This is a genomic window from Methylobacterium sp. R2-1 (assembly GCF_014191355.1).
Taxonomy (GTDB): domain Bacteria; phylum Pseudomonadota; class Alphaproteobacteria; order Rhizobiales; family Beijerinckiaceae; genus Methylobacterium.
Map to the genome: position 1 here is coordinate 1 of NZ_JACHWM010000022.1, position 53,440 is coordinate 53,440.

Genomic DNA, 53,440 nt, shown 5'->3' on the forward strand with positions numbered 1-53,440 from the left:
TCCTCGACCGAGCGACCAACCTGCTGGAGCGCGAGTTGACGATCTGACGCCGCGCGGCCAGCGCACGAATATCGGCTTCCCACCCTCAACGGACGACGCGGATGGGGGCAAAGGTCGGATTCGAACCATTGGCAAGCGGGAAGCCGGCCAAGGACGCTCCCGCCTACCTGTTCATCAGGCCGAGCACGCGCATCAGCCCGGTGGTGACGGCGCCAGGCGAGCGCCCGCATGCGCGATCCGAGATCACCATTGGGCCGATCACGACGTTCGCACGCGAGACGCCGGAGGAGGTGGTGCCGGCGCCGTGCGTGGAGCGAGAGGCGCTGCAATAATCGATAGCCGACCTTGGGGACGCTTCCGACCCACTGCGGATGTTCAGCCCGGCCGGTCTACCAGTGAGAACAGGGGTTTACCGCCGCTTACAACGTCCATACATCCAAAGCCCGTCACAAAGAGATAGTGCGAAACTGGCTTGAAGCTTTCCTTCCATGCATCCGATTGGATGCGGGCGAACCGTGCGCCTTCCACTCGATAAGCAAAGTTTTCGGGCACTAAACCTTCGTTCGGCGTGTCGTCGTCCTCGGTGCTCAAGGGCATTTCGTCCAATAGACGAACAATGCACTGTCGATCGAACGACACGCGAAGCGCTTGAGTTGCACTTCCTGGCACGATGAAGTCCGCAGTGATGCCGTTCGTCTTCCACTGGAAAGCCAGCAGGTCACTCTCACTCGACCGCATTGGAACGCCAGTTTCGATAGGTGATAAGATCGGCATAGCCTCACATTGGACCTCTCAATCAATGACCGCAATCCACCCATAGCGGACGCGGCATTTACGCTTCTGTCGAGATCAGTTTGTTATCGAAAATCTGGACCGTCTTTGGCTTCCACAGCCGGATCATGAACACCGCAGTTTGCCATTCTGTCACCCAGCCGCTGCTTGTCCGAGCTTCCAACGTGAAGTGCCTCCAGAAGGTGCTATCCTCGACCTTTAAGCGACAATCTTCCGATAAACAGAACACGAGGAGTTCGAGGGCCTCCTCAGCGTCTTGGAGGTGCCAGTGGGCTCCACAATCCCCAGCATGCACGGTCCAATCGGGATCATCATCCACGAGCCAAACCGGGAAGCCGTTGGGGGTCGGGGGATGAATATAGATACCATCATCACTAAGCTCGTAGGTGACGTGAGGGTAGCCCCGCAGCTTGTCAACGATGAGTTGAACCGGGTCCGCGATGACGCCACCTACCGGTCCGCGAGTTTTTTCAAATTCGGCCATCATCCGTGTTTCGCCTCATTGCGGGGTCCGCTGTCGGTTGTTTGCAGAACTTCGGCTTTCGCTGCATGATGCCTAAAATGGAGAAAAAATGTCACTTCAGTGCATTATGGGGACTTACAGAAGCTTTCTCAACTCCGCCTTTCCTGTTTTGGCCGAAGTTTTTGAAAATGATGAGCATTATGCTATTGACGACTGGCTACAGTCAAATTGGGAGATAATAGTTGAGCATTATTTATCAATAATAACTGGTAAAATCATAGTTCTCGAAGTTTATGGGAACGGAGCCGATTGCAACGGCGCTAGTTCACGCGTTTGGATGCCAAATTATACCGCGACGCACAGGATTATGTGCAGAATAAAAAGCGATGGGAAAATATTAACGTTTGAAAACTTTGTGGGCTACGATGAACATGGCCGCTACGGGAATGTAGCCCCATTTACGCACGCAGAATGCGAAGGTGATGTTCTCGTACCGTTTGAGGATTGTATCTTTGAACTGGAAAGTCTAACTCATCGAACATAGCAGAGGCCATTATATAAAAGCTTCCAATCACGGGAGGCGATTTTTTACGGATAGCATGATTGACCGTTTCCCACCCTCTGCGGACATCGGTTCGGCGATTGAGCGGACCCGGCCCTTCATCGGTGGCTGGTGGCGGACGGGCGAACTCGGTCTGGGCGGGCCATCATCCGGGTGACGACATCGTGTCCGGTCAGCCGCGTGGCAGGGATGGACCACTCGCCTCTGGCTTACCATTGATACCGCACACGCAATCAGCCCCCCTGCGTGCACCTCTCCAGCCCCGCCCCGGCTCAGCCGCGGCGGGGTTTTTCGTTTCAGCCCACACCAGCCGCCGCGAGCATCCGCTTCCGCACCTTCGGCGTCGTAACGCTCCACCGTAGGCATGCTGCGGGCATGTGTGGCGCCGATCAGCCTATGAGCCAGCGCGGGCCGGCTGAGGAGATATCGAGGATCCTCTCTCGGCTCACTTCGCGCCAAGGTGTCGCCTCTGTGTCATACTCCACGAGCTCGTAGCTTCGCCCGCAGGTCTGCCAGCTTCGGCACGGAGCTTGGTTTGGCACAGCATCCCACGGCAGTGCCGCGACACGGCGAAGTTCCATCATCGCCTCCTCGCGGGAGGAGAACTGGCCAGTTGTCTCGGAATGCAATTCGTCCTCGATCACGAACATCGCATACCCCGTCATTCGATGCGGAGAGCCGCCAGCATCCACTTCCGCACCTCAGCCATGCGGTCGTCGTCACCGATGCCGGCCTCGTCAGCCTCTTCCCCGACGGTCTCATAAATCTGCCGCACGGTCCCCTCGTCCAGGCCGAGACCGCGGGCGAAGCCGAGAAGGCCGCGCATCTCGGCGGCAGAGCGTTCGGCGTCGGTCATGACCGATCCTGCTCTTCTGCGCCGAACCAGGCTGCAAGGAACGCCGCTGCTGCTTCGAGATCGTGATATCGCCCCATGAACTCCCGGCCTGGGTTCATGACACGCCATAGCGAGGGGTTGTCGGTATCTCTGGCTAGATACCCCGCCGTGTCACTCCCTACCTTCACGGCGAAGTAGCCGACGGCCTCCGCTTCGATGGCATGGTCAGGCGCGCTCACGCCTTCACCTTACGCTCACGCAGCAGCTCGCTCATCCGGAGCACGCGGGCTTTGAGCTCACCTGTCAGCAGCTTCACGTCGCCACGCTTGTCGGCCTCCTCTAACGCAACCGCTTGGCAGGAGCGCTCGATCGGCAGTGGGATCTCAACCGGCCGGTGATCCTCGCGACGGTGGCCGCGCTCGTAGTTCTCGACCGAGCCGCGGGAGACGCCGAGACGGTCAGCCGCCTCCTGCTGCGAGAACCCGAGCGCGAGGCGCCAAGCCTTGAAGTCGTCCGGTGTCATGCTAATCTTCCAGGCGCCGAGGGGGTGAGAGGTTGAGCTTAGTGGGAACCGGAACTTTCGTCCCGGTTCCCGAGTCGGCTACTTGAAGATCAGGACCAGGCGCCAACCGAGGAACCTAATCTCCAAGCGGACTTCGCTAAGCTTCAACCATCTCACCCCCTTTCGGTCGTCAGGCGGATCTGCCTGACCCGTTCTGTATAGCTGTTTCGTACTCAGTACGCAAGGGGAAATCGTACTCAGTACGAAATATATGAGAGCATGCCACCCGCACGGCGCCCAGCCGGAGCGGGTTTTTTGTACGTGCTACCTGGCTGGCCGCGGCGTCGGATCGAACCCGCGTTCCTCCAGCATCCGCCGGTAATGCGCGTCCATGTCCCGCATGAGCTTCACCTCGCGTGAGCCACAAGCCGTGCAGCGTGCGCGGCGGATAATCTGGCTGCGCTTCGTCTCGGGTGGCAGGCGAGTGATGTCCACCGCGGCGTGATGCCCGCATCCTTTGGCGATGCAGAACACAGCGATCGTCGTCTCGCCCTCGGCGATCCAGTCGGCGACGGCGCGCTCTGGCGGCCTGTTCATGCCTCCTGCACTCGCGCCTACCTCTTCATCGGGCCGAGCACACGCATCAGCCCGGTGATCAGTGCGCCGGGCGAGCGGCCGCACGCGCGCTCCGAGATCACCATCGGACCGATCGTAACGTTCGTGTGGGGGACGCCGGACGAAGTGGTGCGGGCGCCGTGCGTGGAGCGAGAAGCGCCGCGATAATCGATAGCCGACCCTGGGGCCGCTTCCGACCCTTTTCAGGCCTTCAGAATGTCCGCTTCCCGGCAGGCTAATTAGCTCGAGACAACCGAATTTAGCCGGAAATCGCCCTTTCGCTTTTAGGTTTGGGAAGTAGCCGGGCGGACGCTCGCAGGATCCAAGTCGAAATTGCTGCAGGCATCCGCTAGTGCCTGCCGGTGCTGCGGAGCCCGTTCGAACTCGCACGCTTGGCGCCAGCGATGCAATTGGCTCACCACGGCTCCGACGGACTGGAACACGTCGGCAGATCCTCGCACAGCGTGCCCGTCCGTACAGATCGGAGCAGGTCGTTGGAGGATTGGACGGCGCCAGTCAGCAGGCTGGCCCAAGCGCAGCCCCCGCGCGAGTAGAAGCGTACCGATCTCGCTAAGGAAAATGCAACCATCGTGCGATCCAAAGGATCCATGTCGGTGCAGTGAGCGTTTTCGTGGCTGTGCATCAAGCAAATCATTCCACTCGCTTGAGCCAACCGCCTGAGTCAACAAGGCGCCGAGACGCCGTATCAGGATGATGGGGCATGTTCTGGAACACTCGTGCTGTTCGCATCCTTGTCGGATTGGCACTTCTAGCCACCGCAGTCGTCGTAATGCTGCCAGGCCTGACCGGATATACGAGCCTCGATGGCACCGTAAACGCACGCTTCGCCGTGGTTTCAGCGCCGATCGAGGGCGTCGTTTCCGAGACGCCTCCCAAGGTCGGGACCGCGCTGCCGGAGGAAGCCGAGATTTTCCAAATCACTAACGATCGCATCGCTCGCACGGCGGAGGCGCAGCTCGATGCAGATCTCGGCGCGGCGCGCGAGCGCCTGAAGGCGCTCGACGCGCAGATCGGCCAGCTCGCGGCCCTCAAGAAGGAGCTCGCCGGGCGCCTCGGCGACTATCAGAAGGCGAGCCTGCAAAGCATCCAGCAGGAGATCATCATCCGCCAGCAACGGATCAGCACGGCCCAGGCCAACCGTGTCTCCGCCGAGGCCGACCTCAGCCGCAAGCAGACCCTCGGTGCGACCGGCGTCGTCGCGAACAGCTCTGTCGAGGCGGCGCGGGCGGCCGCCGTCGCCTCCGGCAACGAGGGCACGATCGCCAAGGCCGAACTCGACCGGCTCAATCAGCAGCTCGATGCGCTGAAGCGCGGCACCTTCGTGGGCGAGGGACGTAACGATGTGCCGTACTCGCAACAACGTGGAGACGAAGTCACGATTCAGCTCGCCAACGTCGAGGCCCAGGCTAAGATCGAACGCGCCCGTGTCCAGCTCCTGGAAAAACAGCTTCTCATCGAGCGCTCCCGGAACGACCGGTTGTCGATTGCCTCCATAAGGCTCCCGTTCCGCGGCGTGATCTGGCGCAACAACGTCGTCGGCGGCTCGAACGTGGTCGTCGGCAACGAGCTGACGCGCCTGCTCGACTGTCGTGACCTCTTCGTCGACATCCTGCTCGACGAGGTTGATTACGATCAGATCAAGCCGGACGATTCAGCAGAGGTGCGCCTGCTCGGCACCTCGGAGGTGATCGCCGGACGCGTGAACTCGGTGCGCGGGTCAAGCGCGGCGGTGGAGGAGGTGACGCTCGCAGCCGTGCCTCCGAAAAGCCGGGGCAAGAACGCCCGCATCCGGCTCACCCTCGAACAGAACGCCATGCAGACCGACTACGAGAACTTCTGCCATGTGGGACGCACCGTGCAGGTTCGGTTCGCCAGATCGGCTGCGACGCTGCCTCTTGTGAATTGGATAAAGAGCCTGTGGTTCAGTATATCCTAGAGCTGGAGCTTTGGCCCCTCGCACCGGCCTTTCTCGTCGGCGCCTTCTTCCTCGTCTTCATCACGAACTGGCCGCGGCAGAAGACCTGGGCGCGGAGCATCGCTTGCGCCTTCGTTCTCGCGGTGGCCGTGCGCTACCTCATCTGGCGCTTCTTCCACACCGTGCTGCCGCATCCGGTCGACGGCAGCTTCGCCTTCATCTGGACCTGGGCCGTCTTCTGCGTGGAACTCGGCGCCTTCGCCGACATCCTGCTCTTCCTCGTGGTGATGAGCCGCTCGGTCGACCGAAGCGCCGAGGCGAGCCGGTTGGAGCGAGCCTTCTTCGCACGCCCGAAGGCGGAGTTGCCGACGGTCGATGTCTTCATCCCAACCTACAACGAGCCGCTCGACGTGCTGGAGCGGACCATCGTCGGGGCTCTCGCACTCGACTACCCGCGGGACAAGTTCAAGGTCTATGTTCTCGACGACAAGCGGCGCGACTGGTTGAAGGCGTATTGTGAGGAGAAGGGCGCGATCCACGTCACCCGGCCGGACAATTCCCACGCCAAGGCCGGCAACATGAACAACGGCCTCAAGGTCTCCTCAGGCGACTTCATCGCGATCTTCGACGCCGATTTCGTGCCCTACCGCAATTTTCTGCGCCGCACGCTGCCCTTCTTCACGGACCCGACGATTGGCATCGTTCAGACCCCGCAGCACTTCTTCAACAAGGATCCGGTTCAGTCGAACCTCTCGCTGGAAAAGGTTTGGCCCGACGAGCAGAGATTGTTCTTCGATGAGATGGCCGCGAGCCGCGATGCCTGGGACGTGAGCTTCTGCTGCGGTTCCTGCTCGATCGCCCGCCGCGCGGCCCTCGATGTAATCGCCGGCTTCCCGCATGACTCGATCACCGAGGATCTCCTCACGACCCTCGCGATGCTCAACAAGGGATACAAGACCCGCTACCTGAACGAGCGCCTGTCGATGGGTCTCGCGGCGGAGAACCTGAAGGGATACTTCGTCCAGCGGGGCCGCTGGTGCCGCGGCGGCATCCAGACCATCTACCTGCATAACGGCCCGCTGCGAGGGCCGGGCTTGAACCTGTTCCAGAGGGTGATGTTCCTGCCCCTGTCGTGGCTGATGCAGTACACGACGCGGTTCGTGATCCTCGTGGTACCGGCCGTCTACCTCTGGACCGGCGCGGCACCGCTGTACTTCACCGGCTCGCAGGACATCGTCTATTACCAGTTGCCCGTGCTCACGGCCTACTTCCTGCTGATGGGCTGGTTGACGCCGACGCGCTATCTGCCGTTGGTGTCGAGCGCCGTGGGCACCTTCGCGACGTTCCGCATGCTGCCCGTTGTGGTCTCTAGCGTGATCAAGCCGTTCGGCGTGCCGTTTCGCGTGACGCCGAAGGGCAGCGGCAACGAGGAGAACGCCTTCGATGCCTACACCTTCTTCTCGATCGCCTTCTGGATCGCCGTCACCGCGCTTGGCCTCGTCATCAACATCGTGCCGGAATGGTCGCGCATCGGCGAGGGTGAGTTCTCGCTCGTCTCGGCCTACTGGGCCGCCCTCAACATCCTCGTCCTTTTGGTCGCGGCACTGATCTGCTTTGAGAAATCGCGTCCGCTCCTTGACAGTTTCGCAACAGACGAGTCGGCCCGCATCGTCGCAGCGGACCGCACCTTGGACGCGCAGATCGTCAGTCTGTCACTCGATCGAGGCATCGCATCCTTCCCGGCCGATCCCGAGCTACGCCCCGGCGACCAGATCTGGATCGAGATGGAGCGCTTCCCGCACCTTGAAGCTACGGTCGAAGGCGTGACGCCGGGCAGGCGTCGTAGCCCTGCATGCGTCCGATTTTCCTACAATCTCAAGGGCGCCTGCCGCGACGTGATGATTGTCCGCCTCTACACCGGCCAGTACTCGCAGAACATCAGTGACATCGACAAGTCGGCCGTCGTCGGAGGCCTCTGGAGCCGCCTTTTCGGACGAGGTGGCACCTATGATCCGGCCTGAGCCGATCTCCTCTCAGAAGCTACCGAAGGCCGCCAGATGGCCTGGATAGGTGCAAAACCGAATGTCGGCTTTTGGGCGACAACCCAATGACGGCTTTCCACCCTTCGCGGCCCCTGGGAAGGTCCGCTTCCAGGCGTTTGATGGAATAGCTTTTGGCGACTGGATCAGGTGGGAAGCGGTCTGGCCGGTCTCGCGAGAGATTAAGGAAGAGCAGCCGTTCCGATCGGGTCATGGAGCTAGATTCGACACGTCCGCACCGAGCGCAAGGTGAACACCCACACCAGAAGGGCCGCGGCGCTGAACATCCCTCCCAGTACGGAGACACCGGGCCAACCAGCCTGAACATAGATGGAAGTCGCAGCGACAGCGCCGACGGCACTGCCCACCGAGTAGAACACCATATAGCCACCGATGAGGCGGCTGCTGGCTTCGGGATGCAGGGCGACGATGAGACTCTGATTGGTGACATGAACGGCCTGCACGGCGAGATCGAGCAGAACCACACCAAAGATTAGGGCCGGAACTGACAGCGGTAGCAGTGCAATCGGCGCCCATGATGCAAGCAGAAGCACGAGGGACGCTCCCGTCGTCCATTGACCATGGCCCCGGTCCGCGAGCCGGCCGGCCCCCGTGGCAACCATCGCTCCCACCAAGCCGACGAGGCCGAAGAGGCCGATGCAAGTATGGGAGTAAGAGAAGGGCGGCGCGCTGAGGGGCAGCACCAGCGCGGTCCAGAAAGTGCTGAACGACGCGAAGATCAGAAGCGCGAGAACACCGCGCACCAGCAATGCCGGCTCGCTGAAAAACAGCATGGGGACGGAGCGCAGAGCGGCGACATAGCTGCCGGTGCTGGTCGAGATCCGATGCCGAGGCAGGACGCGCACGAGCAGGCCGACGAGGGCGAGCGACAGGATTGCGGAGACCAGATAGACCGCTCGCCAGCCACCGAGATCGGCCAGTATCCCGGCCGCGAAGCGAGCCGCGAGGATGCCGATCACGATGCCGCTCGTAATCGTACCAACCATCCGACCGCGCTCAGTTGGTGTCGCGAGCGCTGCAGCGAATGCGACGAGGACCTGAACCACGACGGCGAGCAATCCAACCGCCGCCATGCCGGCGAACAGGATCGCCCCGGTTTTGGCCGTGGCCACCGCCACCAGCGCCAACACGGACAGAAGCCCCTGGCCGAGGATGAGGCGACGGCGGTTGATGATGTCGCCGAGCGGCACGATGAAAATCAAGCCCAGCCCGTAGCCGATCTGGGTCAGGGTCACCACCAGCCCGATCGCGGCAGGCGAGAGTCCGAACTCTCGCGCCATCGCATCGAGCAAGGGCTGCGCGTAGTAGATGTTCGCGACGCTCAAGCCGGCTGCGGCGGCGAAAACCAGAATCGTCGTCTTGGGCAAGTGCCTCTCCGACTTGGGAAAGGTCCGTCCGTCTCTTCCATGCGGCATAGTGGTCCCGTCGATGACATCCAATCTGGTCCCGTTCTAAGACCACTTGAGAACGTTGCATTCTAGTTCTAAATCGAGACCAGTTTGAAGCGGGAGCGCACGGTCATGGCGAAGCGGGTCAGCCTCTGGAACGCCGGATGCCCGGTCGCGCGCGCTCTCGATGTCATCGGAGACTGGTGGTCGCTCCTGATCATCCGCGATGCCTTCGACGGAGTGCGGCGCTTCAGTGAGTTCCAGAGTGGTCTCGGCATCGCCAAGGGTATGCTGGCGACGCGCCTTCGCGAGCTGACCGAGCGCGGCATTCTGGAGACAGCGCCCGCCTCGGACGGGACCGCCTACCGGGAATACGTGCTGACGGAGAAGGGGCGCGGCCTCTTCCTCGTCATCGTCGCCCTCCGGCAATGGGGCGAGGCTCATCTCTATCGGCCGAACGAGCGCCGGTCTCGCTTAGTGGATCGTGAACAAGGGGCTCCGGTCGCTCAACTCGCCTTACGATCCGCGGATGATCGTCGCCTCGGCTGGTGTGACACGCGGGTGCAGAAGCCGGACGTCACCTGACCGAAAGGCGACATGGCGACGTCGAAAGCAGATAAATCGAAAATCGGCGCGGCCGTTTCCGCCCCGACGAACATCCGCTCTGCAGGACGGCGGCGACCGCCGCGTGCGTCAACGTCGGCTCAGGGGCGGAACGTCCGTTTGCGGGCGACAGGCGAGTGTCCGCTCCCCACGGATTTCGTTGAAAAACTCGGGATCGGCCCGAAGCAGCACCGCTAGCCGCGGTTTCTGGAGAAGATCCTATTTCCGGACTGCTCAGGACGCCCGTCTATTGAGGCATCGTATCACTGACTAGAGACAAACATTCTCCGACGACCTGTACTGGACGACGCTTAGCGCCCTGCCCCCGAGTTTTTGAACAAAATCCACCCTTTGCGGACGTCGATCGAGAATTCGGGGCCAAGCTTGAAGGTGTAGCGCCAGACCTTGGCGTCGGTCGCGGTTATGATCAGGTCTCATCGCAGGCGATGAGCCATGTGGCGACGAACTCAGCGCCCTATCGCTGGTCGTTGCTGCGCGCCATCGGGCGGCGGTCCAACTGCTCGCCTTGCCGCATGCCCCGGGTGCTCTTCGTCGAGGATTAGGTAGCCTGTGACCGCGTCGCCCGCTCTGACTTCGGCGCGCTGGGGCCCGCCGTGCTTCGCCGGCGACAAATCCGGGGCACCGGCTTGAGTAGCATGGCGAAGCTCCGCTTTAACCACCTTCGCTCACCAGAAGTTTGAACTTCTATTGGATTGTGACGAAACGACTGAGGCTGTCCGAGAATCGCAGTGATAAAACCAATGTTAATTAGCGCGTCGGCTTTACTTGGGGTGCTAGTATTAGCAAATACAATAGCGATGGCGGCTGATCCAATAAAAATCAACTGCAAGCGTTGGGAGTTCTGCCACGACGACAACTTTTGCAGAATCGTTCAGCGAGATAGCGAGAAAACCTATCTACGGACCTTCTGGATCGATCAAGATCACAAGCTCATAAAAGACGGTGACTACGAGTTGTACGCCGACTTCAAGACACTAGATAGTTGGCGCTCCGCGGTAAGCGCCCCCTATTGGGGCGTCCTGCGGTCAGCGTCTGGGGAGTTCCTTTTTCGTACGCGAGAAAAACAGCGCATTGTACTGATAGATTTCGTAGACACTGACGCGATTCCCATGCTTTTCGCCCGCGATGAGTTCGACCTAAAGTATAACTTTGTTTTAGAAGAAATAGATCACTTAGGAGAGACTACAAGGAAGTTCACTGACGTGGGATATTGCAAAAAACCGGCTAACCAATAGGCCCGGGTCGGGAGGATAATGTGATCGGACGTTACGTTTCTGCACCCCTAGTGCCGTGCGCGCTTTTACTTTTGTTCGCCAACACGGCGCTTGCCGATGTATTCTATCAGATTTGTGATCGCGAAAAGACTTGTCTTTCGCAGCAAAACTGCGCTCCTCAATCAGGTAGGCGTATGTTTCGTATCGATACTGCCCGTAGAAGCGTTTTCGATTACGTGTCTGGTATGACTGCATACTGGAGTCGCCTCGACGATTGGAGATCGAGCAGCCGAGAGCATGCGTCTCACAACACGGAGAGCATTCGCTTGTATGATTATGACTACAGTACTAGAAGACATAGCTGGGAAGACGTCACTGCGTACAAGGCTCCAGAGTTTTCAACCTCTATAGAGATTGGTTTTGGAGACGCATACGACTGGACCAGTTCGTTCGAAAGAGAAAGGCCGCAGAAGTATAGATATAGTTACGTTATCAAACTCCACGATTACGGGGATGGGGGCATGAGACTTAACTATGAATATGGGTACTGCAACATAAAGAATTAGGCCTGTATCCGCGCTTAGTGTGGCGCATTTCCTGATGAGCAGCCCGATGTTTTAAATTTACGATATTTTGCAAACTTAACTAGTGTCTGCTCTGAAGCCTGCACGGAGGCAGCGCGCCTCTGCATACAGGCTGGCCGCCGCGTCATTTGCCGCGGCCCACATTGCTGCACCAGTAGGTGCAAGAACCGGTCGGTCCAACCTGTTGGGTCTTAGATCGCGAAGGATTCTGTGCGGGCGCAGACGCACGGCTTCAAATTGATGCCGCAACTCACGCCTTCCGCGCCCGCGCCACAAACTCCCAGGCCGCGATGCCGATCGGCCCGCCGGGCGTGCTCCGGTTGCCGAACAGGATCCGTTTCGGCTCGATGCCGATTGCCTTGTGGCCGCCCGTCATCATCACCCCGCACCAATCGACTCGCAGCGTGCCGTGCTCGGGATGAACGCCGAAGAGCTGCGGTGTTGTCCAGCCCAAGCGGACGGCCTCGGCACCGAAGCGGTCAATGAAGTCCGTGCAGGCTTCGTGGATGTTCGCCCACGCAGCGGCGCCGAGACAGCGGCACGGCGACGTCGTCGGTCGCAGCGCGCCAAGGGCCCTCCGCCACTCGGCAGCTTCAGGCGGGAACGGATCGGACGCGAGTTCGGAAAGCATCGAGGCTGCCGGCCGATGGCGGGGCCGACGGCATAGCGGCGCAGGGTTGCTTCAGGCTTGCTGGTCGCCAGCGGACGACCTCCGGTGCTTCCTGCCGTCGCCGAGGGCGGTTGATGGTAGGGACTTGGGCCCTCCCTACGCGCCCTCCGCAAGCCTCTTGAGGCTCGCTAAATCCCTTCTGACCCAAGCCTCGTCCGCGGCGAGTTTCTCATCGCTCATGTCTGGCTGTCGGAACAGAGTCAGCATTACCTCGCTGCCTTCTCCGTTCACGATGATCCGCATGGGGACGTAGACGACGCGCCCGTCTCCAAGATCAACCCAGTGGTCCATCACGCCGAAGCTATTGTGCTCCGAAAACGTGATCCTGATAGGCCCTTCCGGTCCCTGAGCACTCCACGCTGCCCCTTCGCGTTTGAGGGGCGCGTTGCTGAGACCTGACGCCCATTTCGGGAAGGTCTCGGGCATCCAGATCATCTCGTAAAGTTCGCGTGCGGTTCTCCGAACCGAACAAGTGATCACTTTGGCTTCCAACATGCTCTGCCCTGAAACAACCAACGAGCATGCCTCGACCCGCTACGCCGCGGATCGGACAGCGCTCAAAAGATAATTACGAAGCATCAGCTTGAAGCCACTTTCAAGCGCTCAAGCCTCCCGCGCCCGCGCCAGCAGGATCGCAGTTCGCACTGCTGCACGCTTCACGGGGAGGCCGGCTTCAGGGTTGCTGACGATCTGGCTCGCTCATGCGTGGCCCGCGACGGCCGCAGCGAGGTCGAGCACGTAGCCGTCGGCGATCGGATGGGCATCAGACGCAGGATCGGCCTGGAATGCCTCGACGGCCGCATTCACCTGCTCGTCGGTGACGGCCTTGGCCTTGAAGAGTTCGCCGACGGTGGGGTTGGGATCAGCCATGCCGCAGCTTATCGCTGGACCGTCGGCGCAGCGAGATCGCAACCAACGTTTCGCCAACGAAACCGGGTCGCCAAGTGCCGGAAAACGTCCTTGAATGGCGATGGAAGGCCCTAGAAACCCTTCACTTTCTTCCAGAAGCAGCGCGCTCATAACGGTCTGGTTGCAGGTTCGAGTCCTGCCGGGCCCACCATTCCCTTCTAGCGCAACGCCTTGCCCAGAAAGCTCGCCGGTGGGACACCGGAGGGAGCCATTAGGTTGCGCAATCCGACACACCTGACCCGATCTCGGCATGGCGTCTTCTATCTGCGCTGGCGTTTCTGGAGCGCCACAGAGGAAGCTGGAAAACCGGCCTTCCTTAAAGTCTCGCTTTGCACCCGTGACCCTAGAGAGGCACTGAAGCTCGCACAGATGATGTGTGCGAAGGCCGTGTCCCCCGGGTAGGGACCGGGATGCCGAATGCGATACGACGAGCTACGGACGGTGCTGCGGCGCATTTCCTAGAGATGCTCGCACGACATAGGGAGCGCATGGTGTCACTGATCCGGATATCGCGAGCCAAACCAATCTGTCGGCGCTCGACGCCACGATCGAAGCAGCCCGTGCGGGTGAGGCCGAACGCGGCTTCGCGGTCGTTGCAGCCGAGGTCAAGGAGCTCGCGGGCCAGACTGGCCGCGCTACGAGCGCGATCGGTGAGCGGATTGCCGAGATCCAGGCCGCCACGCAGGAGGCGGTCACCGATATTCAGCAGATTGGCCGCGTGATCGGCGAGATGGCCACCTACGCAGCAAGCATCGCGGCGGCGATGGAGGAGCAGGGCGCAGCCACCCGAGAGATCACGCGCAACGTGCAGCAGGCTGCACAAGGTACGGAGCAGGTAACTCACAACATCGGTTCAGTTCAAGCAGGAGCTAGACAGACAAGCGCTGCAACTTCACAGATGATGACCGCGGTTCAGGAACTAGCACGGCACTCGGAAGGTCTTACTCATGAGATCTCTATTTTCTTAGAGGGCGTGAAGGCGGCGTAAAGAGCGCCCCACTCACGCATCTGGAGCCCGTCCGGCAATCACTGCAGCGGGCTCTTTTGCATGGGCGATAGAACAGTGCGCTTGAAGCAAGCCTCGTCTTGCTCGCGCGCCACACGGCAGAGGCTTGGCAATTTTCTTTACGCTTAGACCATCCTCCCAGAGCGTCAGCAGGACGAGATACTGCGGGTAGGTCAGCCCGAGTGGCTCCAGCCGCGGCCTGTAGCCGGCCGTAAACGCGTGAGCAGCGGCATCAAGCGCATGACCCGGTCGGGCCCATGCCACATTGCTACGGCTGCCCGCATTGCAGACAGCCCGGCCCGGCTTGGCTGAGGCTAATGGCGGATGCCACGCGTCACCCAGTACTCGCGGGGAACGCAGATACCGAGCGGGGTGGGGAACTGGGCATGGAAGGCGATGAAGTCGCGCCGCAGATCGGCGCGGCGGTCCTCGTCGAGGCTGGCGGCCAGAGCCTTGGTCGGGCCGTAGCCGCCGGAGAACCGCTCCCAGGCCGCCTCTGCGCTCAGCTCGCGATAGAACGAGACGCCCTTCTCGAAGGCGAGGTCGAAGTCCCCGCCCAGCAAGGCTTCGATCCGCTCCGTGCAGCCCCACTCGAACGGCGAGGGCGGGGCCGGGCTCGGTGGGGACGCCATGTACGGCTTCATCACCATGAACATCTTGAACACGCTGCCGTCTGGCAGCCAGGTGGTGAGGCAGATCCGCCCGCCCTTGCGGCAGACCCGCGCCAGTTCAGCGGCTGCGGCTTCAGGCCGGCTCGCGAACATCACGCCGCAGGTGGAGATGACTGCGTCGAATGCGCCGTCTGCAAAGGGCAGGTTCTCAGCGTCGCCCAGTTGGTACCGGATGTCGAGGCCTTCAGCCCGAGCCTGCTCAGTGGCGAAGGCCAAAAGGTCGGCGCTGATATCCGCACCGGTCACCTGTGCCCCGCGCTTGGCGACGACGCGTGAGGTCCAGCCGGTGCCTGTGGCCAGGTCGAGCACCCGCTCGCCCGGCTGCGGATCGAGGCGCAGCACGCAATGCTCGATGCTGTCGGCGATGCCGCGGCTGATCTCGTTGTATTTAGTTCCGCCGGAGTTCCAGATGCTGGCAGGCTTGGTGTTATGAGGTTGGATCTCGTAGCTCATGGTTGCCTCCGGTTTGAATGGAGCCCCCCATTCAAAATGCCGCCACTCGCGTAAGAAAGTCCACTGCGCTGTGTTCGCGGCCGATCCGAAGGAACGTCGACCGCATCACTGGCGAAAATCTCGGTCATCCCGCAGCGAGTTCAACGATGACTGGATCTCGGAGAAACGGCATCGCGTGCCTGCCTGCGAAAAATTTGTGCCCGAACGTGAAGGCGCCCAGGCGATCCCGCCAGCGTTACGATGCCACCCAACGCATTCTGGCCGACACCACACTCGGTCTACCGCGATCTTGACTTCGTGTTGCCCACGAGAGGAAATTGGAAACTCGCCGAAAATGGCGCCCGGCCGCTCAGTTGTAGCTCGCCTGCTCGATCGGGAGGCGCGCGATGCCCCTGTTTCGCAGTGCTCTGCCCCAGCTCAGTGGTCGTCCGTTCCTGACCGACGGCGGGCTTGAGACCTCCCTGGTGTTCTTGGAGGGGACCGAATTACCCTGCTTCGCGGCGTTCCCGCTACTCTGCAGCGAGGAGGGGCGGAGCCGACTTCTGCGCTTCTTCGAACCCTACATCGCGCTCGCCCGGCGTTACCGGGCCGGCATGATCCTAGACACGCCGACTTGGCGGGCCAATCCCGATTGGAGTGCACGACTCGGCTTCGGCGAGGCTGCCCTCGCTGAGGTGAACCGCGAAGCCATTCGGTTCGTCACGGACCTGCGGCATCGGTATGCCGAAGCCAACCTGCCGCTCATTCTTAACGGCGTCGTCGGACCGCGCGGGGACGGCTACAAGCCCGAATGGGTCATGTCGGCCGCCGCCGCCGCCGACTACCATCGCGTCCAGATCGAGGTCTTCGCCGCCAGCGAGGCCGATATGGTGAGCGCGGTCACAATGACCTCGGTCGCGGAAGCGGTCGGCATTGTCCGCGCGGCTCGCGTTGTTGGGCTGCCGGCGGTGATCTCCTTCACCCTCGAGACCGATGGCCGCCTGCCCTCGGGACAGGTGCTTGGCTCCGCGATCCGGGAGACCGATGCGGCCACAGACGCCTATCCCGCCTACTACATGATCAACTGCGCGCACCCGGCCCATTTCGAGACCGTACTGGCGGAACAGGAGCCTTGGCTTGAATGGCTCAGAGGCCTGCGGGCCAACGCCTCGACGAAGAGCCACGCTGAACTCGGTGCCGCCACTGAGCTCGATATCGGCGACCCCCCAGGATCTGGCGCGCCGCTACGCCGGTCTCCGGAAACGACTGCCCGAATTGAACGTGCTTGGCGGCTGCTGCGGCACCGATCACCGGCACATCGCGGCCATCTGTGAGGCTTGCTTCGGGGAGGACTCGGCCTCCGTCTAGAACGCGCTCCGCCGAGGTGGCAGTCGGGTGCGCCGTGGGAGAGATCGATGGGCTTCTACGAGCGTCATGTCGGGCCCCGCCTGGTGAGTTGCGTCTGCGGAGCCGCCGATATCCGGATCGAGCGAGAGAAGGTCGTCCCGGCCGCCAAGGGTATCGTCCTAGAGGTCGGAATCGGGTCTGGGCTCAATCTCCCCTTGTACGATCCTGCTCGGGTGAGCCGGGTGATCGGCGTCGATCCCCACGCACCGTTTCTCAAGCTCGGCCGCTCGCGTCGCGAGGCCGCCCACGTGCCGGTGGAGATCCGGCAGGAGGCGGCGGAGGCGATGCAATTGCCGTCGCGGTCGGTCGATACAGTCGTTGTTACCTTCACGCTCTGCTCTGTACAGGACGCGGCGCGGTGCCTGAGCGAGATCCACCGGGTGTTGCGGCCCGAGGGGCGCCTGCTGTTCCTGGAGCACGGACTGTCCGGGGACGCGGCGGTCGCGCGCTGGCAGAACCGGCTGAACCCGCTGTGGCGCCCGCTCGCTGTTGGCTGCAACCTCAACCGCCCTGTCCTGGGCTCACTGCGGGCAGCAGGGTTCACGATTGAAGAGGTCGAGGAGTACTACCTTCCTCGAACGCCGAGACCGTTTGCGCATCTGAGCCGTGGCAAAGCGCGTACCGGATAGCCTGCGGCCGGCGGCACGCTGCTTCTGTCCGCCTGATCCTTCAGGTTAGCGGGCGGGAACGCTAGAAGATGCGCCTGAGCTGACGTTTACGCGCCCGACGGCGGAGGTCCGGTCTAGGGGCCGAAGCAGTGGTTCAGGCCATGCCAGCCTAATGTCAGCAAGTGACGCAAAGCCGCCGTTCAGCATCCGCGCACTGAACAGCGGGTTTCCACCCTAAGCAGCCGTTCACGCGGTGAAGCTGATTGGGTTCTGACTTAGTAGCCGTACCCGCTTCGAGGAGCATACCCATCGGAACGGCGCACACGTTGGCCGTAGTCGACATCGCGGCGCGCTGCGCGATTGGCGAGGTAGCGTCCACCCAGGCAGCCAGCAACGGCACCAACGACACCACGGTCGGCCAGATAGTGCCCAGCTACACCGCCGATGATGGCGCCCTTGATACAGCCTTTGGCCTCGGCCTGTACGGACCCGGCAACAAGCAACGTCGCGGTGGCCATGATAGTAGCGATCTTCATGGGGAGCTCCGATCATTCACGGAGGCGTGAACCCTTTTCCGCGCAGAGGCGTTCCTCGTCATCTCTCTAGGCGTAGGAAGTTCTCCAATGAAAACACTTTCCGCTTCCCTGCTTGCGGCTGCTCTCGTAGCGACCCCGGCGCTGGCTCAGCAGAATAACACCAATCCTACAGCCACACAGCAGAACACCCCGCGAGCGGCTGATCGAGATAACGACTTTGACATGGGTTGGCTGGGGCTGATTGGACTTCTCGGCCTTGCCGGTTTGCTCGGTCGTCGCAGGCATGAACACGTCACCACAACGTCTACGGCACCCGGTTCGACTGTCCGCCGATAAAGATCGGGGGAGCTTCGGCTCCCCTTTTCCGCGTGTATGCCTCACCCGCTCTGCCAAGAGGCAGCGGGTCATGTTGAAGTCTTCGCAGGTTAGCCCAGCCTTGGGGCCAGCGACTGCGCCTGCCATGGTGAGCGATGCCGTACACAGTGGAAATCACGCTGGCCGATCCACCATCTGCCGAGGATGGTCTGCCGATCTATGCGCTGCCCGAGACATTCGACACGCTTGCAGACGCCAAGGAGGCCGCGGTTGGTCATATCGCCAAGTTAGGACGACCTCGCTCGACCGTCATGTTCACCGTGATGGATCGTGATGGCGTTACCGTTGCGACGGGCGACGATAGCGCGACCTGATCAACGAGCGTCCGCGGTCAATCCAAAGAGTTCATCGTGGGCGGATCGTTGTGATAGCTTGACACATAACAGTCCAAACCTATTACGCGTCTGGCGCAGGCTGCAGAACAATATGGACGGGCCGAGTGCGAGAACGGACGTACGGCCGCCATAGGCCCTGCCGCTTCTCACGATTGGAAAGAGCGCCCCGAGCGGATGGCGCGCTGCGGGGCTTTCTCTTGGGCAATAGAGAAGGGGCCGAAGCCCCTCCCGCTACATCCCGGCTTCGCCTCGACGCGCACGGCGGTTCCGCACCTGAGCGCTCGGCAGGGCATCAGGTACGAGGGTTGCATTGACCGGATTCGGTGTGTGGTCGAGAGCAGCGCCGGTAGCGGCATCAACGCCCATGCCGATCACTCCGCCGACGAGCACGTTGCCAGCGAAACCTGCCGCGCCCGTTCCGGCAATCTTGGTCCGCACCGGAACCATCTGAGGCTGATAGCCCGGCTTGGTGAAGGTAACGTCGAACTCGTCTGATCTGTCGACTTCTAAAGAACAGGGCGTCGCTGGGCAGGCATAGCCCTTGTCCGTTACCATCTGAGCGCCGGGTGGCTCAGTCAGGAACGCCATCTTCTCAGTCGTGCCGCGGGTGATGCTTCCGCACGCACTGACGCTCACCGCAGCAACTGCTGCAGTGACAAATGTTAAGGCCTTCATGACTTCCCCCAAGGCGCGAGCGTTGGCGCCGAATGCTCCATGCTACAGACCTCGGCACCAAGCAATGCAGGAAAATGCTAGGTCGAGAAGCCGGTTGTGGAGTGTTGCGAGGTTGCCATGGCAGCGCGAGGAGACTGGACGCCGACCGGTCGCAGCCAACTCCGCGGCCTCTGGTTCGGCCTGCTGGCCTACGAGGTCGAAGAGACGCGCATGGTCAACACGTGGATGCCTGGCGCTCCGTACAGCCGATGAACCGGCGCCGACCTACCGGTGGCGGCGCGTCAGGCTCAGCGGAGTGATCGACCTGCAGGCCGACGCCACGACGCCTGCACTTGGAGCGGCCGCTCAGCATTTTCGTCCGGCTTCGGCCTCTAGGTGCCCTTCTGCCTTGCGGGTAACTTCGCAGGGATCGTAACCCTTCATCTCCGCCAGCAAGAGCAGATCGGTTACAAGATCGATCAGGTCGCTCTCTCCGATTCTGTCGGTCGTCCGTAGGTAGCACCAACTCCGAATGTCATCGTGCTCTTGTAGGTAGGCGTCGAGGGCTTTTTGGGCGAGTGCGGCGTGCTTCGCTCTGTCCGGCATGACGATCTGCCTCCTACCCCATAACGCCGGACCAGAAGCGACATGGCCGGCGGGTAGGCCGTTAACTGCAGAGTACTGCTTCTGTTCAATTTCAGAACAGAGAGGGCGGCCGCCAAACCGCAGTGTTCTGCTCGGCGAACACTCTAGCTTCTGCCGATTTCGGGGGATCCTGGGAGCCCAAAAACGATACGGGTGGTCGCGGCCCCCAGCTTTCCTAGCGCCAGGGTCCGAAAACCCAGCGGCCGGATCGCGGCCCAGCTCGATTGGGGATAGGACTGGCCTGCCTCGCCGCTCTCTCGCCGCGTCTCGGCACCCTGGACAGGCGCACAGCCCGCCCAGCACCGAAAGGTATCAGATCCCGAACTGCTCACCCCCGAGCACAAGGCATGGCGCCAAGAGGTGCTGAAGCGCGCCGGATGGAAGTGTCAGGCCCTGGGCTGCGCGGCCCACGGCAGGCGCGGCAGGATCCGGCTCTATGCCGACCATATCAGCGAGCGCAGGGACGGCGCCGCATCGCTCGACCCGGTCAACGGGCAGGCGCTGTGCCCGAAGTACCATGCGGAGAAGACCGCGCAGGCACGGGCCGCGAGGATGCGGTCATGACCCCTGACGCTGTCTTCGCCCGCGCCACGGTGTGCGGTTTGGCTCTCAGGCATGGCGCTGTTCGCGGATTGAGATGGGGCGCCACTCAGCGTCGGTGCCCGGTCTCGGCTAAGAGGTGGTTCTCGGCTTCGCGCACGACACTGCTGGGGTCGAGTCCGACAGTGTGGGCAAAGAGCAGCAGGTCGGTGACAAGATCAACGATGTCGCTCTCTCCGACATCTGCGATTGGCGGCATCATCGGCCGACGGCGGAAGGGTGAGCTTTCTTTGAGGAAGGCTTCAAGTGCTCGCTCAGCGAGCCGAACCCGTTCGGCCTCTGACTGCATCGGCGACTCCCCTGGTGTGATCACCTAAGCGGCGCAGTCCCAACCTAGAACATGGGTTGAGCTGAGAGGCCGGCAAATTGGGGTTACCTCTTTCGAGGTAGTCCGCAACGGCCCGACCTCGGATCGGCCTGCCTGCCAACACCGGGGGGCGGTCAAAGATCGTGGCGGCCAGGGGACCGCTACCGCACAGGGTCCCATTCGCAGATTTTTCCTGGTGGGTGAATTCGAGGGTCGCGGAGGACGGCAGGATTATCATGTCAACACTGTAGGAAAAAGATCAAGCCGCACCAGGTGCTTACATCAAATGTAAGCCCGAGTGATTGAAGCTTGCTGCCGGACCGCGCACCGGGTGAGCGAAGCATAGAGCAGCGGGCCGGCACTGAGGGGGGCCGGGACCGACCCGCCGGCCGTCTGCCGTGGGTGTCCGAAGGTGATCACGGCGCAACGACAGCGAACCATGGAACGCGGCTAGGGCGCGCTCAAGCCGCGCGTGCGGCCTAACTCGGTCGAGACCCGAGCCGGCCGCGCCCGCCGCGCAATCCCACCATCAGGACGATCACCATGAACGCAGCTCAGATCGTGAGCGCGCTGCGCCTCGCCATTGTCTTCTTCGGCGGCTTCGCCGTCGCCCGCGACGTGGCTCAGACGGGCGGCATGGCACTGTTCGACAGCATGGCGGTCGCCGACCTCACGACCGCGATCAAAGATCTCACTGTCGCGATACGGGCGGATACGGCCTCGGAGGAGGCACAGCACGCCAGCCAGTTCGCGCAGGTGCTCCAGCGTCTCACCGACGTGCTGAACCACCACGATGACACCCATGGACACCCACCGCGAGGAGGGCGACGATGAACCTATGCTTCGTCGCGGCCGCCCCTCCGGCCATGCCGATGATTCAGGCATGACGATTGGTGCCCGATCACGGGGAGCCGCCTTCGACTCAAAGCTGTGCCTGGGAAGGTCCGCTCTCAGGCTCTTCGTTCAACAAAAGACATGCGACTGGAACGGATGAACTCATGGCTATCCGCTTCAGATTGGAAAGCCGGCAAAGCTGGCGATGAGAAAGCCGGGTTTCCGGTGGTCACCGCGCTTGCCGCCACTTCAGATAGGCTTGGTAGATCTCCTCCTTTCCGGCCGGCCGCTCGGGCTGTGACTGGAAGAACCGGTCCAGATCCGGCTGGGCAACGGCCTCCTGCTCCTTGTGGCGGTCGAGCCACTCCTGCGCCGGCCGGAAGCGCCTCCAGCCCTTCACCGAGGCCGCGAGGTTGACCTCCCGCCATTTCGGATGCCGCTGCGGAGCCAGAAATTTGTCGAACTGGCCGAAGAAGGCCTCGACGAAGCGAACGAGCTTCTCATAGCGCGCTGATCCCTTCGGGCTGTTGTAGACCCCGAGGACCGTGCCAACCGCGACGGTCTCCACCGCCTCTTCGCCGACAAACTTCGGATAATCAGTCCGCGTCAGGGTCGCGGGGACATAGGCTTCGTTCATCGTGTCCGGGTAGGGCGCCGCCACGAAGTGGAAGCGTTCACCCGGATCGAAGCTCGCAATGAAAGCCACCGGCTTAGCCGCCACCGACACCACAGCCTCGATCTCGCCGTTGCGCAGCATCTCGAGGGCGGTGGGCTGATCGACGTTGATCCCCTCCACAGTGACGCCGAGCTCGCGGAACATGGCCCGGCCGCTATAGTCGGTGCCGCTGCCCTTGACGTCGAAGCTGACCCGCTTGCCGGCGAGATCGCTAACCGTCCGAACCGAATTCGGCGCGATGATATGCAACTCGTCGTCGAACAGCTTGGCAATGTAATGGATTTGTCGCTCAATGTTCTTCAGGCGCTTGTCTTGCCGCAGCTGGTCCAGCGTATCGGTGCGAACGAAACCCAGATCAACGCCCTTCAGGAACCGGATGTCGTAGGCGTTCTCGCCCGCCCCCTTGCCGAGTATCGGCAAGATCCGAAGCTTATCGCCGTCATCCAGCACGAAGGCGAACTCGGCGCCGACGCGGAAGTAGGTTCCGCCGGGCGTGCCGGTCACCACCGTGACGGTGTTGGCGTTCATGCGCTCGCCAAGGGCAGCTTCCGTTGCGGGGCCGGCATCGACCGGTGCGGTGTCTGAGGCTCCCGCGACAGGGTCGTTTGCCATCAAGGCGATCCCGAGAAGGGCAGCGAACAGGGCAAGCCTCGACATGTGCGTGTCCCTCGGTGATCGTCGAACTTTCTTCAAGGCGTGCTGTCAGCGCCCCGTCGCGGCGAGCAGCCGCTCATCCGTCTGGTTCTGACCCGCGGCCTTTGCGTACAGGCGTCTGGCGAGATCCGGATCGGCCCGCAGGCCACGCACGTTCCAGCGCCGCAGCATGTCCAGATCCCAGGTCTGTGCTAGGAGGAAGGTCGCGTTCGGTGCGTTGCGCGCCTGTGCACGCTCCAGCAGAAGTCGGGCACCGCTAATATCGCCGAGCCGTATCAGGCCTCTGGCTCGCTCCACCAGCGGGTCCACCCGGAGCGTCGGTCGCGCGGTCTCCACGGGACGTGTGAGCCGCGCAGCCTCGCCCTCAGCGGCCAGCCTTCTCTCTGTGACATCGGGCGATACCGGATGGTCGATCCCCGCCGTGTTCGTGAGAGCTGTGCCACGGGCCGACGGCACCACGACGCCCTCGGCCGTGGCCGATGTATCGGGAGCCGCAGCGCTGGCGATGACCTGAGTGGGCGACAGTGTTCCGCGGATTGCAGCCGCAGGCTTCTCGGGGCTGCGCGGTTCGTCGCCGGCGGCAATGGTACGATCAGGACCGTCGGGGTGGAAACTGACGTTGAGAAGACTCGTCGCGACATCGACCTGCCCACCGGACCCCGAAGTCCAGATCGCCGCGACGGCGAGCGAGAAGCGGCTCTCGCGCTCGTCGGTCTGCGTGATCTTGATGTTCGGGAGATCCCACGCTCTGATGTCTACGTCCCTTTTATCGTCTGACGGCGAGAAAGTGTTGGTTGAGTCACTGATCGTCACGCCTCGGGGTAGGCCCAGCAGGAGGATGGCTTCGATAGAGACCCTGCCTGTGCGGACAAGCTTAATTTCCAGCGGGAGAGGGGTGCCAAGCTTTCCGGAGACATCGTGTGTAGCAAAGAAGAGATCAGATGTCTTGCCCTGCCCGGGATCTGCATCGCTTCTGCTGCTGGGTGCGGCGGCCTCGGCAGGAGGCCGGCCATCCGCGACTTGTGCAGATGCCGGCAGAGAAAAACAGAATATCGAAACGAGTGCTGCCATGGCCGGCATGTAACCGGTCATATTTGTGCGATGCGGTTCCATCGGATGCAATCCTTATCAGGCGCGTTCCGCTAGAATGTAGCTTCGGATACAGTACTTGGTACTTTGCGTCAATTAATTTTGGTTGGTATTTGCCTTGCCCGTGCGGGCAATTGTGACGAACTCAGCCGTATTCCGAGCGATGCCGACGCAGGATTTCGTGATGCCGCCGGAATCGAGTCCGGTTCACGGCCGCTGGCGGTCGCCCTTCTGTCAGTTCGCAGCGTTGCGCCCTTCCGGTGCAATCGAGCAGGCTTCCGCGATGAACTTGCCCCGCCCGACTCAGCCGCGGCGTGGTTTTTCCGTGCATCAGCCCACATCGAGGTGCCCCGCACGAACTACCCCAGAAGATCCACATGGGCTCAGGGTCGGCGGCCTGGATCGGCCAAGCGCGTCGTCCTACCAATCGGATGCTCGTCCCCCCGGATGGGCACACTCCTCCCCCGCCCGGCTCAGCTGCGGCGGGGCTTCTTCATGTCCGCTCTCGGCTATCCTCGGCTCATCATTTTTTTTGAACATATAATGAACCTGCCTCGTGGCAGCACTTGACGGTAATCGCCTCCCACGCTGTAGAGCGAAAGCCGCTTGCGCTTAGGTCTCGGGTATTCCGAACATGCTCGTGGCATTGAGGTTCGACGTGACTAAATTATATTTTTCCGCGCTTGCGGGACTGGCTGCCTGCGCCGTTGCAAGCAGCGCCGGTGCTCAGACGGCAGGAGATTGGGTTCTGGCTCGCTATAAGGGCGGTGAACATTGGTATCCCGGCATCTTGAAGAGCACGAGCGGCGATCGGGTCACTGTTGCATACGACGATGGCGACCGTGAAACCCTGAGCCTGAGCCAAGTTCGTCCCTATGATTGGGCGATCGGCGGCCGGGTCGAGTGCAACTATCAAGGCGGCGGAAAGTGGTATCCCGGCAGGATTGCGTCACTCTCAGGTGGCAGTATCGGCATCAAGTACGATGACGGCGACAGCGAGCGCACGAACACTGGCCGCTGCCGCTCGCAGTAACTGCGGGTACAAAGAGCCCGCCCGGCTTAGCCGCGGCGGGTTTTTCGTTTTGTGCACTGGCGTGCACCGGTATGCGACGCTGACCTGCTGCGCGGCAAAGCGCATCACCCCGACACCGAACGTGGACTGCTCTGTTGGTTCGACGATCTATGAACAGAGGATGCCTGCAGAATGCCCCGCTACTTCTTCGACGTGGAGGATGGAGACCGACGGTCGATGAACGGTCGATGAACGGTCGATGAGAAGGGCATGGATTTGAAGGGCCGCGAGCCGCAGCCATCGCAGCGATGAAGACGCTGCTCGATGTCGGACGCTTCGAGGTCGTCATCAATAACGAACGCCGGCTCACTGTCGTCGTCCGGGACGAGGGCGGCAAGTCCTTCTTCCGAGCCGAGATGGCGATAGAGGCTGAGTGGCTGCTTGATGGGAGGAAGCCGAAGGCGTTCGCAGAGTAGATCAACGCAACCCTACCCAGCCCCACCCGGTTCGCCGCGCTCGGGATTCCGTCTAGCGATTAGATAGTCCGCACATACGGAGCCACACCATGGCCCCACTCTTTCACGAGGGACAGTCAGGGAGATTTGAGCACCCCCCAATAATGCTCCCGTAGACGCTGGATAGGGTGTCAAGCGTGATTGTGGAAACATCAGGCGAATTGACACTGGTTTCAGCCAGATCTTTTCGCGGCCTCGAATTTATTGACGGCGGGGATACGGCGGTAGTTAAGTTCATCGGAGCAGACGGCAGCGAGGTCGCCGCTATGATGCCTCTTCGAACCGCAATCGAGATGGCTCACGCGCTGGCTGAAATGAGCCAGATTGTTGCGTCCACGGGCAAACGTCTGACGAAGTGCTAAGAGGTCTTCGATTTCGCAATCCGCCTCAGGTTCGCGTTGAAGTCAGCGCCGCCGCGAGCATCCGCCTCCGCACCTCGGCCATACGGTCGTCACCGCTGGTGCCGCCCCCGGCCCGACTGCCTCGTAGATCTCCTGCACGCTTGCCTCGTCCGGGCCGAGGCCGCGGGCGAAGCCGAGCAGGTCGCGCATCTCGGGGGGGGAGCGCTCATCGTTGGTCACTGCACGCTGCCACCGTCCTTCGCTTGCAGCAACCGCAGTGCCTCGCGAGTGACCTCGTGAAGATCGGATAGCCCTTGCATGCCGAGCGGCACACCGACTCGCTGACCCTCAACGGTCGTCAGCACGATCATTGCCAGCTTCTCGCCCATCAGTAGTCCGGGCTTAGGCGCACAGATCGGCAGCAGGAAGTCGCCCTCACCTTCGAGCGCATCCTTGGCGGAGTCGGGTCGGAAGGGGGGCGAATCGTCCATGCGTTGAGCCTATCCCGTAGGCATGCTTCTCGCCAGCAGGAACGCGGTGCGGATTGGCCCGCGCTTCAGGGTCATGCTCGGCTCGGGACTGGCGACGACCTGGCACGCCCATGCATGCCCCGTGACGGCCGCAGCGAGGTCAAACACGCAGCCGTTGGTGATCGGATGTGCGCCGGCCTTAGGATCCCCGAGATACCTCCCGATCGCTTCGTTCACCTGCACATCGGTGACGGCCTTGGCTTTGAAGAGTTCGCCGACCGCGGAGGACGAATCAGCCATGTCGCACCGCGAAAATCGGAGTTCTAGGGGGAATTCATGGGGAACCGCCGCGCAAGCATGGGCTAAAAATCGGCTAAATGCTTGAGAAAGCTGGTGCCGCAAGAGGGATTCGAACCCCCGACACCCTCATTACGAATGGCATGTTCTACCCGGTCGTAGAGAGCCGCGCCCTTCATAGTGGTCCATTCTGGTCCATGCCTTCCCCTAAAACCCTTGGGTTTCGGGGGAGTACCAGGGAGATGTTCGCCCGGCGTTCGCCCGCAATTGATCCGAACGTGACGCTTGGTACCCGACGCGGTGAGCTGCTCGCGACCCTCAGGAGCCGTTCGACGCAACATCAAACAAGGGCCGCATACCGTGGCAGAGCGGACCATCAGGGGTGCAGGAAGCTACAGGTTAGCCTCGCGATCCCAATGGTCTCGGTAGCCTCTGAAGTAAGCGCATTCCAAAATGCTACGCCATCCATTTGCAACGAGGTGAGAAGCGGTTTGAAACTTACCCCTAGAGCAGGCCCTATTGTAACGGGGGGCGGTCACGGCAGCATGCGGTCGTCCCGCCGCGATTGTGATACCAGATAACAAGACGCGGCAAACATCCAGGCGTCCCCGAGGAGAGCTATTCGATATCATCGTATGATTCATGTTTTGGTCGTGGGGATGTTGCCCTCGCCCATTAACTTCATCTTGATCTGACTAGCTGTGAACCAGATTGATCGTCACACAAATTCACCCGCATAAAAATCCCAATTGCCGAGCTGACATCCCTTAGCCGACCAAGACGCGAACTGATCGCATGGCGCTCTGACGCTCATGGGTCGCTCTTCGCTAAGACACCTGTGGCCGGGCCATTCTTCATTTCAGGTTTACGAATATATTCTAACTGCAGATTCCCAGTTCACCGCGCGCAGACCAAGTGAAAATTGTCTGCGCTTAGATTGCACAAGAGAAATATAATGCCGTTTCTTTCAAGATTCCGCATTTTAACCAAGTTGTTGAGCATAATAGGCTTCCTATCGATAATCGCCTTAGCTCTAGGCGGCCTGGGCATCGCTTCGCTGAAATCCCTCAACGATGCGACGGATGTTATGCAGGTGACTTCCAACGCTGCCCTGCGCGCCGCCCGAATGAATCAGAACGTCCTTGCAATGAACGGTGCCGAGTTCCGTTTGGCCGGTGATCCGCGTGCCGAAACGCTCAGCGAAGTACGCGCCGAAATCGATGCGGAGATGCAGACCCTGCGCAAGCGCCTCTCCGAGATCCAGGCGACCTTGTCGCCCGAGGAGGCTCGGCTCGCGAGGGAGGCTGAAGAGCATATCGCAAATTACCAGCACGAGGTCGAAGGTACCTTCGCTGCAGCTCGGGACGTGAAGAGCTTTGAAGCCTCTGCTGAGTTGCGGCGGCTGCAGAAGGAGGCAATGTCGAGCCGCCAGGCTGTCGCCAAGCTAAGGGCATCGGTGCGGCAATTGGCAGATTCACTCGACAAGCGCGTCGCGGCGATATCCGGCCAAGCAACAGACGAGTATCGACGCACCTCGACGCTGCTGATGATCGTCGCAGGTTTCGGCATCATTCTTGGATTGACCTTCGGTGTCGTCGTTGGTCAGGCCGGGATCGTCAAACCGCTTCGCTCGATCGTCAGTGTTCTCCAGCGACTTGCTGGCGGTGACTATGCTGTCGCGATTCACGGGACTGAATGGCGTGATGAAGTCGGCGATGTTGCTCGCACGGCACTCGTGTTCAAGGACAATCTCGTCCGCACCCGTCAGTTGGAGGAGGAGACGGCGCTCGCTCGCGCTTCGGCCGAGGAGCAGCGCAAGGCGGGCATGCGCCAAATGGCCGACAGCTTCGAGGCCGCGGTCGGCGGCATCATCGGCATGGTCTCGTCCTCGTCCACAGAGTTGCAGGCGACTGCGCAGACGATGACGGCCACAGCCACCGAAACAGCGAGCCAGTCCTCCACCGTGGCGGCGGCTGCGGAAGAGGCTGCCTCGAACGTCAGCACGGTCGCGGCTGCCGCCGAGGAGCTGGGCTCGTCCGTCCAGGAGATCGGCCGGCAGGTAAACGGCTCGGCTCAGCTCGCCCAGGCTGCCGTGACAGACGCTGCCCAGACGGCAGGTCTCGTGCAGGAGCTGAGCGGGGCGGTCGCGAAGATCGGCGACGTCGTGACGATGATCTCCACCATCGCCAGTCAGACCAACCTCTTGGCCCTCAACGCCACCATTGAGGCGGCCCGTGCCGGCGAAGCTGGGCGCGGCTTCGCGGTAGTAGCCACCGAGGTGAAGGAACTGGCGAGCCAGACGGCGCGGGCCACGGAGGAAATCTCGGGCCAGATTGCCCGCATCCAAGGTTCGACAGGTCAGGCCGTGTCGGCCATTGGCTCGATCACGGCGCGCATCCAGGAGATCAGCGGTGTCGCCACTGCCATCGCTGCAGCCGTCGAGGAACAGGAAGCGGCCACGCAGGAGATCGTGCGCAATGTGGCACAGGCTGCGGCGGGTACAGGCGAGGTGACGAGCAACATCGCGGGCGTTGCGGGCGCAGCTGAGGAGACCGGGGCCGCCGCGTCTCAGGTGCTTGGGGCGGCCTCGGAACTGTCGCGCCAGTCCGAGCACCTCTCGGCCGAGGTTTCGCGGTTCCTCGCAACCGTACGGGCAGCTTGAGATGGCAACGGATGAGATCCATCTGCTGCCTGGGCCGCTCAATCTGAGGGGTGCACGCGAACTCGTCCAAGCTCTCGCCATAGCTTTGCAAGATGGTCAGGATCTTGGGTGTGCGGGCATCACATCCACGCTCTCGAACGGATGATTGAGCAGTTGCGTTAGGATCTCCGCCAAGCTGCAGAAGCCCTCTCAGTAGATCACTCGCGCGCGATATCGCTGATGGCGACGCTGTGCGCTGAACTGAACCACCTTGCCCAAGTGGCCAGACGGCTCAGCACCCTCGCGCACCAATCGATCACGACATGCGGGGAGCCGGACGCTATAGGCTGGCTCCTCGCATAAATCCCGAAAAATCACGCCGGGCTTCTGTACGCCAGGACCTTGAGAAGAACTGAGCTATGGACGCGCTTCTCGTCGATGACAGCTCCACCATGCTGCTGCGGCTCCGGCTGCTGCTCGAGCAGGAGCATGGGGTGAGCGTCACCGCTTTCACCAAGCCGGGTGCCGCCCTCATCGAGGCGCAGATGCGTGCCTTCGATCTGATCTTGGTCGACCACCACATGCCCGATATGGACGGCACCACCTTCATCCAGCACCTGCGCGCCATTCCACACTACGCGCAGGTGCCGATCGTCATGATCACCAGTGACCTCACCGACGCCGTCAGGCTTGCCGCCCTTGAGGCGGGTGCGACGGACTTCCTGGATAAGGGAGCTAACGGCGTCGAGCTGAGCGTGCGTCTACGCAACCAGATCAAGCTCGCCGCCGCCGTGCGCCGGCTTGACGATCAGGCGGCCTGGCTCGCCGGTGAAGTCGAGACAGCTGTGCGCCATCTGCGCGAGCGCGAGGAGGAGATCATCTTCCGCCTCGCTCTGGCGGTGGAGTACCGCGACAACGACACGGGCGATCACACGTGGCGGGTAGCGCGCTACAGTCAGATCATAGCCGAGGCACTCGGGCTCGACGCGGTATTCTGCCGTCGCCTCTACCTTGCGGCTCCGCTGCACGACGTGGGCAAAGTTGCCATCCCCGATGGCATCCTGCTGAAGAGGGGACGCTTGGACGACGCGGAGATTGCCACAATCCGCACCCATGCGGCGATTGGCAAGCGCATCCTGGGCAACAGCACGTCTGAGCTGATCCGGCTCGCGGCCGAGATTGCACAAGCCCATCACGAGAAGTGGGACGGCAGCGGCTATCCGAAGGGCCTTGCGGGTGAAGCCATTCCGCTCTCGGCACGGATTGTCGCCGTGGCCGACGTCTTCGACGCACTCACGACGACGCGGCCCTACAAGGACGCAATGCCAGCCGAGGAGGCTCTGCGCATCATCCAGGCCGAGAGTGGGCAGCACTTCGATCCCGACTGCGTTGCGGCCTTCACCTCGCGCTGGCCGGACATCACCGCAGTCAGCGGGATGGCCGCGGCGACGCGTGAGTCGGCCTTCGGTCGGCCAACCGAGCCCTGGGCACGTGTACCGGAGCTGCTGCGGGAAGCGGCAGACGAGCGCACGACGCTGCTACCCGCTGCTTGAGCGAGGCCACAACTCCAACGCGCGTCTTACGTCGTTGCGATGACCAGCGGCACCGACTGCAACACCAACATCCATAAGGCCCAGTTCGCGAAGGTCTGCTTTCCGGGTCGATGCAGTCCGTTGCGGTCGCGGCGCTGAATGCCAGCTCGCCGCCCTTTGCGGACGTCGACCGAGAAGTCGGTCCCCGGCTCGAAGGTGTCGCGCCAGACCTCGGCGTCGGGATCGCTCACGCCTTTTGCGCCCGCGCCGCGAACTCCCAAATCGGAATGCCAACCGGCGCACCGGCCACGTTCCGATAGCCGCTCACGTTGCCGAACAGGATCCGTTTCGGCTCGATGCCGATCGCCTTGTGGCCACCCGTCATCATCACCCCGCACCAATCGACTCGCAGCGTGCCGTGCTCCGGATGAACGCCGAAGAGTTGTGGCGTCGTCCAGCCCAAGCGGACGGCCTCGGCGCCGAAGCGCTCGATGAAGTCCGTGCAGGCTTCAAGGATATTCGCCCAGGCGGCGGCGCCAAGGTACCGGCACGGCGGATTGGTAGGGCGGAGGGTACCGAAGGCCTTGCGCCACTCGGCTGCTTGGGGAGGAAGCGGATCGGACGCGAGTTCGGGAAGGAGCATTACGGCTGCCGGCTGATGGCGGGGCCGACGACATAGGGGCGCCAGGTTGCCTCAAGCTTACCGGCTGGTCGTCCTCACACTTTTTGCACTCGCGCCAGCAGGATCGCGGTTCGGATCGCGCCGCGCTTCCGGGTTCTGGAAGTGGGGATCATGGTGGCCGTAGACCTTTGAAGCATCTCGGGAGTCGGCCGGAGATAGTCGGCTGCCTCCCATAGATTAACGCCCTGCTGCATCAGCCATGTCGCGGCCGTGTGCCGTAGGACGTGGCGCGAGGTGTCTTCCTCAAACCCTGCCAGCCGCACCGCGGTGGCGAACGCTGTCTTCACCGATGCCACTGGCTCGCCGTTCCATCCAACGATGTACTCGGGCATGCGCGACTTCTTGGACGCGGCATCGTTCTCTTATTCTCTCGATGCCGGCGAGCGCGGTGCGATCAATGATGCCGCGCGGCATCGAGCGGGCGGTGTGCTGAGCGCCCATCAGGCTGCACTGGCCGCTGTGGGGTCGTGCAGCACCGCCGCAACGGCAAGGTAATGGCTGGCGAGATCACGCTTCTTTGCCTCCACCTCGGCCAGAAGCCCCGTAAAGGATCCGATGCCATCTGCGCCTTGTGCTTGGATCGACATCGGGTCAGGACACCGGGTCGGATGCGCGGCACTTCAGCATGAGTGTCATGAAGACGTCATCTCAGTTGCGCAAAGTTTCGCGATTTGCCGCACAATATTCATTGCACGGATTTTGAGTCCGGCAAAGAACAGGATTTCTGTAAGAAAATCTACGCGCCACTCTCAACTCCTTCGGTGCCCAATCGTCTGATTTGGCCATCGTTCGCTAACCATAAGCAGCTCCTGAGCGGATCGTTCCGTGCGGGCGTTCGTTGATAGAGTATGTCCGGGAATACTACTGATATCAGTTGTTGCTCTCTCCTGGGAACAGCTGTAAATATTGCATTTGGCTCCGTTGAGTTGCGCGGGGTCATTCGCGCAATTGGAGACACGGTATCCATGCCGAGGCCGGGGGCATCGGGTGAGGCCAGTTTCCGGCAGGTCGTTATCGACCTCGGAGACCGAGCTGCTCCGCTGGAGTTGTGGCTGAGCGATGAGGATTTCGACTAGTAGCCTAAGCGGGTGAGGTGAGGCCGGCTCATCTCGCCTGCTCGTCGCTCTGGCTTTCGAGGATGGTGGGGGCCGCTTCGCAGACCGGGCCGTTCGCGAGTTCGAGCGGCATGTCGGCGTGGCACGGCTCGTCGAGAGCGCGGGCAAGGCAGTTTGGAGCCAATGTTTAGTTTGGGGACAGACTGAGCTTGGTGCCGTTGTTGAATTGCAGGCGAAGGCGCGGCTGCCATCAAGTCTAATATTGAGCATCCCGAGCCGCAAATTTGCCAAAGCATGCCGGACTGTATGGTCAGAAGGGCAAGCCCATGGACTCGAATTCAGCGCGGTCACGCCGGATGCCCTGACTTCAGCGTACGCTCGACGAGACAACCTGTCGCAAGCGTGCAGCGGGCCAACAGCGAAGGGGGTGCCCGATGCCGGCCCGCCGGTCGCTTGCCGCAGTGTCGGATGGGGAGGCTACGGCGCAACGACACCACTTCGTGCGCCTCGCACCGGAAGTGCTCAACCAGCGTTTGCGGATTACCGCGATTGAGGTGTCGGCCTCGCGATACCGGAGCGCGAGCCGGGAGCAGCGGGTCGGCGCCCCCCAACACCGGCCCGCCGTCTGCGGCCTGCAGCGAGGCGGTGAGCTTCTGCAGACGCAGTCCTTCGTGCCCCTTGCTCCCAAGGCACTCAAGTAGCTCCTCCGAGGCAGCTCGATAGTCGTCCTCGAGCCGGCCGGATCCGCCGCGCATTCCCCCATCACTGCATCAACTAGGCCCAGCCAAGTTCTTTAACGGCTACAGTGTCGTTCCAGATCTTTGTCATGTGGCTGATCTTGTCGCCGTCGAACTGCATGGCATAAACGTAGTCGGTTGCCGTGCTTTTTCCGGTGGGAGGACAAGGTCCGCCTTCTCCGGTATGTGTCCCTCGGAAGACACCATACGCCGTCACGTTTTGGCGCTCTTCGTCTGTTGCGAAGGATTTCACTTCGTAACGGCCGTCAGGAATGAACGTCAGCAGCCCCTTCATCCATTCCGTATAGTCCCGTAACGTGGCGATGTTGGAAAGAGCATCGGCCTGAGCCGAGAAGCTGGCATTGGGGGTGCAGTAGCGCTCGCAGGCGTCCCAGCCGCCGCCTGTCTCACATGTATCGAAAAACGCTTTGGCGGCGGATGTAATCGTACCCATGCTCAATGCCTCGCTGAATTGACGCGCGAGAATAGGACGTTTGCAGATGGCCCGATACGGCAAGGGGCACCGTTCACCTGCTGCAATTGTTTCCAGCAGTGGGGACTTCTACGGCTTGGTGCCTATGGAATGGCTATCTGGCTGACGCAATGTCGGCGATTGGTGGCGGACGGGCGCTCGGGATCGGCGGGGCGGCGCCGAGTTGACGGCTCTGGGCAGATGACTGCCCGACCCTAGCTTCGGTCCCATCCAGATTAGCGACGAACCACATATTCAGCCCCGACCGATCCACCGGCGCGGGACTTTTTCGTGCGTCAGCGCTTGCCCATCTGCCTCCTCAGGCTGACGGGAGCGTGGCTTCGCTGTTCTCGCCTCGCATCTGCCTCTCGATGAGTGTCGCCTGCTTGCTGTTCGTTAAGCGTCAAAGCGACCTTCATTTTCGCTTTGGACAGATCCTTGGCGCTCCGCATACACGGCCGGCTCAGCCTCGCCGCGGTTCAGCCGCCCTAGGGTGTTTCACGCGTGCTCGTTCCGATCCGCGGTGAGCTTGTCGAACCAATTAGGATCGGGACGCTTGAGAGTGGTCATCGCCCTGCCTCCCATGAAACGATCAGCAAATTCAACGCCGCCTTCATTTCGAGCCGCGCTGCTTCAAAGCTGGTGTGAGGAGCGATGGAACGACCCATCACCTCACCGCGTCGCTTTATGGACCACGTAAAGACCCGGCTCTCCAGTTGGAGCGGCCTTACGTCAACGACAAACGGATGGGAGGGTGCAGCAGCCATACTCAACCATGCCACACCGGCGCGCCTACTCATAGGCTGCGTCAACGCCCGCGAAATTCGAACCGTCTCCCCCCCGAACGGCAGAAGCCCTCCCAGCCTCCGGTTCGCCCTAGAGGTGCGCACCGGTCGCTCGTGCTGCATGGAACCTAAGTTTCTTATGAAGCAGAAGGGCCCGTCATCGCTCGTTTCAACGAAATCGCATCTTGCCCGGCTCGACTTGGCCGCGACGGGGTTTTTCGTGCTCGCCACAGGGTCGCACATCATCCGAGCGATTTCGCTCGCATACCGGGGCGCCCAAGCAGGTGGTGCGGGCGAGGTAGGTCGAGTGGATCCGCCGTGTAAGTGGCCGAAATCGAGGCGCTGAGCCCGCAGCTACGGACTGCTGACGCTCACATTTGCCCGTCTACCGCTTGCATTCCAGCCGCCACTCGACCCAGCTTTGGGCCTCATCGAGATTGGCGAAAGTGGGTGGGTCTGGATGATCGACGGGGCCGAAGCCCGCCTCCAGAAACCACATCCCGGCCCTGTCTCCGTGAATGTCCGACATCCGAACCAGAACCGCTACCAAGAACCCGTCGGAGAAGACGAGGTGGCTCTCCATGTCGGAACTCCCTGTCGCAACTCGAATGGGCTGTAGGCGAAGGGGCATCTCACCGCTCGCTGCTGAGGCTGTTCGCTGCCTAAGCTGCAGGTGCGCCGGGTCAACTCCGCGGCCTGCAGAAGCTCGTCCCAAGCCTCGATCACCGGCATGTTGCCGCGCAGCGTGACCAAGCTCCGGCCACACATCTCCTTGAGGACACGGTTGACGTGCACGTCCGTGAGGCTCAATGCCTCGGCGAGGTCGATCTGCGTGAGCGGGAACTCACAGCGGCAGCTCCCGGCCACTCCAGCCGATTGCAGCTTCAGGTACAGCTCACAGAAGAGGTGCGCGACCTGCTCGAAGGCGGAGCATCGGCCTAAGCCGACCATCCACTCACGGAAGATGCCTGCATCGATCAGGGTCAAGTGCCAGAGTCAGGATTTGCCGCCCGTCACCGAGCAGCTTGTAGCGGCAAGCCCAGCCGTCGAGGATGAGACACGAATGCGCGGGCTGGTCGCCGTTGCGTACGATGTCCTGCCGAGCGATGAGATTGTGGATTCTCACGGCAGGTTCTCGACGGCCTGACACTCGACATCTGAGAGGGCAGCAATGCCGTCCAGCTTGCTGATGAGCATGGTTATGGCTTGCGGGTGGTGAGGCATGTTGCTTCCCCTTGCCTTGCAGACGGAAGCGCTTGCCCCTTCCAGCCATCAGTGTCCGTTGCAGATCCGCTGATGATGGCTGCCAGCACAAACTGATGCTGTCGAAAGCCTCTAATGTAAGTTAGTTTCAGGCAATTATTATTTGCTTCGTCAGATGCGTTTGTGAGACGTCGGAGGATGTGGTGCGCGCCGTGCGTGGATCAATAACATAGTAGGCCACAAAGGCGCTCAGGTTACATCTCGTCGCTTCAGGACTTGATGGCAAGCAAAGATATTGAGTCTCGACTTGTAGTCGAGGAGGATTAAATTATCGCAATTCATGCACTGGTATTTAGCGACGGTAGCAAACCAGCGTCCGCTCTTCTCATGCGCCCTTCCGCACGATGGACATGGGTGATGCATCAGTTCGTCATATAAGCTCGGCGACAACCTCATGGTGCGGCCTATCTATCGATGACGCACGAGGCCCGGCCGAGGCCTGACCAAATCTGCAATTATTCGCGGACTCATCTATATGATCGATTTTTTCAAAACGCCATCAATAAATGTTTTACAACATACGGAAACCGTACTCCTCGCAAGCGAAGCGTTTCTATTGCCCCTGGGGTCAGCTGTCGTTTTGCGATGGGCGACCCAAAGTGTTCGGGATGACGGATCGTGCTCGCTCTCAGCACGGCGGTGGTCGAGAGCAGGAGGTGACGTCCTGATCTCACGTGCGATCAGCGTAGGGCGGGATCTCGACGAGGGTTCCGATCAAGCGGAGCAGGGCTTGTTGCTCCGGATTGCCGGATCCGTTGGCCAAGAATGCTCCCAGCTCGATGTGACTTCGCTGTCCGCCTGAAGGACCGTTTGGCTGGTGAATGACAAACGCCCTACCATTGGTAGGTTCCCGGCCCAGGAACCAGCAGTCGCCGTTCGGGCTCCGGTAAAGTTCGCGGCGATCGGACATGATAATAGCCCTCAGCATTTCCTGTGCCGATGGATGAACCTGCGATGGTACGAAGGTCTCTCCTCGTAAGAGGCATAGACCCTATCGTGCGGTGTGTCTTCCTGCACCCCTTGGGCGCCGTCGATCCCGCATCTGGTGCAGCGCGCCTGCCGGACGAGTCGTCTGCGGGCCAGTCTCCGTCTTCTACTCAGACTGCACGAGCTGTCGCGCTCAACAGCCGCTCCTGCCGGTCGGGCTTGCTGACGAACTGCCCATCAGCGAGCCGTTGACGGTCGACGAGACCCTGCCGAGTTGAGGTCACGACGAACGGATGTGAGGCCAATGCTCTGCAACGTCGGCGGCCGAGGTCGTCCCATCCCTCTTTCCGTGCATCGCTGGAGCCGGCCGCTACTGCTACGTGCCCGGCGGTCTCGTAGATCTCCCGCACGGTCGCAATGTCCAATGCGGGGTCCGAACGAGCTTAAGTCAGTATGCAGTGTGACGACTAATTCGCAGTGCCTTGATTTCTCGCTGCTAATGCTCTGTCGAGTGGAGTTTGCTGCATATGCCAAATAGCCTGCGGCCAAAAACACGCTGGGCTGCACTCGAAGGCCTTTGAAATCTAAAGCCCTGTGGGGGATATTGGATAAGCTGAAATTGCGCAGGGGCGGCAAAAGGCGGGATATGTTTCCGCCAAGCCCCTGGGCGAATTTATGCAGATTGATGGTAGCAGCCTCGATGAGTGGCAGCGCGTTGTCGCAGAACTCTTGACGGTTGGCGAGAAGGCGCTTCTTCAGCTTCGCGAAGCAGCAGATTTTCGTGTTCGGCTTCTAACTGAAATGCCGAATCTGGAGCTGAACAAAGACGCCGCTAAAGCCTCTCAACCTGACAAGCTAACCGGATCTTTAGCGGAATAGCGCCCTTTTCATCGCGGACCGTCAGAACCAGGGCCGCTTCTTTGGCGTCCTCAGTTTCGGCTCGCATGAGCTGCGTGACGACTTGTAGAGCTTCCGCACATAATATTTCTTCGTTGTCTTCTATCTCTCGCCCAACTACATCGCACAGATCGGTTCCGTCGTGCACGTCGAAAAAATAGCGGGGCATCGCATGTGGCCTTATCAGCGCGTGGCAGTAGGCTGTGTGGCGAGTCAATTCCAATTCTACTCAAATTTTCGTTACTAGCAACTTCTCTCTCTAATCGAATAATTTTGAATTACTACTTGTAAATGAAATCTGAAAATTGATTATCTGTTTGGTCCGGCCGACATGCTCGATCTCAGCGTTCGTGACGCTGCCAGTGGTGGCGAACGACACGCCCACGCTGATCCTCGCAGTACCACACGGCGTGGCACCCATCTGGCGCGAGAAGGGCATTCTGCCCGGGCGCTCCTTGAAAGCCGGCGTAGTCAAGGTCGATCTGGTGCCGCTGGCGGCCTCACAGCGGGCCTCGACTTTCCGTCGTCGACCGCGAGCGCTCGGCACGCCTCATGGATGCGATGGAGGCCTGCGACGCCCGCTTCGGCTGTGGCAGCGTCGTACCGGTACGAGCAGCTTGCTCTGGAGCGACAGCGGCGCATCTGGACGATGACGGTCGAGATGCGGACACCGCGTTACACGACGCAGGTCCGTGAGTTGCCGGTTGCGCAGGCCTGGCGGGCCGGCTTCGGCCCAAGGCAATCGGCCGACAGCGAACGCTGCTCTTGCCAGGCGCATCGAGTCGCCGCACTCTCAGCTTAGCAGTACGCCTATCGGGAGAATGCCGGAGCATTCCCTCATCGGACTGCAGGATCTGGGAAGTCCAAAAGTATGACGATGGATGTTGGGCACGCCGCAGGCGGCGGCTTGAACAAGACCGCTCTGTCCGAACGTCGGGCTCGGCTTCTTGACCGTCGCTCGTTTTTGGTCGGCTCGGCCGCCGGCTTAGGCGCGCTCGGGCTGGGCGGTTGCGTGACATCCGACAGCACGATGCTGGCCGAGGCAGCGAAGGTCTACGGGCCTATGCCGGATGAAAAGTTTCCAATTCCGGCGGTCGATATCAGCAAAGTCAATCCGAAATATTATCGCCGGACGGTTCAGTACGAAACCAAGGAAGCACTTGGAACGATCATCGTCGACCCCCGCAACTACTATGTCTACCGCATTGAGGGCGACGGTTCAGCCACCCGCTACGGCGCCAATGTCGGGCGCGATGGGTTCCTGTGGAGCGGTGACGCTTATGTCGGTCGCAAGTCCGAATGGGCAACCTGGACGCCACCCAAGGAGATGATCCGGCGGCAGCCCGAGGCGGCCAAATACGCCCGTGGGATGCCGGGCGGCCTCGACAACCCGCTCGGCGCCCGTACCCTTCATCTCTACCAGAACGGCGCCTATACACTCTACACGATCTACGCCAGCAGCGACCCCGAATCGATCGGCAGCGGCATCACAAGCGGCTGTGTCGGCCTGCTGAGTCAGGACATGATCCATCTCTACGGGCGAACCCCGGTTAAGACAAAGGTGGTGGTCCTGCCCGCATAGGGAAACCTTCGAGCCCTGACTCCGACGTCATGTGGGGTTCCGACGAGATCATGGCCTGTGGGACGTGGTGCCGGATCGGGTGATCCGCAGCAGGATCATCACCACGAGGTACAGCAGCGTCGCGCGTAGTACGGTCCCCATGCGGATGTTCCACGAGCCGCCAGGGATAGATGAACCGCGATAGGGAAAGGTGCTGTGCTCGCCGGCAACCGAGAGAATAGCTTCCGTCCGGCCTTGCAGATGTGGGGCCAGCCGCAGCTTGATGGGGCCTGTCCTCTCGCGCCCGAGAACGAACCGGTAGGTGCCCCCTCCCGGGTGGCGGTCACATCCTTCGCAGCTGGCTCGGCGGTCGTGATCGAGGCGTCATCGAGAAGAGTGGAGCCAACACCAATGTCGAGTGTCTCGGCCCTCAGAGGCGACGTCGCACGGATGATCAACTCGCTCGGCACCGCGGAGACAGTCCGGCCAACCCTGCAGCGGTGCCGCGGTTCATTCCGGCAGGCTCGTTGCGACCCGCCCGCCTCCGCGCGCGAGACGCCGGAGGTGGTGATGCGAGCGCCGTGTGTGGAACGACGGGGGGCGTAAAAACGAACGGTACGATTTCGGACTATCGCTGAACAACGCGTGCGGGTTCCCGTTCCCTTCCCAGCGACTCTCCGTCGTTCCTCCCAAGACTTGCCCCGCCCGGTCCGCCGGAGCGGGGTTTTTCGTCACCCATCGGCATGGCACCATCAGGCCCCGCCTGCACGGTGACGCCGCCAATTCCATCTGGATGTTGTTGCTAGCGGAAGGGGTTGGCACGTTCGCCGGCTGGCAGGAGACGTCTCGCCAAGAAATATGAAAGTTTCACTTCGGAAGGCAGCATGCATCCAAATTCGTCGATCTCAACGGATCCATTACGCAGGATCTCCACTCTCAATTGAGGAGCGGGCGAGCCAAAACGTGAGTGGATCCGGCGATGCAGAGCCGAGTCCGAAGGCCGCCGTGCCGTAGCCGCAGCCTTCGGGCTCGGTCGCCCGAGCTTCAAAGCACTCGGCTCACGCGGACCGAGTGCCGCTCTCCTCTCGTGACGAGCCCGACTTACGAGGCTGAGCGTCAGTCCTTGAGATCGGCCGGAACCTTGCCGCCGTTTTCCTCAAGCTTCTTGATGACCTGCTTGTGCAGCCAGATGTTCATCGAGGCCGAATCGTTCTTGTCGCCGGTGTAGTGCAGTTCGTCGGCGAGCTGCTGGCGGGCGTGCAGGCTCGAATCCAGGTCGAGCAGCTTCATCAGGTCGACGATGGAGGTGCGCCAGTTCAGCTTCTGCGAGTTCTTCGCCGCGAGGTCGTTGAGCACGGCCTCGACGTCGACCGATCCGCCGGACGACGTGCCGCCGCTGGTGGGTGCGGAGGCCGGCGCGCTGCCGCCGGATGACGGCTGAGCCTGGGTCTCGGAAGGCTTGGAGGACGACGTGCTGGACTCGGCGGCCTGCGCCTCGGACGAGCCGAACGGGTGGAGGATCTTGCTGACGATGCTGCCGATGAGGCTCATGGCGTGAGGTATCCTGTCGTCTGTCCCGCAGCGTGGATGCCGCTCTCGGCTGGGTAAACGGTAGGAAGAACGAGGCCGTTCCGTCGCAGGCCGGCAAAGCTTCGCCGCTCTGACGCTGCCGGGTTGATCCGCCGAGCAGGGCGACCGACTGGGGCACCACGTGCGGAAGCGACATTGGAAGATCGCGCCCGCTGTGCCATGGGGAACGCCAACCGGCTTCCCTGGAATCCATCGATGCGCAATCTGTTCAAGGCCTTCGCCCTGATCACGGGGCTTCTCGCCCTTCCCGTGCCATTCGCCGCCCCGCTCGCCGCCCAGACCGTGCCCGTGCGCATCGGCGTCATTCCAGTGATCGGCGCCGCGCCCGTCTTCGTCGCCCATGGCGAGGGTTGGCTCACGGATGCCGCGCTGGCGCCGACTTTCACCACCTTCGAGTCCGGACCCAACATGATCCAGGCGCTGGCGTCCGGCACCATCGACGTCTACGTCGCCGGCATCGCGCCGCTCGCGGTCGCCCGCACCAAGGGCATCGATGTGCGGGTCGTGGCCGCCACCGCCATCGAGGAGATGGTGTTCGTGGCAGCCCCCAAGCTCGCGCCCTACTTCGCCTCCGCCCCGAGCAAGGCCGAGGCCTTCAAGCAGTTCAAGGCCAAGGAGGGCCGTCCTGCCCGGCTCGCCACGCAGCCGCCAGGCTCGGTGCCGAACACCACCCTCCAGTACTGGCTGTGGCAGGTGGTGAAGGCCGACAAGGCCGACGTCGAGATCGTTTCCATGGGCATCGACGCGACCCAGCAGGCCTTGCTGGCCGGTGCCGTTGACGGCGCCTCGATCCGCGAGCCGGCGCTCACCATCGTCCAGGGGCGCAACCCGAAGATCACGCTGATCGCCACCGGTGGGGAGATGTTCCCCGATCAGCCGGGCACGGTGGTCGCCGTCTACGGCAAGTTCGCCGACGCCAACCCGAAGGCGGTTGAGGGCCTGGTCTCGGCGCTGGTCAAGGCGACCGACCTCTTGAAGACCGATCCGGCCCGTGCTGCCCCGCCGGTCGAGGCGGCGCTCGGCAAGGGCATCACGGATGTGGCCACGATCCAGAAGGCGCTGTCGTCGCCGGCCGCGAAGTTTGTCGCCGACCCGCGCACGATCATCGAGGCAACGAAGAAGATGCAGACCTATCAGGTCTCGATCGGCACCCTCGACAAGGGGGCGCCGACCGACGGCCTGTTCGATGCCAAGCCGTTCGACGCGGTCAAAAAGCCCTGATCTCCCTCGCGATCCCGATGCCATGACCTCGTTCCGCTCGGCCGCCCTGGCGGTCGTCGGGCTCGCCGCCTTCCTCGCCCTGTGGGAGGCGGCGCCCCGGCTCGACCTCGTCAACCCGGCTTTCCTGCCGCCGCCCTCCTCTCTTCCCGCGGCCTTCGCCCGGGAGATCTCGAGCGGGGCATGGCTGCGCGCGGTCGCCGAGAGCCTGAGCCACTACGTGGTCGGACTCGGCGCGGGCGCGGGCGCGGGCATCGCGCTGGGGCTTCTGGCCGGCATGTTCCGCTGGTTCGAGAGTCTGACCGCCTGGGTCGTGCGGCTCTTGCGCCCCATCCCCGGCCTCGCCTGGGTGCCCTTCGCGATCATCTGGTTCGGGGTTCAGCCTTCGGCCGCCGTGTTCATCATCGCCATCGGCGTGTTCTGGATCGTGTTCTTTGCCACGCAAGGCGCGGTGCGCGGTGTTGATCGCGACCTGATCGAGGTGGCCCAGGCCTTCGGTTTTCGCGGGCCGTTCGCGCGGCTCGTCAAGATCCTCCTGCCCGCCGCCACGCCCGGCATCCTCGTCGGCCTGCGCACGGCGCTGGGGCAGGCCTGGATGGCGGTGGTCGCCGCCGAGATCTTCGGGGTGCCCGGCATCGGCGCCCGGATGATGCAGGCCTCCTCGCTCCTCTCCACCGACATCGTCGTGGTCTACATGCTCACCATGGCCGGGCTGTACGGCCTGTTCGACACTGGCTTCGTCGCCCTGCAGGGCTGGCTGCTGCGGTGGCGCGTATGAGTGCCGTCGAGCGCCCGATCATCGACATCCGCGGTTTGAGCCTCGCCTACGAGCGCGACGGGCGGCGCACCGAGATCCTCTCCTCCCTCGATCTCGCGGTGCCGCGCGGACAATTCCTCGTCATCGTCGGCGAATCCGGCGTCGGCAAGTCGACGCTCCTGCGCGTGCTGATCGATCTGGCCAAGCCCAGCACCGGCACGGTCCATCTCGACACTGATCCCCAAAAGACCCGGACGCCGATGGCACTCGTGTTCCAAGACGCGCGGCTGCTGCCGTGGCGGCGGGTGATCGACAACGTCGCCTTCGGCCTGGAGCGGCATGGCCTGTCGAAGCCTGAGCGCCGCGAGCGGGCGGCGGCGATGCTCAAGCTCGTCGGGCTGTCCGATCTCGCCGGCCGCTGGCCGCACCAGCTCTCCGGCGGGCAGCGCCAGCGCATCGCCATCGCCCGTGCGCTCGCGGTCGAGCCCGAGGTGCTGCTGATGGACGAGCCGTTCTCGGCGCTCGACAGCTTCACCCGCGAGGGGCTGCAGGACGAGATCCAGCGCATCAAGGCGCAGACCGGCAAGACGGTGCTGTTCGTGACCCACGACATCGACGAGGCGGTCTACCTCGCCGACCGGGTCGTGGTGCTGGCGGGCAGCCCCGGCCGGATCGCGGCGGACGTCACCCTCGCCCCGCCCCGCCCGCGCCAGCGCCGGGACGCCGCCCTGGTCGAGGCGGCGCGCCATCTGCGGGCGGAACTGTCGCGGCGCTCGGCGGAACTGTGAGCGATCCGTCAAGCTTGCCATCTTGACGGTTCGTCGGCCGCGTTGGAACCATCGGGCGGCCGCGCAGGGCGCCTCGGGGAGTGCAAGATGGGCTTTTTTCAGGACGCCCTCGTCCGTTTCAACCGGGTGGTGATGTCCTACGCGGGCGATATCGCGTTCATGCAGGCAGCGGTTTCCGCCGCGGCCAACGTGATCGTCGCTGACGGCGATACCGACGAGGAGGAGATCGAGGCGGCTCTCGTCAGCATGCGGGCCAACCCGATCCTCCAGAAATCCTACGATACGCTCGCCCTGGAGAAGGCGCTGTTCGAGGCGCTGGCCCGCGCGGAGCTGCGCGCCGGGCGCCTGGAGAACAGCCAGCACGTCGCGGCCATCGCCGACCGTCCCCTGGAGCAGCGCCAGCACGTCTTCCTGATCGCGGCGGATGTTGCCGACAAGGGCGGCATCACCGAGAGCGAGCACCGGGTGCTCGACGAGCTGGCCCAGGCGCTGGACGTGGATAAGGCGACGCTGCTCGGCTGAGTCGGCGCGCCCGGGTGCCCTGCTCTCCCGACCCTTTTTCCCGAACGGCGCCGAGCCTATCTTCATGCTCGGACAGGAGCGCGGCCATGTACAAGGTAACGGGCACGGATCCCTCTGGCCGCACCCTGGCCTTCGCTTGCGGTACGGACGAGCAGGCCCTCGAAAAGACCTGGGAACTGGCAGGACGCGGCTTTCGCAACATCTCTGTCGCCGACCCGAAGGGGCGCGAGATGAGCGCCATCGCCTTCGAGCGCTCGCTCGATCTCGACTACGATTGAGAACCGCCGGAGCGGGCCGCGCCCCGCGGACGAAGGCTCAAGGCCCCGGCCGCTCCGCTCACGCCGCCCGCTTCTGGTAATCCTTCACGTCCGTGAACCGGATCTTCTCCCAGCGCTCCTCCTCGTAGCGGAGCGAGAAGGCGGTGGTGGCCATGAAGACCGGAGCGCCGTCGAGGTCGCTCGCCATCGCCGAGCCGTGGGCGTTCACGAACTTGTCGATCTCGGCCTCCGACTCCGCCTCGATCCAGCGGCAGACGGAGAACCGGGTGGTCTCGTAATCGATCGGCAGGCCGTACTCCGCCTGCAGCCGCTCCTTCAGCACGTCGAGCTGCAGCGCGCCGACGACGCCGACGATGGCGGGGGAGCCGTCCTGCGGGATGAAGACCTGCACGACGCCCTCCTCACCCATCTGCTGGAGCGCTTCCCGGAGCTTCTTGGCCTTCATCGCGTCGGTGAGCTTGATCCGCCGCATGATCTCGGGCGCGAAGCTCGGCACGCCGCGGAAGACGATCTCCTCGCCCTCGGTGAGCGTGTCGCCGATGCGCAGGGTCCCGTGGTTCGGAATGCCGACCACGTCCCCGGCATAGGCCTCATCGGCGATCGCCCGGTCCTGAGCGAAGAAGAATTGCGGCGCCGAGAGCGACATCGGCTTGCCCGTGCGCACGAGCTTGGCCTTCATGCCGCGCCGGAGCATCCCTGAGCAGACCCGCATGAAGGCGATGCGGTCGCGGTGGTTCGGATCCATGTTCGCCTGGATCTTGAACACGAAGCCCGTCATCTTCGGCTCGGACGGCTGCACGGCGCGCTTATCCGCCTCCTGACCCCGCGGCGGGGGCGCGAAGCGGGCGAGCCCGTCGATGAGGTCGCGCACGCCGAAATTCCGCAGGGCCGAGCCGAAGAAGACCGGTGTCAGGTGCCCCTCGCGGAAGGCAGCGAGGTCGAAGGTTTTGAGGCCGCCCTCGGCCAGTTCCACCTCCTCGCGCCACGCATCGGCCGCGCCGTTCTCGGTCAGCAGTTCATCGAACAGCGGATCGTTGAAGCCCGAGACCGGAATCGTGCCGGCATCGTCCGCCGCGTCGAGCCGGCGCACCCGGTTGCCGCCGAGCTCATAGGTGCCGGCGAAGTTGCGGCCGAGCCCGATCGGCCAGGTCACCGGAGCCACGTCGAGCGCGAGCGTCTTCTCGATCTCGTCGAGCGTCTCGAACGGGTCGCGCGCCTCGCGATCGAGCTTGTTCACGAAGGTGACGATCGGGATGTCCCTGAGCCGGCACACCTCGAACAGCTTTCGCGTGCGCGCCTCGATGCCCTTGGCCGCGTCGATCACCATCACCGCGGAGTCGACGGCGGTGAGCGTGCGGTAGGTATCCTCCGAGAAGTCCTCATGGCCCGGCGTGTCGAGCAGGTTGAAGACGCAATCGCCGTACTCGAAGGTCATCACCGAGGTGACCACCGAGATGCCGCGCTCCTTCTCGATCCCCATCCAGTCGGAGCGGGTCGAGACGCGGTTGCGCTTGGCCTTCACCTCGCCCGCGAGCTGGATCGCACCGCCGAACAGCAGCAGCTTCTCGGTCAGCGTGGTCTTGCCCGCATCCGGGTGCGAGATGATCGCGAAGGTGCGCCGCCGCGCGACCGGGTCGGCGGATTTCGGGTCGGCGGTTTTGGGATCGGTCTGCATCAGCATGGCGGGCACCGGCCGCCGCATTGCGGGCGGCCGCTCGTCTCTCATGGGGGCCGGGCGGTGCCCTGCTCTCTACGCGTTCCGCGCCTCCGACGCAAAGCCGCTCCCCTACCCTCGCCCGACGAAGGGCATGCCCGTGGCCAACACGGTCATGAACAGGACGTTGGCCGAGAGCGGCAGCCCCGCCATGTAGACGACGGCCTCGGCAACGTGCGCCGCCTCCATGTACGGCTCAGGCCGGATCGAACCGTCGGCCTGCCGCGCGCCCTGCCCGAAGCCCCGCGTCATTTCGGTCTCGGCATTGCCGACATCGATCTGGCCGCAGGCGATGTCGAAGGGACGTCCGTCGAGGGCGGTCGCGCGGGTCAGCCCGGTGATGGCGTGCTTGGTGGCAGCGTAGGGGGTCGACATCGGCCGCGGCGCGTAGGCCGCGATCGAGCCGTTGTTGATGATGCGCCCGCCCTGCGGCTCCTGCCGGCGCATCATGCCGAAGGCGGCACGGGTGCAGAGGAAGGCGCCGGTGAGATTGACGCTGACGCTGGCGAGCCAATCCTCGACCGCGACCTCGTCCACCGTCGCGGCGGGGGTGAAGATCCCGGCATTGTTGAACAGCAGATCGAGCCGCCCGAAGCGCTCACCCACCGCAGCGAACAGAGCCTCGACGGCGCGCGGATCGGACACGTCGGTCGGCACGCACAACGACGCGCCCGGCAACTCCGCGGCGACCCGTTCCAGAGCCTCCCCCCGCCTTCCAGCCAGAACAAGCCGCCAACCGGCCCGCGCCAATCCGAGCGCGACCGCCCGCCCGATGCCGGACCCCGCTCCGGTCACGATCGCCACTCGATCACCCATCGCCATCGCGCTTCTCCCGTTCGAGCGGAGCATAGGGCGTCCCGCCGATCCGGTGCAGGGGCGCCGTGCCAAGATGCGATTGCTGCCCGGAGCCCGGACCCACCGTACAAAAATGCCGCTGGCTCACGGCTGACCCGTTCAAGCCGGTTGCCAGCCCTGTCTGCCCCGTCTAGAGAACCGGCGGCTCGGAGCCGATGGGGCGTCGCCAAGTGGTAAGGCAGCGGTTTTTGGTACCGCCATTCCCAGGTTCGAATCCTGGCGCCCCAGCCATTTTCTCCAAGCCGATCAGGGCGTAAGCGACAGCGACATATCGGACACACCGGAACAAACGGTGTCAGGCCGCTGCACAAGAGTCGGCACAGTCACCAGCGGGGATGTCGCTGGCTGATTCGTGGCTCGCGCGGTAGGCTGTCGCATGGCTGACCCCTCCCCCACCGTCGGCGAGCTCTTCAAGGCCAACGCTGTCACCGACGAGCAGGTGAATGCGGCGGCCAAGGCTGCATGCCCCCATCGAGGCGCCTGGTGCCGAACATCGCCTGCTCGGCATAGCTGGTGATGAACCAGACACCCCTTAGAGCCCGGACTATCGCCCTCCTTCGATGACCGAAAACGGGCGCTCCACTGCCGTGGTTCGAACTAGGTTGCGTCCCTGTCGCTTGGCCTCATAGAGGGCCGCATCCGCTGCTGCGATCAGGGTGACCGGCTTGCAGTCCCGAACTGACGGTGCCGCGGCGACCCCGCAGCTGACTGTCACTAGCCCATGTGGGTTGCTGGCATGGGGCACCGCCTGCGCGAGCACCGCTTGCCGGATGCGGTTGGCGGCCGCTTCAGCACTGGGCTCCCCGGTATCCGGCAGGATGACCGCGAATTCTTCGCCGCCGATGCGGTAAGCGGTGTCCGAGTAGGCGTGGATTGAACCGCGCATCGCCTGTGCAATCAGCCTCAGTGCCTCGTCACCCTGCTGATGCCCATAACGATCGTTGAAGCCTTTGAAGTGATCCGCGTCCAAGATCAGCAGTGACAAGGGCTTGCCGGTGCGTGTCGCGCGCTGACACTCCCGCGCCAACACCTCGTCGAACCGACGTCGGTTGCCGAGACCCGTGAGCGCGTCCGTACTGGCCAGCTGCTGCAGCTCGGCGTTCAGCGCGGCGGTTGCGCGCTGCGCCGCCTTGCGTCGGGTCAATTCGCGCTGGAACAGTGTCGTCAGCACGATGGTGGTGGCGCACAGGCTCAAAACCACAGCGGCGAGTACCAGCGCCTTCTGCCACCAAGCCGCGTAGATATCCTCGGCTGTGAGGGCGATACTCAGCTGCAGCGGCAACTCGCCAACCTGCGCGACTGCGAAGGTGCGTGTGCCCTCGCCGATCATGACCGGGCCTGTAAACACGCCCTGTCGGGTTTGCAGCATACGCTGGTAGCTATCGGTCGCCGAGACGCTGCGCCCCACCAGCTGCTCGTCGTAGGGCTCACGCATGACGATGGTGCCGCCGGGCCCGTACAGGGTTACCGTGCCGGCGTGATTCGGATCTAGGGCCGCAAACAGCTGGCGGAAGTAGTCGAGATAGATCGAGCCGAGCACCACGCCGGCGAAGGAGCCGTCCGGGTTGGACAGGCGGCGGCTGATGATCAGCGCCCAGCGGCCGGTGAGGCGTGACACAATTGGTACGCTGACGTGAAGGCCCAGGTCCTTGTGGGTGGCATGATACTGGAAGTACTCGCGGTCCGCGTAGCTTAGCGGCTCGGGGTTGAGGGACTTCGAGCTGATGATCAGTGTACCGGAACGGTCGAAAACGAGCGTGTGGCCGAAGTTCTCAGCGTTTGCGGCTCGGTCGAACAGGATGAGCTGGCGCGTCTCCGGATCGGCGTTCATGACGGCCGGCAGGCGCCAGCCATCGACGATCGCGCGTAGCGAGAGGTCGTACATACCGATGCTGCGGGCAATATCACGGCCGAGCACCTGCACGAGGCTCTGCGCCGCGCCGGTCGCACGGCGCTCGGCATCACGGCGCATGTCCCAGAGCATGAAAGCTGAGACAGCGCAGAGACCGACCACACACAGGAGGTTCAGCGCGGCGAGCAGCCATGGCGACCGTGCCCACCATAGATACCGCCGAAAACCTGTCCGGCTCACCATGCTCAGCGCCTCCCCTGGCGCAATTTGCTGCCGACCACTGAGAGACAGATTAAGACAGGTCGATAAAGCTATGAAATACCGAAAATCTGGTAAATTCCAAGTTTACTTTATACAAATAACTTTGCTTCCTTATCTTCGATCCTGAACCGGCTGGCTCTGCAAGTCTATCGATTTTGCGGAGGCGAGGGCAGGATCAACTTGGTCGCCGTCGCGAAGGCTAGCCTGTCGTGAACTCGGGTCTCCGCGACAAGACGAGCAAGACGAGCATGGCGGGCGCGAAGCGGAATGTGGTCCGCACGGCGATCCTGCTGGCGCGGGCGCAGAAGGCGTGACCGACTCCGAGGCCGCGGTCTAGCGCCACACATTCTGGTCCGGCTGCGACTTCGTGCTCGATGTCCGCACGCGTGGAGAGCGGAGGTCCGATAGCAAGGTCAGGAAGGCCGCGACGCTTCACCCACTCAGAAGCGTGCGATACCGGTCCAAGCAGATGATCGTCAGCCGAAAACAACCTACGTTCGAGACACGATAAAACATCGGCCTATGGTAGCGGCTATCATCAGCAAGTCCGACACAGGTGCTGATGGCTGGGAGAGCCGAGTGCTTCCGCCTGCAACGCAAGGCGAAGCGACATGCCTTCAGCCCCCAATCAGCACGCCACAGCCATGCTCATCCGCAAGTTGGAAAGCATCGCCACCCTCTCAGACGAGCAGCGTCAGGCCATCCTGAGCCTGCCGGTGAGACTCCACACCCTCGCCGCCCGGCAGGACATCGTACGCGACGGAGATAAGCCGTCCCATTGCTGCCTCATCCTCGACGGCTGGGCCTATCGCTATAAGCTGCTCGGTGACGGCAGGCGGCAGATCTTCTCCTTCCACATCCCCGGCGATGTGCCGGATCTGCAGAGCCTGCACGTCCCCACCATGGATCACAGCCTCGCCACCCTGACGAAGGCGACCGTGGCCTTCATCCCGCACGAGAGCCTACAAGACCTGACGCTCCGCCATCCCGGCCTCGGCACTCTCTTCTGGCGCGACACACTGATCGATGCGGCCATCTTCCGGGCCTGGATGGTCGGCCTGGGCCGGCGCTCCGCCTTCGAGCAGGTCGCGCATCTCTTCTGCGAGCTGTACCTGAAGCTCCAGGCGGTCGGGCTGGCTGTACACTACCGTTGCCCGCTGCCGCTCACGCAGATCGATATCGCCGATGCGTTGGGCATGACCAACGTCCACGTCAATCGCGTGTTGAAGGAGATGCGCGGCCAGGCCCTCATCACGCTTCGCTCTCAGACGCTGGTCATTGAGGCTTGGGATGAACTTCTGCGGGTCGCTGAGTTCGATCCGACGTACCTGCACTTGGAGCATCGAGCGGCCTGATGCCTCTCCACCTGCAGCCCGTTCAAGTTGCGACGGGCAGCTTAGACACGGAGAGCCTCCTCGTGTTCTCGGACGGCTTCCTGGTCGCGGTTCTGGTTCGGCTCTCGGACGATCACGGGGAAGCGACCGGGATGTGGTTCCTGGAGGCGGGGTTCGGCCCGGTCGATCATCCACACCCGCCCACCTTCGCCGGCCTCGACGATGCGCAGGGCTGGATCGAGAAGCGGCTGACAATCAAGACATAGTCGTCGCGGCTGTGAGCGGCAGGAGGTCGTAACTCTGAGCACAGCGCGTCGACATTTGCCACTAACGCAGCGGATCCGATCTGCGTTCGGCACACGGTGCCCGCACCATCTCTGAGGCGGTTTGCCTGCACGAAAAACCCCGCCGCGGCTGAGCCGGGCGGGGTGAGTCTTGGGGAGGAACCACCATGGTTCACTGATCGGGCAACTGGCCGGGGCCGGCGATGTTCTGGCTCGGTACGAAACCGCACCGTTCGCCGTCACGCAGCCCGCGTTCGCCTAATTCCATGCCGATGTCCGCAGCGCGCGGTGGGTCGTCATTGGCTCACAGGCCGGAACCCAACGCCAAGGAGGCCGGTGCCGGGGTGCTGTACAATGCGACTGAAGAAGGAACCGGCCAAATCTCGGTTTGGCGTTCTGCCCGATAGGGCGCATGATGCTGCCATCACCAGCCGATCCCTGATCCCGTAGGCGCCGGTGACTGAGAGTAACGTGTGCTCCCGCCTGCATAGCGCGGAGCACCACGATGCCTCCTTACATCGACAGACCATTCTCCCTTGCCGATCTTGAGAGTAACTTCGCGCAGATCACTCGGTATGCTGCGATGAACGAGCACGACAGAGCGATCGTCCGGAACGCTCAGCAGGCAATCCAGCGCTCACGCGACCTGCTTGAGGCGACCAAGCATCAGGTTCCTCGGCTATGTGAACGGAGTGACCCGCGTAGGTAGGCTCCATGTACGAGAAAGCGCGGTGGTAGATCTCTGGGAAATGAGAAACAACGCCGCAGCTGAGCCGGGGGCTAATATGGGGCGGCAACTGAAGTTGGTCTGGCAGTGAGCGCGGCGAAGCGATCGCCTCTCAGGTGTCCGTGGCCGGCAGCGGCTCCGGTCCGAAATGAGCCATGAAGCGAAGGCCGTCCCAAAGCTCGATGCCTGCTCCGCGAACCATCGCCATGGCCAGCGAGAGCGCTTCGGCGTCATCGCGCGCCATAAGAGGTGCGCTCCTCAGGATGAGCCCGCTCTTGCTCAACGATAATGTTCGATAGGCAGTCGGCTCAGCAGCATTGAGCGACGAATGCGCCTCGGCCATCCGAGTACTCCTAATTAGAGGCCCGTGATATCGAGAGCCTAAACAGATATACCAGAGGCACAAGGCGGCGCAGATGGTCTGTCCGACATCATACGGTTCGCAGGGACGAAAAAATCTCGCACCGCCGGACCGCGCCCGTTCAATCGTCGGGCCAATGCCCGCACAGGGTGGCAAGCAGACCCTGGCCTTTCGCCTCGCAGCGGACGTTCCGACTCCGACCCGACCTCGCCGGAGAGATCAGTGTGGCCGAAGTGTCCAAACGTAAACCAAGATTATAATATCCTATTTTACTTAGTATTAGGCCAGGAAATTCTAATTTTAAGCCCAGACCTGTGTCAGGCCGAAAAACAGAGATTTATTTTACAAATCTTAAACTGAATCATTTCGGGTCAGCGGGATTGTGTTATTTTATCCTCATCGCCTGCCGGTTTGTCCGGGCGCAGGCGCTTAGGAGACAGCGTGTGCTCTTGCCCCGAACGGGAGCAGAGCCGTGTCTCAGCCTCAACAATCGACTGTTCGCAATCGTCTGCTGAAGGCTCTCACGCCGAGCGATTTCGCTCTGCTCCAGCCGCACCTGGAGCTGGTCGCGACCGAGCTGCGCCAGCCGCTGATCAAGCCCAACGAGCCGGTCAAACAGCTGTACTTCCCCGAGGTCGGCTTCTCCTCGATCACGACGCAAGGCTCAGGTGGCAAGGTCGAGATCGGCATCATCGGACGAGAGGGCCTGGTCGGCGTCATACCGCTGCTGCTGGGCTCCGACCGCACCCCGCACGACCACTTCGTTCAGGGCCCGGGCGAGATGCTGGCCATCAGTTCCCAAGCGTTTTGTGGAGCGGTCAATGAGAGCGCCAGCCTGCACAAGCTCCTGCTGCGCTTCACCCAGGTGCAGTACGTGCAGACCGCCCAGACCGCCTTCGTGAACGCGAGCTACCAGATCGAGGTGCGCCTCGCGCGCTGGCTGCTGATGTGTCACGACCGGCTCGACGGCGACGAACTGCGCCTCACCCACGAGTTCCTGTCGATGATGCTGGGTACGCAGCGGACGAGCGCGACCCTGGCAGTGCAGGCGCTGGAGGGACACCGGTTCATCAAGGCGCAGCGCGGACGCGTCACGATCCTGGACCGTGAGGCGTTGGAGAACTTGGCAGATGACGGCTACGGTTTGCCCGAGGCCGAGTACGCTCGCCTGATCGAGGGCGCCTGATGCCGCGCTACTTCTTCAACGTTCGGCATCGCCCGGGACCCGCTGGTCTGGCGCGAGACCCCGAGGGTGAAGAGCTGGTTGACGCGAACGCGGCACGCGAGCGCGCCCTCACGGTGGCACGAGCCATGATCGCGCGAGATCGGCTCGTCACCATCCGCGACTGGATGGACTGCACGTTCGAGATCACGGACGGGGACGGCCAGATCGTGCTGACGGTGCCGTTCAGCGACACGGTTCCGGACGCGGACAACGGGGACTGAGCGGCCTCAGCAGTCAGACCGGGCGTGCCGCCACAGCCACGGCGATGGTTCAGCCGGCATCGGCGATGAACGCGCTTGTTGGGCAGCTTGAGGAGGCGACCGTGCACAGACGTGAAGGCTCTGACACCAAGGCCGCCACCGACGCTCTGCTACGGAGCCTCGTGGTGAGTGAGCGCGTTGGCGCAACATTCCCGGACAGCCGAGCACACCTTGCCGAACTGGCGTAGCGTGGGCGGGCCACGTTGCAGCCGCCCGGAGGCCTCGGTGTCCCTCGTTAGACACA

At 62.6% G+C, this 53,440-nt stretch carries 60 protein-coding genes, 1 tRNA gene and 3 pseudogenes; 30 read left to right on the top strand and 34 right to left on the bottom strand.

What is annotated here, in order from left to right:
* The first annotated feature begins 101 nt into the window (after positions 1–101).
* Positions 102–332: a hypothetical protein gene (locus tag FHU13_RS24495; RefSeq protein ID WP_183438530.1), complete on the top strand. Its 231-nt coding sequence runs from the start codon at positions 102–104 to the stop codon at positions 330–332.
* A gap of 43 nt (positions 333–375) precedes the next feature.
* Here the strand turns inward: FHU13_RS24495 and FHU13_RS28055 are convergent, their stop codons facing one another.
* Positions 376–738, bottom strand: a complete 363-nt coding sequence (locus FHU13_RS28055) for a hypothetical protein (protein WP_246714851.1) — start codon at positions 736–738, stop codon at positions 376–378.
* Between the two features lie 94 nt (positions 739–832).
* Positions 833–1,276 (bottom strand): hypothetical protein, encoded by a 444-nt coding sequence (locus tag FHU13_RS24505; protein WP_210287834.1) that lies wholly within the window; start codon positions 1,274–1,276, stop codon positions 833–835.
* An 88-nt stretch (positions 1,277–1,364) separates the two neighbouring features.
* Between FHU13_RS24505 and FHU13_RS24510 the strand changes: the two genes are divergently transcribed.
* Positions 1,365–1,799, top strand: coding sequence for a hypothetical protein (locus tag FHU13_RS24510; protein ID WP_183438446.1), 435 nt, complete (start codon positions 1,365–1,367; stop codon positions 1,797–1,799).
* A 407-nt stretch (positions 1,800–2,206) separates the two neighbouring features.
* Here the strand turns inward: FHU13_RS24510 and FHU13_RS27430 are convergent, their stop codons facing one another.
* The 5 genes from FHU13_RS27430 to FHU13_RS24530 all read right to left on the bottom strand — a co-directional run bounded on the left by FHU13_RS27430 (position 2,207) and on the right by FHU13_RS24530 (position 3,751).
* Positions 2,207–2,467, bottom strand: a complete 261-nt coding sequence (locus FHU13_RS27430; protein WP_210287835.1) for a hypothetical protein — start codon at positions 2,465–2,467, stop codon at positions 2,207–2,209.
* Between the two features lie 11 nt (positions 2,468–2,478).
* Positions 2,479–2,673: a hypothetical protein gene (locus FHU13_RS24515; RefSeq protein WP_183438447.1), complete on the bottom strand. Its 195-nt coding sequence runs from the start codon at positions 2,671–2,673 to the stop codon at positions 2,479–2,481.
* The gene (locus tag FHU13_RS24520) at positions 2,670–2,891 is read right to left on the bottom strand and encodes a hypothetical protein (RefSeq protein ID WP_183438448.1); all 222 of its coding nucleotides are present in this window, start codon (positions 2,889–2,891) and stop codon (positions 2,670–2,672) included. The genes FHU13_RS24515 and FHU13_RS24520 overlap by 4 nt, the downstream gene beginning before the upstream one ends.
* Positions 2,888–3,175: a helix-turn-helix domain-containing protein gene (locus tag FHU13_RS24525; protein ID WP_183438449.1), complete on the bottom strand. Its 288-nt coding sequence runs from the start codon at positions 3,173–3,175 to the stop codon at positions 2,888–2,890. Before FHU13_RS24525 ends, FHU13_RS24520 begins: the two co-directional genes overlap by 4 nt.
* Positions 3,176–3,478: 303 nt before the next feature.
* Entirely contained in the window at positions 3,479–3,751 is a 273-nt protein-coding gene (locus tag FHU13_RS24530; protein ID WP_183438450.1) for a hypothetical protein, read from the bottom strand.
* 739 nt (positions 3,752–4,490) lie between these two features.
* On the opposite strand from FHU13_RS24530, the gene FHU13_RS24535 reads away from it, so the two are divergent.
* Together FHU13_RS24535 and FHU13_RS24540 are read left to right on the top strand one after the other, a co-directional pair.
* The gene (locus FHU13_RS24535; RefSeq protein ID WP_183438451.1) at positions 4,491–5,726 is read left to right on the top strand and encodes an HlyD family efflux transporter periplasmic adaptor subunit; all 1,236 of its coding nucleotides are present in this window, start codon (positions 4,491–4,493) and stop codon (positions 5,724–5,726) included.
* Positions 5,708–7,726: a glycosyltransferase gene (locus tag FHU13_RS24540; protein WP_183438452.1), complete on the top strand. Its 2,019-nt coding sequence runs from the start codon at positions 5,708–5,710 to the stop codon at positions 7,724–7,726. The genes FHU13_RS24535 and FHU13_RS24540 overlap by 19 nt, the downstream gene beginning before the upstream one ends.
* Positions 7,727–7,962: 236 nt before the next feature.
* On the opposite strand, the gene FHU13_RS24545 is transcribed toward FHU13_RS24540, so the two are convergent.
* Entirely contained in the window at positions 7,963–9,180 is a 1,218-nt protein-coding gene (locus tag FHU13_RS24545; RefSeq protein ID WP_183438526.1) for an MFS transporter, read from the bottom strand.
* Between the two features lie 105 nt (positions 9,181–9,285).
* Between FHU13_RS24545 and FHU13_RS24550 the strand changes: the two genes are divergently transcribed.
* On the top strand, positions 9,286–9,738 hold the full coding sequence (locus FHU13_RS24550; RefSeq protein WP_183438453.1) for a helix-turn-helix domain-containing protein: 453 nt from the start codon (positions 9,286–9,288) through the stop codon (positions 9,736–9,738).
* Positions 9,739–11,825: 2,087 nt separating this feature from the next.
* Here FHU13_RS24550 and FHU13_RS24555 read toward each other — a convergent pair.
* From FHU13_RS24555 to FHU13_RS24565, 3 genes and pseudogenes are all read right to left on the bottom strand, one after another.
* On the bottom strand, positions 11,826–12,206 hold the full coding sequence (locus FHU13_RS24555; RefSeq protein WP_183438454.1) for a hypothetical protein: 381 nt from the start codon (positions 12,204–12,206) through the stop codon (positions 11,826–11,828).
* Between the two features lie 135 nt (positions 12,207–12,341).
* The gene (locus FHU13_RS24560) at positions 12,342–12,671 is read right to left on the bottom strand and encodes a polyketide cyclase (RefSeq protein WP_246714853.1); all 330 of its coding nucleotides are present in this window, start codon (positions 12,669–12,671) and stop codon (positions 12,342–12,344) included.
* Positions 12,672–12,848: 177 nt separating this feature from the next.
* A pseudogene (locus FHU13_RS24565) lies at positions 12,849–13,115 on the bottom strand (hypothetical protein).
* A 547-nt stretch (positions 13,116–13,662) separates the two neighbouring features.
* Here FHU13_RS24565 and FHU13_RS24570 point away from each other — a divergent pair.
* Positions 13,663–14,142, top strand: a pseudogene (locus tag FHU13_RS24570) (methyl-accepting chemotaxis protein); the annotation flags it as partial.
* 332 nt (positions 14,143–14,474) lie between these two features.
* Here FHU13_RS24570 and FHU13_RS24575 read toward each other — a convergent pair.
* Positions 14,475–15,284 (bottom strand): class I SAM-dependent methyltransferase, encoded by an 810-nt coding sequence (locus FHU13_RS24575; RefSeq protein WP_183438456.1) that lies wholly within the window; start codon positions 15,282–15,284, stop codon positions 14,475–14,477.
* A gap of 386 nt (positions 15,285–15,670) precedes the next feature.
* Between FHU13_RS24575 and FHU13_RS24580 the strand changes: the two are divergent.
* Both FHU13_RS24580 and FHU13_RS24585 read left to right on the top strand, forming a co-directional pair.
* A pseudogene (locus FHU13_RS24580) lies at positions 15,671–16,631 on the top strand (homocysteine S-methyltransferase family protein).
* Between the two features lie 47 nt (positions 16,632–16,678).
* The gene (locus tag FHU13_RS24585) at positions 16,679–17,299 is read left to right on the top strand and encodes a class I SAM-dependent methyltransferase (protein WP_183438457.1); all 621 of its coding nucleotides are present in this window, start codon (positions 16,679–16,681) and stop codon (positions 17,297–17,299) included.
* Positions 17,300–17,553: 254 nt separating this feature from the next.
* Here FHU13_RS24585 and FHU13_RS24590 read toward each other — a convergent pair whose 3' ends face one another.
* A complete protein-coding gene (locus FHU13_RS24590) occupies positions 17,554–17,814 on the bottom strand; it encodes a hypothetical protein (protein WP_183438458.1) in 261 nt (86 codons plus the stop codon).
* 87 nt (positions 17,815–17,901) lie between these two features.
* On the opposite strand from FHU13_RS24590, the gene FHU13_RS28295 reads away from it, so the two are divergent.
* Complete coding sequence (locus FHU13_RS28295; RefSeq protein ID WP_183438459.1) at positions 17,902–18,150, top strand: WGxxGxxG family protein; 249 nt, start codon at positions 17,902–17,904, stop codon at positions 18,148–18,150.
* Between the two features lie 146 nt (positions 18,151–18,296).
* Positions 18,297–18,503 (top strand): hypothetical protein, encoded by a 207-nt coding sequence (locus FHU13_RS24600; RefSeq protein ID WP_312889644.1) that lies wholly within the window; start codon positions 18,297–18,299, stop codon positions 18,501–18,503.
* Between the two features lie 252 nt (positions 18,504–18,755).
* On the opposite strand, the gene FHU13_RS24605 is transcribed toward FHU13_RS24600, so the two are convergent.
* On the bottom strand, positions 18,756–19,199 hold the full coding sequence (locus FHU13_RS24605; protein ID WP_183438461.1) for a translation initiation factor 2: 444 nt from the start codon (positions 19,197–19,199) through the stop codon (positions 18,756–18,758).
* A 117-nt stretch (positions 19,200–19,316) separates the two neighbouring features.
* Between FHU13_RS24605 and FHU13_RS28300 the strand changes: the two genes are divergently transcribed.
* Complete coding sequence (locus FHU13_RS28300) at positions 19,317–19,451, top strand: hypothetical protein (RefSeq protein ID WP_281411663.1); 135 nt, start codon at positions 19,317–19,319, stop codon at positions 19,449–19,451.
* 93 nt (positions 19,452–19,544) lie between these two features.
* On the opposite strand, the gene FHU13_RS24610 is transcribed toward FHU13_RS28300, so the two are convergent.
* On the bottom strand, positions 19,545–19,784 hold the full coding sequence (locus FHU13_RS24610) for a hypothetical protein (protein WP_183438462.1): 240 nt from the start codon (positions 19,782–19,784) through the stop codon (positions 19,545–19,547).
* Between the two features lie 399 nt (positions 19,785–20,183).
* Here FHU13_RS24610 and FHU13_RS28070 point away from each other — a divergent pair, with 399 nt between their 5' ends.
* Positions 20,184–20,387 (top strand): hypothetical protein, encoded by a 204-nt coding sequence (locus FHU13_RS28070; RefSeq protein WP_246714854.1) that lies wholly within the window; start codon positions 20,184–20,186, stop codon positions 20,385–20,387.
* 85 nt (positions 20,388–20,472) lie between these two features.
* Here the strand turns inward: FHU13_RS28070 and FHU13_RS24620 are convergent, their stop codons facing one another.
* On the bottom strand, positions 20,473–20,712 hold the full coding sequence (locus FHU13_RS24620) for a hypothetical protein (RefSeq protein ID WP_183438463.1): 240 nt from the start codon (positions 20,710–20,712) through the stop codon (positions 20,473–20,475).
* A gap of 561 nt (positions 20,713–21,273) precedes the next feature.
* On the opposite strand from FHU13_RS24620, the gene FHU13_RS24625 reads away from it, so the two are divergent.
* A complete protein-coding gene (locus tag FHU13_RS24625) occupies positions 21,274–21,564 on the top strand; it encodes a hypothetical protein (RefSeq protein ID WP_246714855.1) in 291 nt (96 codons plus the stop codon).
* Positions 21,565–21,793: 229 nt separating this feature from the next.
* Here the strand turns inward: FHU13_RS24625 and FHU13_RS24630 are convergent, their stop codons facing one another.
* Positions 21,794–22,897: a TAXI family TRAP transporter solute-binding subunit gene (locus FHU13_RS24630; protein ID WP_183438464.1), complete on the bottom strand. Its 1,104-nt coding sequence runs from the start codon at positions 22,895–22,897 to the stop codon at positions 21,794–21,796.
* A gap of 45 nt (positions 22,898–22,942) precedes the next feature.
* Complete coding sequence (locus FHU13_RS24635) at positions 22,943–24,007, bottom strand: hypothetical protein (RefSeq protein ID WP_183438465.1); 1,065 nt, start codon at positions 24,005–24,007, stop codon at positions 22,943–22,945.
* A gap of 616 nt (positions 24,008–24,623) precedes the next feature.
* Between FHU13_RS24635 and FHU13_RS24640 the strand changes: the two genes are divergently transcribed.
* Positions 24,624–25,016 (top strand): tudor domain-containing protein, encoded by a 393-nt coding sequence (locus FHU13_RS24640; protein WP_312889645.1) that lies wholly within the window; start codon positions 24,624–24,626, stop codon positions 25,014–25,016.
* Positions 25,017–25,303: 287 nt separating this feature from the next.
* Positions 25,304–25,471 carry a hypothetical protein gene (locus tag FHU13_RS24645; RefSeq protein ID WP_183438467.1) on the top strand — a complete coding sequence of 56 codons (168 nt, stop codon included), beginning with the start codon at positions 25,304–25,306 and terminating at the stop codon, positions 25,469–25,471.
* Between the two features lie 443 nt (positions 25,472–25,914).
* Here FHU13_RS24645 and FHU13_RS24650 read toward each other — a convergent pair whose 3' ends face one another.
* Genes FHU13_RS24650 through FHU13_RS24660 form a run of 3 tightly spaced genes read right to left on the bottom strand, consistent with a single transcriptional unit; the run spans position 25,915 to position 26,621 of the window.
* Complete coding sequence (locus FHU13_RS24650; RefSeq protein WP_210287840.1) at positions 25,915–26,091, bottom strand: hypothetical protein; 177 nt, start codon at positions 26,089–26,091, stop codon at positions 25,915–25,917.
* Positions 26,088–26,342, bottom strand: a complete 255-nt coding sequence (locus FHU13_RS24655; RefSeq protein ID WP_183438468.1) for a hypothetical protein — start codon at positions 26,340–26,342, stop codon at positions 26,088–26,090. Before FHU13_RS24655 ends, FHU13_RS24650 begins: the two co-directional genes overlap by 4 nt.
* Before the next feature lie 9 nt (positions 26,343–26,351).
* Positions 26,352–26,621 (bottom strand): hypothetical protein, encoded by a 270-nt coding sequence (locus FHU13_RS24660; protein ID WP_183438469.1) that lies wholly within the window; start codon positions 26,619–26,621, stop codon positions 26,352–26,354.
* A gap of 952 nt (positions 26,622–27,573) precedes the next feature.
* Between FHU13_RS24660 and FHU13_RS24665 the strand changes: the two genes are divergently transcribed.
* Positions 27,574–29,280 (top strand): methyl-accepting chemotaxis protein, encoded by a 1,707-nt coding sequence (locus FHU13_RS24665; protein WP_183438470.1) that lies wholly within the window; start codon positions 27,574–27,576, stop codon positions 29,278–29,280.
* Between the two features lie 398 nt (positions 29,281–29,678).
* Positions 29,679–30,812 carry an HD-GYP domain-containing protein gene (locus FHU13_RS24670; RefSeq protein ID WP_183438471.1) on the top strand — a complete coding sequence of 378 codons (1,134 nt, stop codon included), beginning with the start codon at positions 29,679–29,681 and terminating at the stop codon, positions 30,810–30,812.
* Positions 30,813–30,838: 26 nt separating this feature from the next.
* Here the strand turns inward: FHU13_RS24670 and FHU13_RS24675 are convergent, their stop codons facing one another.
* From FHU13_RS24675 to FHU13_RS28075, 7 genes are all read right to left on the bottom strand, one after another.
* Positions 30,839–31,042 (bottom strand): hypothetical protein, encoded by a 204-nt coding sequence (locus FHU13_RS24675; RefSeq protein WP_183438472.1) that lies wholly within the window; start codon positions 31,040–31,042, stop codon positions 30,839–30,841.
* Positions 31,039–31,434, bottom strand: a complete 396-nt coding sequence (locus tag FHU13_RS24680; RefSeq protein WP_183438473.1) for a hypothetical protein — start codon at positions 31,432–31,434, stop codon at positions 31,039–31,041. The genes FHU13_RS24675 and FHU13_RS24680 overlap by 4 nt, the downstream gene beginning before the upstream one ends.
* Before the next feature lie 74 nt (positions 31,435–31,508).
* Complete coding sequence (locus FHU13_RS24685) at positions 31,509–31,805, bottom strand: tyrosine-type recombinase/integrase (RefSeq protein ID WP_183438474.1); 297 nt, start codon at positions 31,803–31,805, stop codon at positions 31,509–31,511.
* Between the two features lie 108 nt (positions 31,806–31,913).
* Positions 31,914–32,060, bottom strand: a complete 147-nt coding sequence (locus tag FHU13_RS24690; protein WP_183438475.1) for a hypothetical protein — start codon at positions 32,058–32,060, stop codon at positions 31,914–31,916.
* Between the two features lie 1,242 nt (positions 32,061–33,302).
* Complete coding sequence (locus FHU13_RS24695; protein WP_183438476.1) at positions 33,303–33,719, bottom strand: ester cyclase; 417 nt, start codon at positions 33,717–33,719, stop codon at positions 33,303–33,305.
* A gap of 1,188 nt (positions 33,720–34,907) precedes the next feature.
* On the bottom strand, positions 34,908–35,105 hold the full coding sequence (locus tag FHU13_RS24700; RefSeq protein WP_246714856.1) for a hypothetical protein: 198 nt from the start codon (positions 35,103–35,105) through the stop codon (positions 34,908–34,910).
* The gene (locus FHU13_RS28075; RefSeq protein WP_246714863.1) at positions 35,066–35,473 is read right to left on the bottom strand and encodes a helix-turn-helix domain-containing protein; all 408 of its coding nucleotides are present in this window, start codon (positions 35,471–35,473) and stop codon (positions 35,066–35,068) included. Before FHU13_RS28075 ends, FHU13_RS24700 begins: the two co-directional genes overlap by 40 nt.
* A 1,914-nt stretch (positions 35,474–37,387) precedes the next feature.
* Between FHU13_RS28075 and FHU13_RS24710 the strand changes: the two genes are divergently transcribed.
* Positions 37,388–37,591, top strand: coding sequence for a hypothetical protein (locus FHU13_RS24710; RefSeq protein ID WP_183438477.1), 204 nt, complete (start codon positions 37,388–37,390; stop codon positions 37,589–37,591).
* Here FHU13_RS24710 and FHU13_RS28675 read toward each other — a convergent pair.
* Positions 37,545–37,778, bottom strand: coding sequence for a DUF6894 family protein (locus FHU13_RS28675; RefSeq protein WP_409518537.1), 234 nt, complete (start codon positions 37,776–37,778; stop codon positions 37,545–37,547). The genes FHU13_RS24710 and FHU13_RS28675 overlap by 47 nt on opposite strands.
* 480 nt (positions 37,779–38,258) lie before the next feature.
* On the opposite strand from FHU13_RS28675, the gene FHU13_RS28080 reads away from it, so the two are divergent.
* A complete protein-coding gene (locus FHU13_RS28080; protein ID WP_246714857.1) occupies positions 38,259–38,411 on the top strand; it encodes a DUF4113 domain-containing protein in 153 nt (50 codons plus the stop codon).
* 69 nt (positions 38,412–38,480) lie between these two features.
* Positions 38,481–39,191: a L,D-transpeptidase gene (locus FHU13_RS24720; RefSeq protein ID WP_183438478.1), complete on the top strand. Its 711-nt coding sequence runs from the start codon at positions 38,481–38,483 to the stop codon at positions 39,189–39,191.
* A gap of 1,095 nt (positions 39,192–40,286) precedes the next feature.
* On the opposite strand, the gene FHU13_RS24725 is transcribed toward FHU13_RS24720, so the two are convergent.
* The gene (locus tag FHU13_RS24725) at positions 40,287–40,721 is read right to left on the bottom strand and encodes a DUF3597 domain-containing protein (RefSeq protein WP_183438479.1); all 435 of its coding nucleotides are present in this window, start codon (positions 40,719–40,721) and stop codon (positions 40,287–40,289) included.
* 234 nt (positions 40,722–40,955) lie between these two features.
* Between FHU13_RS24725 and FHU13_RS24730 the strand changes: the two genes are divergently transcribed.
* The 5 genes from FHU13_RS24730 (at position 40,956) to FHU13_RS24750 (ending at position 44,323) form a co-directional block, all read left to right on the top strand.
* Positions 40,956–41,981 carry an ABC transporter substrate-binding protein gene (locus FHU13_RS24730; protein ID WP_183438480.1) on the top strand — a complete coding sequence of 342 codons (1,026 nt, stop codon included), beginning with the start codon at positions 40,956–40,958 and terminating at the stop codon, positions 41,979–41,981.
* A gap of 22 nt (positions 41,982–42,003) precedes the next feature.
* Complete coding sequence (locus FHU13_RS24735; protein ID WP_183438481.1) at positions 42,004–42,756, top strand: ABC transporter permease; 753 nt, start codon at positions 42,004–42,006, stop codon at positions 42,754–42,756.
* Positions 42,753–43,523 carry an ABC transporter ATP-binding protein gene (locus tag FHU13_RS24740; protein WP_183438482.1) on the top strand — a complete coding sequence of 257 codons (771 nt, stop codon included), beginning with the start codon at positions 42,753–42,755 and terminating at the stop codon, positions 43,521–43,523. Before FHU13_RS24735 ends, FHU13_RS24740 begins: the two co-directional genes overlap by 4 nt.
* A gap of 87 nt (positions 43,524–43,610) precedes the next feature.
* Positions 43,611–44,045 (top strand): tellurite resistance TerB family protein, encoded by a 435-nt coding sequence (locus FHU13_RS24745; RefSeq protein WP_183438483.1) that lies wholly within the window; start codon positions 43,611–43,613, stop codon positions 44,043–44,045.
* 86 nt (positions 44,046–44,131) lie between these two features.
* On the top strand, positions 44,132–44,323 hold the full coding sequence (locus FHU13_RS24750; RefSeq protein ID WP_017484606.1) for a hypothetical protein: 192 nt from the start codon (positions 44,132–44,134) through the stop codon (positions 44,321–44,323).
* Between the two features lie 58 nt (positions 44,324–44,381).
* On the opposite strand, the gene FHU13_RS24755 is transcribed toward FHU13_RS24750, so the two are convergent.
* Positions 44,382–46,004 (bottom strand): peptide chain release factor 3, encoded by a 1,623-nt coding sequence (locus tag FHU13_RS24755; protein ID WP_183438528.1) that lies wholly within the window; start codon positions 46,002–46,004, stop codon positions 44,382–44,384.
* Positions 46,005–46,109: 105 nt separating this feature from the next.
* A complete protein-coding gene (locus FHU13_RS24760; RefSeq protein WP_183438484.1) occupies positions 46,110–46,859 on the bottom strand; it encodes an SDR family oxidoreductase in 750 nt (249 codons plus the stop codon).
* A gap of 189 nt (positions 46,860–47,048) precedes the next feature.
* On the opposite strand from FHU13_RS24760, the gene FHU13_RS24765 reads away from it, so the two are divergent.
* Positions 47,049–47,123 (top strand) — tRNA-Gln (locus FHU13_RS24765).
* A 313-nt stretch (positions 47,124–47,436) separates the two neighbouring features.
* Here the strand turns inward: FHU13_RS24765 and FHU13_RS24770 are convergent.
* On the bottom strand, positions 47,437–48,987 hold the full coding sequence (locus FHU13_RS24770; protein WP_183438485.1) for a sensor domain-containing diguanylate cyclase: 1,551 nt from the start codon (positions 48,985–48,987) through the stop codon (positions 47,437–47,439).
* 629 nt (positions 48,988–49,616) lie between these two features.
* On the opposite strand from FHU13_RS24770, the gene FHU13_RS24775 reads away from it, so the two are divergent.
* Positions 49,617–50,360 (top strand): Crp/Fnr family transcriptional regulator, encoded by a 744-nt coding sequence (locus FHU13_RS24775; protein ID WP_183438486.1) that lies wholly within the window; start codon positions 49,617–49,619, stop codon positions 50,358–50,360.
* Positions 50,360–50,605 carry a hypothetical protein gene (locus FHU13_RS24780; RefSeq protein ID WP_183438487.1) on the top strand — a complete coding sequence of 82 codons (246 nt, stop codon included), beginning with the start codon at positions 50,360–50,362 and terminating at the stop codon, positions 50,603–50,605. Before FHU13_RS24775 ends, FHU13_RS24780 begins: the two co-directional genes overlap by 1 nt.
* 857 nt (positions 50,606–51,462) lie before the next feature.
* Here the strand turns inward: FHU13_RS24780 and FHU13_RS24785 are convergent.
* Positions 51,463–51,693, bottom strand: coding sequence for a hypothetical protein (locus FHU13_RS24785; RefSeq protein WP_183438488.1), 231 nt, complete (start codon positions 51,691–51,693; stop codon positions 51,463–51,465).
* Between the two features lie 490 nt (positions 51,694–52,183).
* Between FHU13_RS24785 and FHU13_RS24790 the strand changes: the two genes are divergently transcribed.
* Both FHU13_RS24790 and FHU13_RS24795 read left to right on the top strand, forming a co-directional pair.
* On the top strand, positions 52,184–52,897 hold the full coding sequence (locus FHU13_RS24790) for a Crp/Fnr family transcriptional regulator (RefSeq protein WP_183438489.1): 714 nt from the start codon (positions 52,184–52,186) through the stop codon (positions 52,895–52,897).
* Complete coding sequence (locus FHU13_RS24795) at positions 52,897–53,157, top strand: DUF6894 family protein (RefSeq protein ID WP_183438490.1); 261 nt, start codon at positions 52,897–52,899, stop codon at positions 53,155–53,157. The genes FHU13_RS24790 and FHU13_RS24795 overlap by 1 nt, the downstream gene beginning before the upstream one ends.
* The last annotated feature ends 283 nt before the right edge of the window (positions 53,158–53,440 follow it).

Coding starts and splice junctions, on each gene's coding strand:
- FHU13_RS24495 (WP_183438530.1), top strand. CDS start 102: ATGGGGGCAAAGGTCGGATTCGAACCATTGGCAAGCGGGAAGCCGGCC.
- FHU13_RS28055 (WP_246714851.1), bottom strand. CDS start 738: ATGCGGTCGAGTGAGAGTGACCTGCTGGCTTTCCAGTGGAAGACGAAC.
- FHU13_RS24505 (WP_210287834.1), bottom strand. CDS start 1,276: ATGGCCGAATTTGAAAAAACTCGCGGACCGGTAGGTGGCGTCATCGCG.
- FHU13_RS24510 (WP_183438446.1), top strand. CDS start 1,365: ATGTCACTTCAGTGCATTATGGGGACTTACAGAAGCTTTCTCAACTCC.
- FHU13_RS27430 (WP_210287835.1), bottom strand. CDS start 2,467: ATGTTCGTGATCGAGGACGAATTGCATTCCGAGACAACTGGCCAGTTC.
- FHU13_RS24515 (WP_183438447.1), bottom strand. CDS start 2,673: ATGACCGACGCCGAACGCTCTGCCGCCGAGATGCGCGGCCTTCTCGGC.
- FHU13_RS24525 (WP_183438449.1), bottom strand. CDS start 3,175: ATGACACCGGACGACTTCAAGGCTTGGCGCCTCGCGCTCGGGTTCTCG.
- FHU13_RS24530 (WP_183438450.1), bottom strand. CDS start 3,751: ATGAACAGGCCGCCAGAGCGCGCCGTCGCCGACTGGATCGCCGAGGGC.
- FHU13_RS24535 (WP_183438451.1), top strand. CDS start 4,491: ATGTTCTGGAACACTCGTGCTGTTCGCATCCTTGTCGGATTGGCACTT.
- FHU13_RS24545 (WP_183438526.1), bottom strand. CDS start 9,180: ATGCCGCATGGAAGAGACGGACGGACCTTTCCCAAGTCGGAGAGGCAC.
- FHU13_RS24550 (WP_183438453.1), top strand. CDS start 9,286: ATGGCGAAGCGGGTCAGCCTCTGGAACGCCGGATGCCCGGTCGCGCGC.
- FHU13_RS24555 (WP_183438454.1), bottom strand. CDS start 12,206: ATGCTTTCCGAACTCGCGTCCGATCCGTTCCCGCCTGAAGCTGCCGAG.
- FHU13_RS24560 (WP_246714853.1), bottom strand. CDS start 12,671: ATGCCCGAGACCTTCCCGAAATGGGCGTCAGGTCTCAGCAACGCGCCC.
- FHU13_RS24575 (WP_183438456.1), bottom strand. CDS start 15,284: ATGAGCTACGAGATCCAACCTCATAACACCAAGCCTGCCAGCATCTGG.
- FHU13_RS24585 (WP_183438457.1), top strand. CDS start 16,679: ATGGGCTTCTACGAGCGTCATGTCGGGCCCCGCCTGGTGAGTTGCGTC.
- FHU13_RS24590 (WP_183438458.1), bottom strand. CDS start 17,814: ATGAAGATCGCTACTATCATGGCCACCGCGACGTTGCTTGTTGCCGGG.
- FHU13_RS28295 (WP_183438459.1), top strand. CDS start 17,902: ATGAAAACACTTTCCGCTTCCCTGCTTGCGGCTGCTCTCGTAGCGACC.
- FHU13_RS24605 (WP_183438461.1), bottom strand. CDS start 19,199: ATGAAGGCCTTAACATTTGTCACTGCAGCAGTTGCTGCGGTGAGCGTC.
- FHU13_RS28300 (WP_281411663.1), top strand. CDS start 19,317: ATGGCAGCGCGAGGAGACTGGACGCCGACCGGTCGCAGCCAACTCCGC.
- FHU13_RS24610 (WP_183438462.1), bottom strand. CDS start 19,784: ATGCCGGACAGAGCGAAGCACGCCGCACTCGCCCAAAAAGCCCTCGAC.
- FHU13_RS24620 (WP_183438463.1), bottom strand. CDS start 20,712: ATGCAGTCAGAGGCCGAACGGGTTCGGCTCGCTGAGCGAGCACTTGAA.
- FHU13_RS24625 (WP_246714855.1), top strand. CDS start 21,274: ATGAACGCAGCTCAGATCGTGAGCGCGCTGCGCCTCGCCATTGTCTTC.
- FHU13_RS24630 (WP_183438464.1), bottom strand. CDS start 22,897: ATGTCGAGGCTTGCCCTGTTCGCTGCCCTTCTCGGGATCGCCTTGATG.
- FHU13_RS24635 (WP_183438465.1), bottom strand. CDS start 24,007: ATGGAACCGCATCGCACAAATATGACCGGTTACATGCCGGCCATGGCA.
- FHU13_RS24645 (WP_183438467.1), top strand. CDS start 25,304: ATGAAGACGCTGCTCGATGTCGGACGCTTCGAGGTCGTCATCAATAAC.
- FHU13_RS24655 (WP_183438468.1), bottom strand. CDS start 26,342: ATGGACGATTCGCCCCCCTTCCGACCCGACTCCGCCAAGGATGCGCTC.
- FHU13_RS24660 (WP_183438469.1), bottom strand. CDS start 26,621: ATGGCTGATTCGTCCTCCGCGGTCGGCGAACTCTTCAAAGCCAAGGCC.
- FHU13_RS24665 (WP_183438470.1), top strand. CDS start 27,574: ATGCCGTTTCTTTCAAGATTCCGCATTTTAACCAAGTTGTTGAGCATA.
- FHU13_RS24670 (WP_183438471.1), top strand. CDS start 29,679: ATGGACGCGCTTCTCGTCGATGACAGCTCCACCATGCTGCTGCGGCTC.
- FHU13_RS24680 (WP_183438473.1), bottom strand. CDS start 31,434: ATGCTCCTTCCCGAACTCGCGTCCGATCCGCTTCCTCCCCAAGCAGCC.
- FHU13_RS24685 (WP_183438474.1), bottom strand. CDS start 31,805: ATGCCCGAGTACATCGTTGGATGGAACGGCGAGCCAGTGGCATCGGTG.
- FHU13_RS24690 (WP_183438475.1), bottom strand. CDS start 32,060: ATGTCGATCCAAGCACAAGGCGCAGATGGCATCGGATCCTTTACGGGG.
- FHU13_RS24695 (WP_183438476.1), bottom strand. CDS start 33,719: ATGGGTACGATTACATCCGCCGCCAAAGCGTTTTTCGATACATGTGAG.
- FHU13_RS24700 (WP_246714856.1), bottom strand. CDS start 35,105: ATGGAGAGCCACCTCGTCTTCTCCGACGGGTTCTTGGTAGCGGTTCTG.
- FHU13_RS28075 (WP_246714863.1), bottom strand. CDS start 35,473: ATGGTCGGCTTAGGCCGATGCTCCGCCTTCGAGCAGGTCGCGCACCTC.
- FHU13_RS24710 (WP_183438477.1), top strand. CDS start 37,388: ATGCAGATTGATGGTAGCAGCCTCGATGAGTGGCAGCGCGTTGTCGCA.
- FHU13_RS28675 (WP_409518537.1), bottom strand. CDS start 37,778: ATGCCCCGCTATTTTTTCGACGTGCACGACGGAACCGATCTGTGCGAT.
- FHU13_RS28080 (WP_246714857.1), top strand. CDS start 38,259: ATGACGGTCGAGATGCGGACACCGCGTTACACGACGCAGGTCCGTGAG.
- FHU13_RS24720 (WP_183438478.1), top strand. CDS start 38,481: ATGACGATGGATGTTGGGCACGCCGCAGGCGGCGGCTTGAACAAGACC.
- FHU13_RS24725 (WP_183438479.1), bottom strand. CDS start 40,721: ATGAGCCTCATCGGCAGCATCGTCAGCAAGATCCTCCACCCGTTCGGC.
- FHU13_RS24730 (WP_183438480.1), top strand. CDS start 40,956: ATGCGCAATCTGTTCAAGGCCTTCGCCCTGATCACGGGGCTTCTCGCC.
- FHU13_RS24735 (WP_183438481.1), top strand. CDS start 42,004: ATGACCTCGTTCCGCTCGGCCGCCCTGGCGGTCGTCGGGCTCGCCGCC.
- FHU13_RS24740 (WP_183438482.1), top strand. CDS start 42,753: ATGAGTGCCGTCGAGCGCCCGATCATCGACATCCGCGGTTTGAGCCTC.
- FHU13_RS24745 (WP_183438483.1), top strand. CDS start 43,611: ATGGGCTTTTTTCAGGACGCCCTCGTCCGTTTCAACCGGGTGGTGATG.
- FHU13_RS24750 (WP_017484606.1), top strand. CDS start 44,132: ATGTACAAGGTAACGGGCACGGATCCCTCTGGCCGCACCCTGGCCTTC.
- FHU13_RS24755 (WP_183438528.1), bottom strand. CDS start 46,004: ATGCTGATGCAGACCGATCCCAAAACCGCCGACCCGAAATCCGCCGAC.
- FHU13_RS24760 (WP_183438484.1), bottom strand. CDS start 46,859: ATGGCGATGGGTGATCGAGTGGCGATCGTGACCGGAGCGGGGTCCGGC.
- FHU13_RS24770 (WP_183438485.1), bottom strand. CDS start 48,987: ATGGTGAGCCGGACAGGTTTTCGGCGGTATCTATGGTGGGCACGGTCG.
- FHU13_RS24775 (WP_183438486.1), top strand. CDS start 49,617: ATGCCTTCAGCCCCCAATCAGCACGCCACAGCCATGCTCATCCGCAAG.
- FHU13_RS24780 (WP_183438487.1), top strand. CDS start 50,360: ATGCCTCTCCACCTGCAGCCCGTTCAAGTTGCGACGGGCAGCTTAGAC.
- FHU13_RS24785 (WP_183438488.1), bottom strand. CDS start 51,693: ATGGCCGAGGCGCATTCGTCGCTCAATGCTGCTGAGCCGACTGCCTAT.
- FHU13_RS24795 (WP_183438490.1), top strand. CDS start 52,897: ATGCCGCGCTACTTCTTCAACGTTCGGCATCGCCCGGGACCCGCTGGT.